This window comes from Novosphingobium kaempferiae, from assembly GCF_021227995.1.
Taxonomy (GTDB): Bacteria; Pseudomonadota; Alphaproteobacteria; order Sphingomonadales; family Sphingomonadaceae; genus Novosphingobium; species Novosphingobium kaempferiae.
Genome location: NZ_CP089301.1, coordinates 5,533,944 through 5,588,748, shown reverse-complemented (window position 1 = coordinate 5,588,748; position 54,805 = coordinate 5,533,944). Strand labels below are relative to the sequence as shown.

The 54,805-nt window shown below is 66.7% G+C and carries 58 protein-coding genes and 2 tRNA genes (1 of these 60 running past the window's edge); 18 read left to right on the top strand and 42 right to left on the bottom strand.

Features of this window, described 5'->3' with window-relative positions; genetic code table 11:
- Positions 1-171: 171 nt before the first annotated feature.
- Both LO787_RS25550 and LO787_RS25545 read right to left on the bottom strand, forming a co-directional pair.
- Positions 172-924 carry a DUF695 domain-containing protein gene (locus LO787_RS25550; protein WP_232493763.1) on the bottom strand — a complete coding sequence of 251 codons (753 nt, stop codon included), beginning with the start codon at positions 922-924 and terminating at the stop codon, positions 172-174.
- Positions 925-1,031: 107 nt separating this feature from the next.
- Entirely contained in the window at positions 1,032-2,666 is a 1,635-nt protein-coding gene (locus LO787_RS25545; RefSeq protein WP_232493762.1) for an alpha-D-glucose phosphate-specific phosphoglucomutase, read from the bottom strand.
- Positions 2,667-2,889: 223 nt separating this feature from the next.
- Here LO787_RS25545 and LO787_RS25540 point away from each other — a divergent pair, with 223 nt between their 5' ends.
- The gene (locus LO787_RS25540) at positions 2,890-3,870 is read left to right on the top strand and encodes a sensor domain-containing diguanylate cyclase (RefSeq protein ID WP_232496422.1); all 981 of its coding nucleotides are present in this window, start codon (positions 2,890-2,892) and stop codon (positions 3,868-3,870) included.
- Between the two features lie 4 nt (positions 3,871-3,874).
- Here LO787_RS25540 and LO787_RS25535 read toward each other — a convergent pair whose 3' ends face one another.
- Both LO787_RS25535 and LO787_RS25530 read right to left on the bottom strand, forming a co-directional pair.
- Positions 3,875-4,834, bottom strand: coding sequence for a cytochrome-c peroxidase (locus LO787_RS25535; RefSeq protein WP_232493761.1), 960 nt, complete (start codon positions 4,832-4,834; stop codon positions 3,875-3,877).
- Positions 4,831-5,364, bottom strand: coding sequence for a hypothetical protein (locus LO787_RS25530; protein ID WP_232493760.1), 534 nt, complete (start codon positions 5,362-5,364; stop codon positions 4,831-4,833). Before LO787_RS25530 ends, LO787_RS25535 begins: the two co-directional genes overlap by 4 nt.
- 124 nt (positions 5,365-5,488) lie before the next feature.
- On the opposite strand from LO787_RS25530, the gene LO787_RS25525 reads away from it, so the two are divergent.
- Positions 5,489-7,549: a TonB-dependent receptor plug domain-containing protein gene (locus LO787_RS25525; protein WP_232493759.1), complete on the top strand. Its 2,061-nt coding sequence runs from the start codon at positions 5,489-5,491 to the stop codon at positions 7,547-7,549.
- 54 nt (positions 7,550-7,603) lie between these two features.
- Here LO787_RS25525 and LO787_RS25520 read toward each other — a convergent pair whose 3' ends face one another.
- From LO787_RS25520 to LO787_RS25490, 7 genes are all read right to left on the bottom strand, one after another.
- Positions 7,604-7,927, bottom strand: coding sequence for a MoaF-related domain-containing protein (locus LO787_RS25520; protein WP_232493758.1), 324 nt, complete (start codon positions 7,925-7,927; stop codon positions 7,604-7,606).
- Positions 7,928-8,051: 124 nt separating this feature from the next.
- Complete coding sequence (locus LO787_RS25515) at positions 8,052-8,465, bottom strand: JAB domain-containing protein (protein ID WP_232493757.1); 414 nt, start codon at positions 8,463-8,465, stop codon at positions 8,052-8,054.
- Between the two features lie 122 nt (positions 8,466-8,587).
- Positions 8,588-9,115, bottom strand: a complete 528-nt coding sequence (locus tag LO787_RS25510) for a hypothetical protein (RefSeq protein ID WP_232493756.1) — start codon at positions 9,113-9,115, stop codon at positions 8,588-8,590.
- A 39-nt stretch (positions 9,116-9,154) separates the two neighbouring features.
- The gene (locus LO787_RS25505; protein WP_232493755.1) at positions 9,155-9,487 is read right to left on the bottom strand and encodes a hypothetical protein; all 333 of its coding nucleotides are present in this window, start codon (positions 9,485-9,487) and stop codon (positions 9,155-9,157) included.
- Positions 9,488-9,562: 75 nt separating this feature from the next.
- Positions 9,563-10,123 (bottom strand): helix-turn-helix transcriptional regulator, encoded by a 561-nt coding sequence (locus LO787_RS25500; RefSeq protein ID WP_232493754.1) that lies wholly within the window; start codon positions 10,121-10,123, stop codon positions 9,563-9,565.
- A 209-nt stretch (positions 10,124-10,332) separates the two neighbouring features.
- Positions 10,333-12,135 carry a translation elongation factor 4 gene (lepA, locus tag LO787_RS25495; RefSeq protein ID WP_232493753.1) on the bottom strand — a complete coding sequence of 601 codons (1,803 nt, stop codon included), beginning with the start codon at positions 12,133-12,135 and terminating at the stop codon, positions 10,333-10,335.
- 76 nt (positions 12,136-12,211) lie between these two features.
- Entirely contained in the window at positions 12,212-14,947 is a 2,736-nt protein-coding gene (locus tag LO787_RS25490; RefSeq protein WP_232493752.1) for an EAL domain-containing protein, read from the bottom strand.
- 184 nt (positions 14,948-15,131) lie between these two features.
- Here LO787_RS25490 and LO787_RS25485 point away from each other — a divergent pair, with 184 nt between their 5' ends.
- Positions 15,132-16,436, top strand: coding sequence for an FAD-dependent oxidoreductase (locus LO787_RS25485; protein ID WP_232493751.1), 1,305 nt, complete (start codon positions 15,132-15,134; stop codon positions 16,434-16,436).
- A gap of 18 nt (positions 16,437-16,454) precedes the next feature.
- On the opposite strand, the gene chrA is transcribed toward LO787_RS25485, so the two are convergent.
- The 7 genes from chrA to LO787_RS25450 form a co-directional block, all read right to left on the bottom strand.
- Complete coding sequence (chrA, locus tag LO787_RS25480) at positions 16,455-17,639, bottom strand: chromate efflux transporter (RefSeq protein ID WP_232493750.1); 1,185 nt, start codon at positions 17,637-17,639, stop codon at positions 16,455-16,457.
- 178 nt (positions 17,640-17,817) lie between these two features.
- Positions 17,818-18,936, bottom strand: a complete 1,119-nt coding sequence (gene dnaN, locus LO787_RS25475) for a DNA polymerase III subunit beta (RefSeq protein WP_232493749.1) — start codon at positions 18,934-18,936, stop codon at positions 17,818-17,820.
- 187 nt (positions 18,937-19,123) lie between these two features.
- Entirely contained in the window at positions 19,124-19,888 is a 765-nt protein-coding gene (fabG, locus tag LO787_RS25470) for a 3-oxoacyl-[acyl-carrier-protein] reductase (RefSeq protein WP_232493748.1), read from the bottom strand.
- A gap of 1 nt (position 19,889) precedes the next feature.
- A complete protein-coding gene (locus LO787_RS25465; RefSeq protein ID WP_232493747.1) occupies positions 19,890-20,330 on the bottom strand; it encodes a GxxExxY protein in 441 nt (146 codons plus the stop codon).
- A gap of 66 nt (positions 20,331-20,396) precedes the next feature.
- On the bottom strand, positions 20,397-21,332 hold the full coding sequence (gene fabD, locus LO787_RS25460; RefSeq protein ID WP_232493746.1) for an ACP S-malonyltransferase: 936 nt from the start codon (positions 21,330-21,332) through the stop codon (positions 20,397-20,399).
- 115 nt (positions 21,333-21,447) lie between these two features.
- On the bottom strand, positions 21,448-21,972 hold the full coding sequence (locus LO787_RS25455; protein ID WP_232493745.1) for a VOC family protein: 525 nt from the start codon (positions 21,970-21,972) through the stop codon (positions 21,448-21,450).
- 43 nt (positions 21,973-22,015) lie between these two features.
- Positions 22,016-22,825: an LD-carboxypeptidase gene (locus tag LO787_RS25450; RefSeq protein ID WP_232493744.1), complete on the bottom strand. Its 810-nt coding sequence runs from the start codon at positions 22,823-22,825 to the stop codon at positions 22,016-22,018.
- A gap of 56 nt (positions 22,826-22,881) precedes the next feature.
- On the opposite strand from LO787_RS25450, the gene LO787_RS25445 reads away from it, so the two are divergent.
- Positions 22,882-24,294 (top strand): glutamate ligase domain-containing protein, encoded by a 1,413-nt coding sequence (locus LO787_RS25445; protein WP_232493743.1) that lies wholly within the window; start codon positions 22,882-22,884, stop codon positions 24,292-24,294.
- 133 nt (positions 24,295-24,427) lie between these two features.
- Here the strand turns inward: LO787_RS25445 and LO787_RS25440 are convergent, their stop codons facing one another.
- The 6 genes from LO787_RS25440 to flgC form a co-directional block, all read right to left on the bottom strand.
- A complete protein-coding gene (locus LO787_RS25440; protein ID WP_232493742.1) occupies positions 24,428-25,372 on the bottom strand; it encodes a DUF808 domain-containing protein in 945 nt (314 codons plus the stop codon).
- A 173-nt stretch (positions 25,373-25,545) separates the two neighbouring features.
- Positions 25,546-26,619 carry a flagellar biosynthesis protein FlhB gene (flhB, locus tag LO787_RS25435; RefSeq protein WP_232493741.1) on the bottom strand — a complete coding sequence of 358 codons (1,074 nt, stop codon included), beginning with the start codon at positions 26,617-26,619 and terminating at the stop codon, positions 25,546-25,548.
- Positions 26,620-26,754: 135 nt separating this feature from the next.
- Entirely contained in the window at positions 26,755-27,534 is a 780-nt protein-coding gene (gene fliR / locus LO787_RS25430; protein WP_232493740.1) for a flagellar biosynthetic protein FliR, read from the bottom strand.
- Between the two features lie 4 nt (positions 27,535-27,538).
- Positions 27,539-27,802 carry a flagellar biosynthetic protein FliQ gene (locus LO787_RS25425; protein WP_232493739.1) on the bottom strand — a complete coding sequence of 88 codons (264 nt, stop codon included), beginning with the start codon at positions 27,800-27,802 and terminating at the stop codon, positions 27,539-27,541.
- 129 nt (positions 27,803-27,931) lie between these two features.
- On the bottom strand, positions 27,932-28,273 hold the full coding sequence (gene fliE / locus LO787_RS25420; RefSeq protein WP_232493738.1) for a flagellar hook-basal body complex protein FliE: 342 nt from the start codon (positions 28,271-28,273) through the stop codon (positions 27,932-27,934).
- 9 nt (positions 28,274-28,282) lie between these two features.
- A complete protein-coding gene (flgC, locus tag LO787_RS25415; protein ID WP_232493737.1) occupies positions 28,283-28,723 on the bottom strand; it encodes a flagellar basal body rod protein FlgC in 441 nt (146 codons plus the stop codon).
- A gap of 100 nt (positions 28,724-28,823) precedes the next feature.
- Here flgC and LO787_RS25410 point away from each other — a divergent pair, with 100 nt between their 5' ends.
- From LO787_RS25410 to fliP, 3 genes are read left to right on the top strand one after another with little or no spacing between them, the layout of a single operon-like run.
- Positions 28,824-29,057: a FliM/FliN family flagellar motor switch protein gene (locus tag LO787_RS25410; protein ID WP_232493736.1), complete on the top strand. Its 234-nt coding sequence runs from the start codon at positions 28,824-28,826 to the stop codon at positions 29,055-29,057.
- A 1-nt stretch (position 29,058) separates the two neighbouring features.
- Positions 29,059-29,478: a flagellar biosynthetic protein FliO gene (locus LO787_RS25405; protein WP_232493735.1), complete on the top strand. Its 420-nt coding sequence runs from the start codon at positions 29,059-29,061 to the stop codon at positions 29,476-29,478.
- Positions 29,478-30,239 (top strand): flagellar type III secretion system pore protein FliP, encoded by a 762-nt coding sequence (fliP, locus tag LO787_RS25400; RefSeq protein WP_232493734.1) that lies wholly within the window; start codon positions 29,478-29,480, stop codon positions 30,237-30,239. The genes LO787_RS25405 and fliP overlap by 1 nt, the downstream gene beginning before the upstream one ends.
- A gap of 5 nt (positions 30,240-30,244) precedes the next feature.
- Here fliP and LO787_RS25395 read toward each other — a convergent pair whose 3' ends face one another.
- The 3 genes from LO787_RS25395 to motA are packed head-to-tail and all read right to left on the bottom strand — an operon-like array spanning position 30,245 to position 32,471.
- Entirely contained in the window at positions 30,245-30,688 is a 444-nt protein-coding gene (locus LO787_RS25395) for a hypothetical protein (RefSeq protein WP_232493733.1), read from the bottom strand.
- A 12-nt stretch (positions 30,689-30,700) separates the two neighbouring features.
- Positions 30,701-31,570, bottom strand: a complete 870-nt coding sequence (locus tag LO787_RS25390; protein WP_232493732.1) for a flagellar motor protein MotB — start codon at positions 31,568-31,570, stop codon at positions 30,701-30,703.
- 16 nt (positions 31,571-31,586) lie between these two features.
- Entirely contained in the window at positions 31,587-32,471 is an 885-nt protein-coding gene (gene motA / locus LO787_RS25385) for a flagellar motor stator protein MotA (RefSeq protein ID WP_232493731.1), read from the bottom strand.
- Between the two features lie 160 nt (positions 32,472-32,631).
- Here motA and flaF point away from each other — a divergent pair, with 160 nt between their 5' ends.
- The gene (gene flaF, locus LO787_RS25380) at positions 32,632-33,012 is read left to right on the top strand and encodes a flagellar biosynthesis regulator FlaF (RefSeq protein ID WP_232493730.1); all 381 of its coding nucleotides are present in this window, start codon (positions 32,632-32,634) and stop codon (positions 33,010-33,012) included.
- A 22-nt stretch (positions 33,013-33,034) separates the two neighbouring features.
- Here the strand turns inward: flaF and LO787_RS25375 are convergent, their stop codons facing one another.
- The 5 genes from LO787_RS25375 to LO787_RS25355 all read right to left on the bottom strand — a co-directional run bounded on the left by LO787_RS25375 (position 33,035) and on the right by LO787_RS25355 (position 37,265).
- Positions 33,035-33,892 (bottom strand): sigma-70 family RNA polymerase sigma factor, encoded by an 858-nt coding sequence (locus LO787_RS25375; protein ID WP_232493729.1) that lies wholly within the window; start codon positions 33,890-33,892, stop codon positions 33,035-33,037.
- 216 nt (positions 33,893-34,108) lie between these two features.
- Entirely contained in the window at positions 34,109-35,050 is a 942-nt protein-coding gene (locus tag LO787_RS25370; RefSeq protein ID WP_232493728.1) for a peptidoglycan-binding protein, read from the bottom strand.
- Positions 35,047-35,481 (bottom strand): hypothetical protein, encoded by a 435-nt coding sequence (locus LO787_RS25365; protein ID WP_232493727.1) that lies wholly within the window; start codon positions 35,479-35,481, stop codon positions 35,047-35,049. The genes LO787_RS25370 and LO787_RS25365 overlap by 4 nt, the downstream gene beginning before the upstream one ends.
- Positions 35,465-36,781 carry a flagellar protein export ATPase FliI gene (gene fliI, locus LO787_RS25360; RefSeq protein WP_232496421.1) on the bottom strand — a complete coding sequence of 439 codons (1,317 nt, stop codon included), beginning with the start codon at positions 36,779-36,781 and terminating at the stop codon, positions 35,465-35,467. Before fliI ends, LO787_RS25365 begins: the two co-directional genes overlap by 17 nt.
- A gap of 46 nt (positions 36,782-36,827) precedes the next feature.
- Complete coding sequence (locus tag LO787_RS25355; RefSeq protein ID WP_232493726.1) at positions 36,828-37,265, bottom strand: flagellar biosynthesis repressor FlbT; 438 nt, start codon at positions 37,263-37,265, stop codon at positions 36,828-36,830.
- A gap of 181 nt (positions 37,266-37,446) precedes the next feature.
- Between LO787_RS25355 and flgE the strand changes: the two genes are divergently transcribed.
- The 3 genes from flgE to LO787_RS25340 are packed head-to-tail and all read left to right on the top strand — an operon-like array spanning position 37,447 to position 41,815.
- Complete coding sequence (gene flgE, locus LO787_RS25350) at positions 37,447-38,775, top strand: flagellar hook protein FlgE (protein WP_232493725.1); 1,329 nt, start codon at positions 37,447-37,449, stop codon at positions 38,773-38,775.
- A gap of 23 nt (positions 38,776-38,798) precedes the next feature.
- Positions 38,799-40,895, top strand: coding sequence for a flagellar hook-associated protein FlgK (gene flgK, locus LO787_RS25345; RefSeq protein ID WP_232493724.1), 2,097 nt, complete (start codon positions 38,799-38,801; stop codon positions 40,893-40,895).
- An 11-nt stretch (positions 40,896-40,906) separates the two neighbouring features.
- Positions 40,907-41,815, top strand: coding sequence for a flagellin (locus tag LO787_RS25340; protein WP_232493723.1), 909 nt, complete (start codon positions 40,907-40,909; stop codon positions 41,813-41,815).
- Positions 41,816-41,827: 12 nt separating this feature from the next.
- Here the strand turns inward: LO787_RS25340 and LO787_RS25335 are convergent, their stop codons facing one another.
- Positions 41,828-43,576: a hypothetical protein gene (locus LO787_RS25335; protein WP_232493722.1), complete on the bottom strand. Its 1,749-nt coding sequence runs from the start codon at positions 43,574-43,576 to the stop codon at positions 41,828-41,830.
- Positions 43,573-43,827, bottom strand: coding sequence for a hypothetical protein (locus tag LO787_RS25330; protein WP_232493721.1), 255 nt, complete (start codon positions 43,825-43,827; stop codon positions 43,573-43,575). Before LO787_RS25330 ends, LO787_RS25335 begins: the two co-directional genes overlap by 4 nt.
- A gap of 74 nt (positions 43,828-43,901) precedes the next feature.
- On the opposite strand from LO787_RS25330, the gene LO787_RS25325 reads away from it, so the two are divergent.
- Entirely contained in the window at positions 43,902-44,339 is a 438-nt protein-coding gene (locus LO787_RS25325) for a hypothetical protein (protein WP_232493720.1), read from the top strand.
- A gap of 3 nt (positions 44,340-44,342) precedes the next feature.
- Here LO787_RS25325 and LO787_RS25320 read toward each other — a convergent pair whose 3' ends face one another.
- From LO787_RS25320 to LO787_RS25305, 4 genes are read right to left on the bottom strand one after another with little or no spacing between them, the layout of a single operon-like run.
- The gene (locus LO787_RS25320) at positions 44,343-44,909 is read right to left on the bottom strand and encodes a MotE family protein (RefSeq protein ID WP_232493719.1); all 567 of its coding nucleotides are present in this window, start codon (positions 44,907-44,909) and stop codon (positions 44,343-44,345) included.
- A complete protein-coding gene (locus LO787_RS25315; protein WP_232493718.1) occupies positions 44,906-45,439 on the bottom strand; it encodes a DUF6468 domain-containing protein in 534 nt (177 codons plus the stop codon). Before LO787_RS25315 ends, LO787_RS25320 begins: the two co-directional genes overlap by 4 nt.
- Complete coding sequence (fliM, locus tag LO787_RS25310) at positions 45,436-46,401, bottom strand: flagellar motor switch protein FliM (RefSeq protein WP_420847777.1); 966 nt, start codon at positions 46,399-46,401, stop codon at positions 45,436-45,438. Before fliM ends, LO787_RS25315 begins: the two co-directional genes overlap by 4 nt.
- A complete protein-coding gene (locus LO787_RS25305) occupies positions 46,398-46,925 on the bottom strand; it encodes a flagellar basal body-associated FliL family protein (protein WP_232493717.1) in 528 nt (175 codons plus the stop codon). Before LO787_RS25305 ends, fliM begins: the two co-directional genes overlap by 4 nt.
- A 153-nt stretch (positions 46,926-47,078) precedes the next feature.
- Here LO787_RS25305 and LO787_RS25300 point away from each other — a divergent pair, with 153 nt between their 5' ends.
- From LO787_RS25300 to LO787_RS25280, 5 genes are all read left to right on the top strand, one after another.
- Entirely contained in the window at positions 47,079-47,822 is a 744-nt protein-coding gene (locus tag LO787_RS25300) for a flagellar hook-basal body complex protein (RefSeq protein WP_232493716.1), read from the top strand.
- A 26-nt stretch (positions 47,823-47,848) separates the two neighbouring features.
- Complete coding sequence (gene flgG, locus LO787_RS25295) at positions 47,849-48,634, top strand: flagellar basal-body rod protein FlgG (protein ID WP_232493715.1); 786 nt, start codon at positions 47,849-47,851, stop codon at positions 48,632-48,634.
- The gene (flgA, locus tag LO787_RS25290; RefSeq protein ID WP_232493714.1) at positions 48,634-49,059 is read left to right on the top strand and encodes a flagellar basal body P-ring formation chaperone FlgA; all 426 of its coding nucleotides are present in this window, start codon (positions 48,634-48,636) and stop codon (positions 49,057-49,059) included. Before flgG ends, flgA begins: the two co-directional genes overlap by 1 nt.
- A gap of 11 nt (positions 49,060-49,070) precedes the next feature.
- Positions 49,071-49,859 carry a flagellar basal body L-ring protein FlgH gene (gene flgH, locus LO787_RS25285; RefSeq protein ID WP_232493713.1) on the top strand — a complete coding sequence of 263 codons (789 nt, stop codon included), beginning with the start codon at positions 49,071-49,073 and terminating at the stop codon, positions 49,857-49,859.
- 288 nt (positions 49,860-50,147) lie between these two features.
- Entirely contained in the window at positions 50,148-51,041 is an 894-nt protein-coding gene (locus LO787_RS25280; protein WP_232493712.1) for a flagellin, read from the top strand.
- Positions 51,042-51,210: 169 nt separating this feature from the next.
- On the opposite strand, the gene LO787_RS25275 is transcribed toward LO787_RS25280, so the two are convergent.
- Positions 51,211-51,287 (bottom strand) — tRNA-Met (locus tag LO787_RS25275).
- 217 nt (positions 51,288-51,504) lie between these two features.
- On the opposite strand from LO787_RS25275, the gene LO787_RS25270 reads away from it, so the two are divergent.
- Positions 51,505-51,581, top strand: a tRNA-Met gene (locus LO787_RS25270).
- 806 nt (positions 51,582-52,387) lie between these two features.
- On the opposite strand, the gene LO787_RS25265 is transcribed toward LO787_RS25270, so the two are convergent.
- From LO787_RS25265 to LO787_RS25255, 3 genes are all read right to left on the bottom strand, one after another.
- On the bottom strand, positions 52,388-53,158 hold the full coding sequence (locus LO787_RS25265) for a sugar phosphate isomerase/epimerase family protein (RefSeq protein WP_232496419.1): 771 nt from the start codon (positions 53,156-53,158) through the stop codon (positions 52,388-52,390).
- A gap of 58 nt (positions 53,159-53,216) precedes the next feature.
- A complete protein-coding gene (locus LO787_RS25260) occupies positions 53,217-54,287 on the bottom strand; it encodes a Gfo/Idh/MocA family protein (RefSeq protein WP_232493711.1) in 1,071 nt (356 codons plus the stop codon).
- A gap of 140 nt (positions 54,288-54,427) precedes the next feature.
- A protein-coding gene (locus tag LO787_RS25255) for a hypothetical protein (protein WP_232493710.1) crosses the window boundary here: on the bottom strand, positions 54,428-54,805 show its 3' portion. 372 nt of this gene lie beyond the right edge of the window; the window shows 378 of its 750 coding nt (coding positions 373-750); its start codon lies beyond the right edge, outside the window — the gene reads right to left on this strand; it ends in the stop codon at positions 54,428-54,430.

The following is a 54,805-nucleotide window of genomic DNA, read 5'->3' as shown; positions in this document are numbered from 1 at the left end:
TGTCGACCCATCTCGGACGCTTAGTGCCCGATCTCCATTCCCCAGGTGCAGCCTGTCTGCTTTGTTGGCCCCCAAGTAGGAAGGTACGATATTGTCCCCCCGAGGGTGCCCCTCCACCATGCTACGCATGGTCCCCCTCCCCCAAGGGGGAGGAACCGGCTCCGCTACAGACTAAGTTGCAGGCACCGCCGGCTCCGGCACTACAACGCAGCCCCAGCCATCATAATCACCGTTGTTGTTCGACGCTGCCCGACACAAGGCAATGGTAATCTCATCGATGTGATCGGGGCTGTCGGTCCGTTCGAATGCGATCTGGAATTCGCCATTCTCCGCCGTCGTCGCTCCCGTGACATGATACCCTTCGGCAACGAGGAATTGCGAGAAAGCGTCCCTGTCCCGCTCGGTTCTGAAAAATGCGAAATGATCGATGGTCCGAGCGACGTCGGGATGGTCGCCATTCTCGACCAGACGCGCTGTCACGTCGCGATTTGCCATCCGCTGAAGGTCTTCAGGCGATGGATACAGGAAGCCGCGATACGTAGCCCATTCCGGGTCGGGACGGGTGCCGGTATCATACTCGTAGTGCTTCCAGTTCCGCATGACGGCATCGAGAGTGCTCTCGATCCGGTCATCACGCGTGTAGAAGTAGAAATCCCGGTTTCCGCCCGAGGTGTTGCGCCCGACGTAGATCGAGCGATCATCGCCATCGATCGCGCTCGAAATGTCGTTCTCAAGCGCGATCAACGTTTCATATTCATCCTGGCTGGACAGACCATCGGGGCGCGGCTGCTGCATCCGGACGCGCAGGTATGCCATGTTCGGGAAGTCAGTCATCGGCACCGATCCAGCAATGCCGATATCGACGAAGATCGATGCAGGTTCGTCATCGACGAGCAGCGGGTAGAAGTTCCAGTTATCTGACATTCAGTCGGTTCCGCCTCATCGAATCAAAGTGATAGCTGAGCACATCCAATCATTGCGGCCGCGTCACGACCAACAACGGAAACATCGATTCCGGTCGAGAAGCCCCCTCAGGTAATCACATCCGGCGCCGTCCGCCCCGTATGCGCCTCGATCCCGGCAATGGCCTCGGCAGCGGCGATCTGGTGTTCCAGCATGGCGCCGGTCTCGGCGTCGACGTCACCGAAGCGCGGCTCGTAGCGTTCGAGGTAGACGCGCAGGGTGGCGCCTTGCGTGCCGGTGCCGGAGAGGCGGAAGACGATGCGGCTGCCGTCCTCGAACAGCACGCGGATGCCTTGATTGGCGCTGGTCGATCCGTCCACCGGGTCCGTGTAGGAGAAACTGTCCGCATGGCTGACGCTCAGCGGGCCGAAAGTCTGGGCGGGCAGCGTGGCCAGTTGCGCCTTGAGGCCATCCATCAGCGCGTTGGCGCCCTCGGTGGCGATGCCCTCGTAATCGTGGCGCGCGTAGTAGTTGCGACCGTAGCGCGCCCAGTGCTCGCGGGCGAGGTCGTCGACGCTGATGCCGCGCACCGCCAGGATGTTGAGCCAGAGCAGCACCGCCCACAGCCCGTCCTTCTCGCGGACGTGGTCGGAGCCGGTGCCCGCGCTTTCCTCGCCGCAGATCGTCACCTTGCCCGCGTCGAGCAGGTTGCCGAAGAACTTCCAGCCGGTCGGCGTCTCGAACACCGGCACGCCCAGCCCCTCGGCCACGCGATCGGCGGCGGCGCTGGTCGGCATGGAGCGGGCGATGCCCGCCAGCCGCCCGCGATAGGCCGGGGCGATCTCGATGTTGGCGGCCAGCATCGCCAGCGAGTCCGACGGCGTGATGAAGCGCCCGCGCCCGATGATGAGGTTGCGGTCCCCGTCCCCGTCCGACGCCGCGCCAAGATCCGGCGCGTCCTCGGACATCATCAGGTCATAGAGGTCCCTGGCATGAATCAGGTTCGGATCGGGGTGATGTCCACCGAAGTCCTCCAGCGGCGTGCCGTTGACCACGGTGCCGGACGCGAAGCCGAGGCGGCGTTCGAGAATCTCGATGGCATAGGGGCCGGTGACCGCGCTCATCGAATCCATGCGCATGGTGAAGCCCGAGGCGACGATCTTACGGATGGCGTCGAAGTCGAACAGCTCTTCCATGAGGTCGGCGTAGTCGGAAACGGGGTCGATGACCTGAACGGTCATTCCGGCGACCTCGACCTCGCCCACGGCGTCGAGATCGACGTCCCCGGTGTCGACCGTGTACCACTTCTGGATGGTCTTGGTACCGTTCAGTACCGCGTCGGTCACACTCTCCGGAGCGGGTCCGCCGTTGGCGATATTGTATTTGATTCCAAAGTCTTCGTCGGGTCCGCCGGGGTTGTGGCTGGCCGAGAGCACCAGTCCGCCGCTCGCCCTGTACTTGCGGATGACATGGCTGGCGGCGGGGGTCGAAAGGATGCCGCCCTGCCCCACCAAGACCCGCGCATAGCCGTTGGCGGCGGCCATGCGGATCGCCTGCTGGATCACCGTGCGGTTGTGATAGCGCCCGTCTCCGCCGATCACGAGGACCGCGCCGGGCTGCGGCTTCACCACGTCGAAGACCGACTGGATGAAGTTCTCTGCATAGCCAGGTTGTTGAAAAACTTTCACTTTCTTACGAAGACCAGAAGTGCCGGGGGCCTGTCCTTCGAACGGCGTGGTCGGGACGGTCACGATCTGGGTCAAGGAAGGCGTCTCCAAATAGCTCTGCACATGCCGTCATGTGCGCACGAGGCGACACTTTCGTGTCGGTGCGCGCATTGTCAAACGGTTGCTTGCCCAATGCGACAGGCGCCAATCGGTTGCAGCCGTTCCGAGTTCGTTAACTGTCGCCTATGTATCCATGCAAGGCTACCTGAACCCCGACCTTGCGCCGAGGATCCCGGCGCGCCGCAAGAGTATTTTCCGGATGCATGTCGACACCGCCCTGCACGACGAAGCCGCCCGTCTCGCCGCGCTCAAGCGCCTCGCCATTCTCGATACGCCGCGCGAAGAGGCGTTCGACAACGTCGTGAATCTGGTACGAACCGTGCTCGGCGTGCCGATTTCCGCGGTCACGCTGGTGGACAAGGACCGCCAGTGGTTCAAGGCGATCGAGGGCATCGACGCGCAGGAGACGCCGCGCAGCGAATCGTTCTGCGCCCATGCCATCCAGCAGAACGCCCCCCTGCTCATCCCCGACGCGACGCAGGATTCGCGCGTCGCCGATTACCCCGCCGTCACGCAGGATCCCTGGGTGCGTGCCTATGCGGGCGTGCCGCTGGTGACGTCCGACGGCTACAACGTCGGCGCCCTGTGCGCGGTGGACACCAAGACCCGCGAGTTCACGGACAGCGAACTCGACATCCTGCGCAACTTCGCGCGCATCGTCGTCAACGAGATGGAACTGCGCCGCATTGCCGAGCGCGACCAGCTTACCGGCGCGCTCACCCGGCGCGGGTTCATCGAGAAGGTGAACCAGGAAATCGCGCGCTGCCACCGCTACGGGCGGACCGCATCACTGGTGCTGATCGATGTCGATCACTTCAAGTCGGTCAACGACACATGGGGCCATCCGGCAGGAGACGCGGTGCTGCGCGATCTGTCCGCGACGCTTTCCGCAGCGGGCCGCTCCGCCGATGTGCTCGGCAGGCTCGGCGGCGAGGAATTCGCGATGCTGCTGCCCGAAACCGGGATCGCCGACGCACTGGCCGCAGCCGAACGTTTCCGCACGGCGGTCGCATCGCGGCCCATCGTGGCCGCGCCGAACAACACGATTTCGGTGACGGCCAGCTTCGGTATCGCCGTCCTCGACCAGAGCGTGACCGTCGCCGAGGAATGGATCGCCCGCGCCGATGGTCCGCTCTATCGCGCCAAGCGCGGTGGCCGGAATCGCTGCGTGGTAGGCTGAGGCCTCAGGAGACCTCGCAGGCCTTGCCAGGGCGGGCGTAGCGCGGATCGGCGGTCACCGCTGTATCCGTCAGCGCGCCCAGAAATGCCTCCACGTCGGCCGTTTCGACAGGCGACAGTGCCATGCCGTGCCGGGCGATGGCCTCGCTCAAGGTGTCGGCGCTGCCATCGTGGAGATAGGGCGCGGTCAGCGTCGCGTTGCGGAGCGAGGGCGTGCGGAAGCGGCCGCGATCCTCCATCCGCCCGGTCACACGCGCCAGCCCGAGGTCGCCGTTCGCTGGAGCTTCCGGCTCATTGGCCAGGCGGTGGAAGGCGAGGTCGGTGAACTCGCGCCCCGAATGGCATTGCGCGCACCCGCCCTTGCCGCGAAACAGCGCCTCGCCGCGTGCCGCCGCCTCGGGCAAGGAAGCGCCGCCCGCTGCCGCGCGATCCCAAGCGGTCTCATGGCTGACGATCGTTCGCTGAAACGCAGCCAGTGCCGCAGATACGGACGCGAAGTCGATCCGTCCCTTATCGCGCGGGAAGGACGCCTTGAACAGCTTGCGATAGCAGGGGCTGGCCGAGAGCCGCCGCGCCAGTTCGGCCTCCTGCCCCTTCATGCCCATCTCGACCGGGTCTTCCCCGGCGATCGGCACCAGCGCCTGCAGTTCCAGCGTGGTCAGGTCGGCGTTGCCCCACGTCAGCGGCGAAAAGCTGCCGACGTTCACCAGCGAGGGGACGTTGCGCAGTCCCGGCTCGCCATGCGCTCCCGGATGCGCACGCACGCCGTCGGCGAAGCTGTGGCGGGGATCGTGGCAGGTGGCGCAGGAGAGCGTGCCGTTGATCGACAGGTCGCCGTCATGGAACAGCCGCCTGCCCAGCGCGACACGCGCTTCTTCGCTGCCCTTGTCGTCCCTCGCGGCTCCCGCGCTCGTCGCAAGCGCGAGACCGGCCAGCAGCAGCGCGAGCCGCCCGCCCCGGCTCATTTGACCGGCGCGACCATCACCGTCAGCGCCTGCTCGCCATTGGCGGCGATCTGCAACAGGTGGCGGCCCGCCGGAAGGTCGTACTCGACCATCTTCGTGATGCCCGAGCACTCCGGCCCGTGGCCGTGCGCGACCGAAGTGGAGGCCTTGCCGTCGACGATCACGTCCACCCATGACCGCCCGTTCTGCGCGACGCGATAGCGACCGGCCTGCGGAACGTCGAATGCGAACAATCCGCCATAACTAACTGAACCGCCGGGCTTTCCGGGCTCCAGCACATATTCCACCCTGGGCGTCGCCGCGAGCGTCGCGTCCGCCGCCACGCCCTGCCGCAGCAGCGCCGTGCCTGCGGCCGATGCCTTCACGGCAGCCTTGAGTGGCTGGTGCGCAGCACTCCATCCGGACAGATCGGCCGGGATCGAAGCCGGAGCCGTGCAGGCCGAAGGCGCATGCTCCGCCATAGGTTCCGCCGCGCGCACCGGGCTCGACGCCAGCACTGCGAGAAGGGTCACGCCGAGTATTCGTCTCATGGTCATGGCTCCGCTTTATCCATATACAGAAGGATATATTTATGTACTGCCCGGTGTAATTATGTACGGCGGTATACAGATTCATTCCAAGCGCGAATTCGAATACGGTTCAAGGGGGATTATCATGAAATACCGGATCACCACGGCAATGGCCGCTGCGTTGGCGTGCATGGGCGCACCGGCCCTCGCGGCGGACGAGCCTGCCGACACCGGCAACACCTTCGGCCTCGGCCAGATCGTCGTCACCGCGCCGCGCGTGCAGGACAGCGACATCACGACCACCACCGTCAATGCCGAGGCGATCTACGACTTCTCGCGCGATACGCTGGACGAGGCGGTCAAGCTGATCCCGGGCGTCACGTCTGGCCTGTCCGGCAATTCGCGCAACGAGCGGCTGATCTTCGTGCGCGGGTTCGACCGTTTCCAGGTGCCGCTTTCGATCGACGGCATCCGTGTCTACCTGCCCGCCGACGGGCGGCTCGACTACGGCCGCTTCCTGACGCCCGACGTCGCCGAGATCCAGGTCGCCAAGGGCTACGTCTCGGTCCTCAACGGCCCCGGCGCGATGGGCGGTGCGGTCAACCTCGTCACCCGCAAGCCCGAGAAGGAACTGGACGCCGAGGCGCGCTTCAGCCTGAACCTCGACAACGACGTGGACTACGCGGGCTACACCGGCTTCGTCTCGCTCGGAACGCGGCATGAGAAGTGGTACGCGCAGGCAAGCTACGCACGCAACTTCACCGACCACTGGGATCTCTCGAACAAGTTCGACGCCGCCCGCAACGAGGACGGCGGCGAGCGCGATTTCTCCCGCTCCGAAGACTGGCGCGTCAACGCCAAGGTCGGCTTTACGCCCAACGCGACCGACGAATACGCGATCAGCTTCACCCGCCAGGAAGGCGAGAAGCTGGCCCCGCTCCACGTCTCCGACACCACCGGCCTGCGCTACTGGACCTGGCCGTACTGGAACCTCCAGAACGTCTACTTCCTGTCCAACACCCAGCTTGGCGACATCGCGACGCTGCGCACGCGCATTTACTACAACACTTTCAAGAACAGCCTCGACAGCTTCGACGATGCGCGCCTCAGCACGCAAACGCGCGGCAGTTCGTTCAACAGCGCCTATTCCGATCGCGCCTATGGCGGCTCGGCCCAGCTCGACCTGCGCCCCAGCGAGGCGGAGCGCCTGAGCATCTCGTTCCACTACCGCTCCGACCGTCACCGCGAGATCCAGCAGAGCTTCCCCAGCGGCGCGTGGGAGCCGTGGCAGACCACGGAAGAAACCACCTACAGCGCCGCGATCGAGAACGGCTACAAGCTGACCCCGCAGCTCGAACTGGTGGCGGGCTTCAGCTACGATTGGCGCGATCTTGCCCGCGCGGAAGACTACACCAGCGGCGCGTTCATCTATTACCCCATCCGTAACGGCGATGCCTGGAACGCGCAGGGCCAGCTGCTGTGGACGCCCGACGCCGATACCGACGTGCATCTCTCGGTGTCCTCGCGCGCCCGGTTCCCGACCATCTTCGAGCGGTTCAGCACCCGCTTCGGCGGCGCCGTCTCCAACCCCAACCTTGATGCCGAGCGTGCGACGCAGTTCGAACTGGGCGGCGCGCGCCAGTTCGGGCCGCTGCGCGTCGAGGCTACGGGCTGGTACGCCAAGGTGGATGACGCGATCATCGCGTTCCCGTTCATCTACCGCACCTGCACCCCGGCGGGCGTCTGCACCGACAACGCCGTGTCGCAGAGCCGCAATGTCGGTTCGGGCGACTACTACGGCGGGGAAATCTCGGCGACCGCGCAGATCGGCGAGACGCTTCGCGCAGGCGCGAACTATGGCTGGGTCCACCGCAAGCTGGACGATCCCTCGAACGCCGCCTTCCACCCGACCGGCGTGCCGGAGCACTCGGGCTTCGTCTGGGCCGAGTGGTCGCCGATCCCGGCGCTGCGCGTGCTCCCCAGCCTCGATGTTGCGTCGAGCCGCTGGACGGTGAACACCGCGGGCACCCGCTACTACAAGATCGGCAGCTACGCGCTGGCGAACCTGCGCGTGGACTTCGATGTGACCGACTTCGCCACCCTCGGCATCGGCGGCCGCAACCTGTTCGACGAGAACTACACCACGGTCGACGGCTATCCGGAGGCAGGTCGCACGCTGTTCGTGAGCCTGCGCCTCAAGAACTAGACTGACCGGACGAGCGGAGGTGCGCGAATCCGGGCGCATCTCCGTTCCGCCGGATCAGGACGCGAATGGCTTCAGCGATCCTTCGAGGCGGTAGAACTGCAGATCGGGCGTCGTGTAGAACGAGAGCGAACGCTGTCCCTCGAAATCGTCTATGTGGGTGACTGTCGCGCCATCCGCTTCCTGCCACGAGATCGCATAGGCTCCTCCAGGCAGACTTCGCCACTCGAACGAAACGGTGCCTGTCGCGCCTTCGGATGCTCCCGCGGTGATCGCGTATGTCATCGACAGACCATCGCTGTCGTAGGCGTTCGTCGCATTGAGATCACCGTAATCGACCTCGAAACTCAGGCCCGCCATCGGAAAGATCGCTGTCGTCATGCGCAGATACTCCGAAGCCGCGGTTTTCGGCCCATCCTATGCGCCACCTCCGGACGATGAACCTTAAACGAGATAAATCCTCGCATAGGCCAACTGCTGTCGGGCCACCGGAGGCCGTGCCCTCCTAGAAAATGCCCAGCATCCTCATGCTGGCGACATTGTTGCCGGCAACGATGAAATGATCATCGAGCCTTATTTCCAGCGGCTCGACGACCTGCCGGAACTGCGCGGTCGTCGCGATGTCGCAACCGCTTGGCCTTGCCGCGCCCGATGGATGGTTGTGCGCCAGCACCACACGCCGCGCATCGAGATCGAAAGCGCGCCGCACCGTGCGGCGCAGCGGTATCCGGCATTCGGATCGCTTCCCGCCGGTATAGATGTCCTCGGCGATGTAGACGCCTTCCTCGTTGAAGAAGAACACCAGCACGCACTCCTCGCGCCGACTGCCAAGCCGCGTGACGAGATAGCGATGGAAGGCGCTGGTGTCGGAAGCGATCGGCACGCCGAGCAGAACCTCGCGCGAAGCGGCTTCGGCCATGCGGCGGGCAGCGGCGATGGCTTCCGCGATGCCGGGGCGATCCTCCCCCGCCTCCGCGAGCGCAGTGCGCAGAGCATCGATCGACGCAGAATATATGGTGCGCAGCGATCCGAAGTGCCGGATCAGCCGCCTTGCGATGTCCTCGCCTGTGGGACCGGCATAGGGGGCCAGGAGCGCCGCCAGGACGGATAGCTGCCCAGCTTCCTGTGCCGCGACATGTGATATGCGACCCCCAGGCTCATCGCCACGAACTGGATGTACGATGGCGTGATCGACATCACATCGTAGGCGAACCGGTTGATCTCCTCCAGCGTGAAGCGATAGAGGTGGCCGAACAGCGCGATGATCTGCGCCCCCGCTATCCACAGCGGATAGACCCGGTTGGCATGGAGCGCGATCGTGAACGTGCACGCCATGACGAGCACGTCGATCGCCAGATGCCCGATATTGGTGTGCCGGACGAGGAACGACCCGCCCAGCGCGAAATGGTGCAGCTTGTCCACCACGAGCATCGTGAACAGCACGCCAGAGAGAATACGCTCAGGCGCAGCCGCGCGACGCAGGCAGTAGATAAACAGCAGGGCATAGACGACGAACTGCGCCTTATCCTTGTGATACCAGAGGAACTCCAGCCAGGATTGCTCAGGCATGCCGCTGCCCTCGCGATCCCGGCCGGATACCGGTACATGTCAGGCGACGATGCGAAGATCCGCGCTGCCTGCAGGCTCGGTAGGGCAGCTGCCGGCGTCGTCGCCGACAGCCTTCACCTCGCGACCAATCTCGCGCAGTTCCTGGTGAACGCGCATCATGTCGTTCTGACTCTCGATAAGGGTGCGCTGCGCCTTGGCGAGACGCATCAGCGCGGTCTGACCGGTGAAGACCTGAATGCCCTCGGCCCCGCGGGCGAGGATCATGGACTCCATCAGCCGCGCCGAGGCGAGCAGTGCTGAGTCGAGGGAAAGTTCCGCTTCGGGAAGCTGTCGTGCAATTCGGGCCGTGGCGGCCGCAATGGAAATGGACATGGGTATCCCCCTGAGGCCGCGCCGGCTCTTGCGGTGCGACCCATAACCTGGATGCAGGAGGCTGGAACAAGGCCGTCAGATCAGGTCTGCCAGCGCGCGGACCACGCCAAGCGCGACCATCGCTGCCAGCAGCATGCCCACGGCGATGGCAACCATCGCTGCGGTCCGACTGAGCCCGGCGTTTGCTCCATCGAGCACCTCCGGGACGACCTGGCCGTAACTCTCCCGCTGCCACGGCGCCGTGACCGTGTAGGTCATGGCATCCGAGAGAGTGAGCGGCACTGCCCTGTCGTCCTGAGCCCCGATTGCCGGATCGGACTGGACTTCGGGAACCTGAGGAATCTTATCTGGTATCGGATTACAGGCTGCCGCCACTTCCAGCAGATACTGCCTGTAAGCGCGTGCGAGTTCGGCCCGAGGCGGCGACCCTGTACGGATGCGCACGCCTTCGATGCGCTGGTTCACCGCACTCTCGGAGATGCCGAGTTCCCAGGCGATTTCCTTGCTGGTCCGGTTTTCCGACACGTATCGCAGCACCTCATGCTGCTTGGGTGTCAGTCCCGGGAAGATGTGCAGCAGCGTGGCGCCCTCTACTGCGCGAAGCGGCATCTGTTCCTGACGATCGCTATTCACCATGCCCTGCCAGAGACCTGCCCCGCCTCCGTGAATGAATTGGCCTCGGTGCCGGAGCTGTTCAAGCCCCGCACCTTCGGCCGACCGTATTTTCCACGCAACAGCGCCGCCGTTCGTCCGGTTAGCGCTACTGCGACACGACAGGGCACCCGCCGTGTCGCAGGTTAATTAACGCTGCTGGAAAGCTGGACCCGTAACGGGTGAGGAAAAAATTATTCCTCGCCCATCCGGAGGGCGGCGATGAAGGCTTCCTGCGGAATCTGGACGTTGCCGTATTCGCGCATGCGCTTCTTGCCTTCCTTCTGCTTGTCGAGGAGCTTCTTCTTGCGGCTGATGTCGCCGCCATAGCACTTGGCGGTCACGTCCTTGCGCATGGCGCTGATCGTCTCGCGCGCGATGACCTTGGCCCCGATTGCGGCCTGGATCGGCACCTTGAACATGTGGCGCGGGATCAGTTCCTTGAGCCGTTCGACCAGCGCGCGCCCGCGCGGTTCGGCCTGGCTGCGATGGACGATCATCGACAGCGCATCGACCGGCTCGTTGTTGACGAGGATGTTCATCATCACGAGGTCCCCCTCCTGAAGCCCGGTCTGCTCGTAGTCGAAGCTGGCGTAGCCGCGGCTGATCGACTTCAGGCGATCGTAAAAGTCGAACACCACTTCATTGAGCGGCAGATCATAAGTCACCTGCGCGCGGCCGCCGACATACGTGAGATCCTTCTGGATACCGCGACGGTCCTGGCATAGCTTGAGGATCGAGCCGAGATACTCGTCCGGCGTGTAGATCACCGCCTTGATCCACGGCTCCTCCATGAAGTCGATCTTGACCGGATCGGGCATGTCGGAGGGGTTGTGCAGTTCCTTCACGCTGCCGTCAGTCATCGTCAGACGATAGACCACCGAAGGCGCCGTGGTGATGAGGTCGAGGTCGTATTCGCGGCTGAGGCGTTCCTGGATGATCTCCAGATGCAGCAGGCCGAGGAAGCCGCAGCGGAAACCGAAGCCCAGCGCCGCGCTCGATTCCATTTCGAAGCTGAACGAGGCGTCGTTGAGACGCAGCTTGCCGATCGATTCGCGCAGCTTTTCGAAGTCGTTGGCATCGACCGGGAACAGGCCGCAGAACACCACCGGCTGCACTTCCTTGTAGCCCGGCAGCGCCTCGGTGGCGCCCTGCTTCACGGTGGTGATGGTGTCGCCGACCTTGGCCTGTTCGACTTCCTTGATCTGCGCGGTGATGAAGCCGATCTCGCCCGGGCCTAGTTCGGGCAGGTCGATGCGCTTGGGCGTGAAGCAGCCGACGCGGTCGACCAGATGGTCGGTTCCGCCCTGCATGAACTTGACCGCGAGGCCCTTCTTGATGACGCCGTCGATGACGCGCACCAGAATAACGACGCCGAGGTACGGGTCGTACCACGAATCGACCAGCATCGCCTTGAGCGGCTTGTCGCGCTCGCCCTTCGGCGGCGGGATCTTCCTGACGACGGCTTCGAGCACTTCGGCGATGCCGATGCCCGACTTCGCGCTCGCCATGACGGCCTCGGAAGCGTCGATCCCGATCACTTCCTCGATCTCGTTGCGCACCTTCTCAGGTTCGGCGGCAGGGAGGTCGATCTTGTTGATGACGGGCACGATCTCATGGTCGTGCTCGATCGACTGGTAGACGTTCGCGAGCGTCTGCGCTTCCACGCCCTGCGCCGCGTCGACCACCAGCAGCGCGCCTTCGCAGGCGGCAAGGCTGCGGCTGACTTCGTAGGCGAAGTCGACGTGGCCAGGCGTGTCCATGAGGTTCAGCTCATAGGTCAGCCCGTCGGACGCGGTGTAGTTCAGGCGCACGGTCTGCGCCTTGATGGTGATGCCGCGTTCCTTCTCGATGTCCATGTTGTCGAGCACCTGCGCGCTCATCTCGCGCTCGGACAGGCCGCCGGTGGTCTGGATCAGACGGTCGGCGAGGGTCGACTTGCCATGGTCGATGTGGGCAATGATGCTGAAGTTACGGATCTGCGCGAGTTCGGTCATGGAAGCGCCGTTAGAGCATTTTCCGCCGGTGTGAAATCACCCCTGCGCCGGGAAAATGCGAAAAACGGCGATCAAATCATGCAGTGCGGCGCAACAAGCCGCCCTCAGCCCGTTCCCGCCGCATCCGCGCGGGCATGAACTGGACCGCGCCGTTGTCGTCGAGTTCCAGCGCCTGCGCGAATTCGAGGCCGAGGCGATCCTCCTTGCACCAGCGCGAAGTCGCCATGACGACATAGCCTTCGGACAGGTGGACGCCGAAGTTCGTGCCCACCGGCACATTCCACAGCCCCTCGATCATCGCCCCGGTCTGGGAGATGTTGCGGATCGTCCCGTCGTAAGTGTGTGAGCCGTGCTCCAGCACGACCTTGCGCAGCATCGTCTGGCGCGGCGGGCGAGCGGAGCGCGGGCCCTTGGCGACCGCGATGAGACCCTGCGCCAGTTGCGCCGCCACGGCGGGTGCCGTCAGCGCGCGTTCGTAGATGTAGCCCTGAACATGGCTGCATCCCAGCATCCGCACGAGATCCAGCTCGTCCAGCGTCTCGACGCCTTCCGCCGTGGTCTCCATGCCGAGTGCTTCGGCGAGGTTCACGATCGAGGAGATGATCGCCCCGTTGCGGCTGCCCTGAATGGTCGCGCCGCGCACGAAGCTCTGGTCGATCTTGATCTTGTCGAACGGTGCCTTCTTCAGATAGCCGAGCGACGAATAGCCCGTCCCGAAATCGTCGAGCGCCAGCCGGACGCCAAGGTTCTTGAGCGCGCTGAACATGGCCTCGGTGGTCTTGTCGTCGCTGAGGAAGACGCTCTCGGTGATCTCCAGCTCCAGTCGGGAGGGAGAGATGCCAGCCCCCGCGATGGCGCTGGTGACGATGGCCGGGAGCGCCGGGTTGGCGAACTGCAGCGGCGAGACGTTGACCGCCACGCGAACTTCCTCGGGCCACTTCGCGAGGTCGGCGCAGGCGGTGCGCAGCGCCCATTCGCCGATCTGCGCAACCAAGCCGGTTTCCTCGGCCACCGGCACGAACTTGGCGGGCGAGATGTAGCCGTGGACCGGATGGTTCCAGCGCAACAGCGCTTCGTAGCCGGTGATCCGCTCGGTCGTGGTGCGCACCTGCGGCTGGTAGTGCAGTTCCAGCGAGCCGCTGGCGATGGCGTCGCGCAGATCCTGTTCGAGCTGCTGCCGCTCCTTGGCGTCGGAGTGCAGATCCTCGTCATAGAAGTGATGTCGCCCGCGCCCCCCGCCCTTGGCCGCATAGAGTGCGAGGTCCGCGTTGCGGATCAGCGCGTCCGACGTCATGCCGTCGTCCGGACACAGCGCGATGCCGACCGAGGCGCCGATGACAACGCGCGCGCCCTCTATGGTGTAGGGCTGCGACAGGTTCTCGATGATGCGGCGCGCCAGATGGGCGAGACCCTCGCGGTTCTGTGCTCCGTGGAGGATGACCTGGAACTCGTCGCCACCAAGACGCCCGACACGGCCACGGTCGCCCACGGTGGTGCCGAGACGCTCCGCGACCTGCTTGAGCAGGGCGTCGCCCGCCGGATGTCCCATCGTGTCGTTGACCGCCTTGAACCGGTCGAGGTCGAGCAGGAACACCGCGCAGGCTCGTGTCTCGATGCGCGGGCTGGTGAGGATCTTCTCCAGCCATTCCGACATCTGGAAGCGGTTGGCGAGCTTGGTCAGCGAATCGAAGCGCGCCAGCTGCGTGACATGCGCCTGCGAGCGGCGCTTCTCGGTCAGGTCCGTGCCCGAGCCGCGAAAGCCCATGAAATTGTTGAACTGGTCCAGCACCGGACGACCCGAGATCGACCACCACCGTTCGTCCCGCTCGCCGGTCGCGGCTCGGACGCCGAGATCCTGGAACGAGGAGCGCGTGTTGAGGTGGAACACCAGCGTCCTCTCGCCCTGCTGCCCCGCCGCTTCCAGCATGAACAGGCCGGTGAACGGCTTGCCTTCGAGGTCGGAGACGTCGCGGCCCAGCAGCCGGGCAATGGTGTTCGAGACGTATGTGATGCGGCCCTGTCGGTCGGTCTCCCAGAACCAGCCCTGCCCCGTCTGCTCGTATTCGTGCAGGAGCTGCTCCGCCCGGCGCTGCTCCCGCTCGCGCTCGGCAAAGTGGAGCGATTCGGAGGACGCCGCGCGCGCCTGGCTGATCGCCATCATCAGACCAATGAGGCCGCCGATGGCCAGCAGCGTGAACGCGGCGATCGAGCCACCGAACAGCGAGGCGCCGCCCCACAACCCGATCGTCGCGCCGACGACCGAGGTCAGGCGGCTTTGCAGCAGCGCGGTCGCCATGAGGATGGCGATGACGTAGATGTTGACCGTGACTTCCCAGCCGAGGCCGGGATGCAGGTGGGTCCAGCGTGCGGCTCCGAAGCCGAAAAGGCCCATCGGCAGGACGACCGCGAGAACGAGCAGCGGATAACGCTGCCAGCCGTCATGCGCGATCCGCCGCTCCAGCCGGGCGTAAAGCGTCGCCGGAAGGCAGAGCGTCATGCCGAGTGCCAAACAGGCCGCAGAGACGGCATCGGGAAACGCGCCCGAAATCAGGCTCATCAGGACCGCGCAAAGCAGCAGCCCCGGAGCCATCAGCAACCAGCGGCGGCAGGTCAGGTAATGGAGCATGTCCTCCACGCCGGGACGGGCGCGGAAGCGCGCGAAACCGCCGACGGCCGAAGGCGCAGGCGTGCTCGCCTCCTCCGCCGATCCGGCCGTTGGATCGTCATCGGGCACGCTCGATTCGGGCACGCGCCCGCCTCCGGCGCCCGAGTGCGCCGCCTGTCGTTCACCACGCAGACCTAGTTTCGCCATGTCCGCGACCATGCCCTTGACGCCATTGCGAAAGCGTTAAGCCGCGCCCTGTTCGCCACGACTGGCCGGGCTTTGCGCAACGATCACTTGCGCCAAGCATTTCACTTGCCCCGGCTTCGTCGCCGTGCTTGCTTCACTGCAACCGGCCGGCGACGAAGCCGGTCCACAGACGGGAGACATAGCCATGCGGCACATCGCCATCGTCGGATCGGGTCCGGCGGGCTACTATACCGCCGAAGCCGCGCTCAAGCAGTGGGGCGACGAGGTCCGCGTCGATATCTTCGACACCCTGCCCGTGCCCTTCGGGTTGATCCGCACCGGCGTTGCGCCCGACCACCAGTCCATCAAGGCCGTCGCGCGCCGCTATGAGAGCACTGCCCTCACCCGCAACGTGCGCTTCGTCGGCAACGTGATGCTCGGCCGCGATCTTTCCGTGGCGGAATTGCAGGAGCTCTACGACGCGGTGATCCTCGCCACGGGTGCGCCGCATGACCGCAAGCTGGGCCTTCCCGGCGAGGAACTGCCCAACGTCTTCGGCTCGGCGGCATTCGTCGGCTGGTACAACGGCCATCCGCAGTTCGCAGGGCTCCATCCCGACCTGTCGCACCAGACCGCCGTCGTCGTCGGCAACGGCAACGTGGCGCTCGACGTGGCGCGCATCCTCGCCAAGTCGGAGGACGAGCTCGCCGATTCCGACATCGTCGCCCATGCCCTTGCCGGGCTGCACGATTCGGCGGTGCGGCGCATCGTCATCCTCGGTCGCCGGGGGCCGCACCAGATCGCGATGACGCCCAAGGAACTGAGCGAGCTCGCCAAGCTGTCGCGCGCGCATCCGGTCGTCGATGCAGCCGACCTGCCACCCGTCGAGGCGGATGCCGGGTTGGATACGGGCCTGCGCAAGTCGCTCGGCCACCTGCGCGCCTTCGCCGCCAACGAGGACAACCGGCCTGACGACGTGACCGTGGAGTTCGACTTCTTCGCCGCCCCCCGCGCCATCCTCGGCGAAGGCAGGGTCGAGGCGGTCGAGGTCGAACGCACCCGGCTCGTCGATGGCAAGGCCGTAGGCACGGGCGAGACCTACCGCATTCCCGCAGGCATGGTGATCGCCTGCATCGGCTACCAGACCTCGCCGATCCCCGACGTCCCCTACGACGAACAGGGCGGCCGCTTCGCGAACGAAGAGGGCCGCATCGCGCCGGGCCTCTACTGCGTCGGCTGGGCCCGGCGCGGGCCGACCGGGACGATCGGCACCAACCGACCCGACGGCTTCGCGATCATCGAGAAGGTTGCCGTCGACATCCCCGGCGATTCCGGCAAGCCCGGTCGCCCCGGCTTCGACACCCTTGCCGAGCGGCGCGGCCTGCAGGTGGTCAAGTTCACCGACTGGCAGAAGATCGACGAGGCCGAAGTCGCCGCCGCCCGCACCGGCGCGCCGCGCGAGAAGTTCGTCGAGGTGGACAAGATGATCGAGGCGACCGGGCGGGTCTGAACCCGCCCCTCCGGCCGGTCAGGGCGTCAGCGCCAGACCGGCCACGGCCGCCGCGATCACCAGCACGGGCGTTACCCACGGCCCCTTGAGCCGCCAGACGGCGATGAGGCCTACGGCGAGGATCAAGCCGCCTGCGATCAGGTCAGTCGTGCGATCCAGCACGGCGGCACCCAGTTGCAGCAGGGTGGCGGCGATAACGCCCACCACCGCTGCGGCGACGCCCGCGAGGATGCGATGCAGCGCGGGGTTCTCGACAATCGCTTCCAGCCGCTCGAAGAAGATCATCGAGAACGCGAACGCGGGCAGGAACATGCCTGCCGTGATCGCCACGGCTCCGGCCACGCCGCCCACGACATAGCCTGCGAACGTCGCGAAGATCACCAGCGGCGCAGGGAGCACGCCCGCCAGCGCCACGCCGTCGAGGAACGACCCATCGGTAAGCCAGCCGCGCCCCACGGTATCGCCACGCACATAGGGAATGGCGGTATAGGCCCCGCCGAAGGTCAGCAGTCCGCCCTTGAGGCCCGCAATGAACAGTAGCGGCACGGTGGCCTTCGCTGCGGACGAGGCGAGGACATGCGTGCTCGCCCCTCCATGGAGCAGCACGGCCAATAGCGCGGCGGCGACCAGAATGCCGATCATCGCCACTCGCCTCGCTGCGAAGCCATAGGCAAGCCCTGCGGCGACCAAGGGCAGCCAGAACGGCACCGAAGCGAGCGTCGCCACGAAGCTCAGTAGCGCCAGCAGGATTAGCAGCCGGTCTTCCAGCACATGTCCGCCGATCCGATGCACGGCTCGTGCGATGATCGCCAGAACCACGATCTGCACGCCGAGGAACGCGCTCGCCGCGCCGGGGCTGCCGACGATCCAGTCGCGATAGGCCCAGCCCGCGAGCAGCATCAGCACGAAGCCCGGCAGCATGAAGCCCAGCCCCGCCAGCAAGCCGCCGACCCGCCCGCGCGCCATCATTCCCATGTGGACGCAAAGCTCATGCGCCTCCGGCCCCGGCAGCACCTGCATGATCGCGAGCAGGCGGTTGAAGCGCGCTGGAGATATCCAGCGCTCCTCCTCCACCAGCGCCTGACGCACCATGGCGATCTGCGCGACCGGCCCGCCAAAGGCGAGGCAGCCGAAGCGCAGGAACTTGAGGAACAGTGCTGGCAGGGTGATCCGGGGAGGACTGGCCTCGATATTCGTCGTCATTGCACGCTCCTGCCGCAAAACGGCCCAAGGAGCGGAACTTGGACGAATCGCCGTCTGAACGGGCGTCCGCACTGCCCGTGGCGCATTCATACCATCGCGCGTCCGGCGCGAAAGAGGGCCTGAACGAAAAAGGCCGGAGCTTTCGCCCCGGCCCTTTCCCTGTTCCAAAACCCGAAGGTCAGACGCGCATCGGCATCAGCACGTAAAGCGCGGGGCTCTTCTCGTCCTGACGGATCAGCGTCGGCGCGGCGGCGTCGGCAAGGTGGAGTTCCACCGTGTCGCCGTCGATCTGGCCGAGGATGTCCTTGAGATAGTTGGCGTTGAAGCCGATCTCGAAGCCGTCCGAAGCGTACTGCGCGGGTACTTCCTCAGCTGCGGTGCCGTTGTCGGGCGAGGTGACCGAAAGCGTCACGCGATCGTTGTCGAGCGCCATCTTCACCGCGCGGGTCTTTTCGGTGGCGATGGTCGCCACGCGGTCCACGCCCTGGAAGAAGCTCTTGGGATCGACCTTGAGCAGCTTGTCGTTGGCGGTCGGGATGACGCGCGTATAGTCCGGGAACGTGCCGTCGATCAGCTTGCTGGTCAGCACCACGCCATGCTCGCCGCCGAGCGTGAAGCGGATCTTGCTGGCCGACAGGTCGACGAGGACGTTGGTGTCCAGCGCCTCTTCCAGAAGCTTGCGCAGTTCGCCCACGCACTTACGCGGCACGATCACGTCAGGCATGCCCTCCGAACCGTCCGGACGCGCGATGGTGAAGCGCGCGAGGCGGTGGCCATCGGTGGCGGCGGCCTTCAGTTCCTCGTCACTGACATGCAGAAAGATGCCGTTGAGGTAGTAGCGCGTCTCCTCGGTGGAGATCGCGAAGCGGGTGCGGTCGATCAGCTGCGCGAGCGTGGCGGCCGAAATCTCGAAGCTGGTCGGCAGTTCGCCTTCCGCGATCATCGGGAAGTCGTCGCGCGGCAGCGTCGGCAGCTGGAAGCGGCTGCGACCGGCCTTCACCACCATGCGGTTGTCCGCCGAATCGAGGCTCACCTGGCTGCCTTCGGGCAGCTTGCGTGCGATGTCGAACAGCAGGTGCGCGGAAACCGTGATCGCCCCCGCCTGCTCCACCGCAACGGCGCCCAGCGTCTCGACCACCTGGAGGTCGAGGTCGGTCGCCATGATCTTGAGCGAGCCACCCGCGGACGCCTCGATCAGCACGTTCGACAGGATCGGAATGGTATTGCGGCGCTCGACGACCGACTGCACGTGAGAAAGGCAGCGCAGCAGCGTGGAACGTTCGATAGTGGCCTTCATGACAGCCTCAAGTCCCCCTTGGTCGGGCACGGGATACGGACATCCCTTGAATTCGGACGACTATCTCTAACGCGAGTCAGGGGCGCGGCAAGCTGGATGTGGCGGGATTGCGGCGAATCTGGGGATAAATCGGGGGTTTGCCGCCATTCGTCGTCCCGGACCATGCCGGGACGACGATACGGTCATCTCAGACCATCACCATGCCGCCGTTGACGTGGATCGTCTGTCCGGTGACGTAGCCCGCTTCCTTGCTGGCAAGGAACACGGCGGCGGAGGCGATGTCGCCGCCCTCGCCCATGCGGCCCATCGGGATGCGGCCATTGAGCGCTTCCTTCTGCGCGTCGGGCAGCACGTCGGTCATCGCGGTGCGGATGAAGCCGGGGGCGATGCAGTTCACGGTGACGCCGCGGCTGGCGAGTTCCTGCGCCAGCGACTTCGACATGGCGGTGATGCCGCCCTTGGCCGCGCAGTAGTTCATCTGGCCGGGGTTGCCGGTCGTGCCGACCACCGAGGTCACGTTGATGATGCGACCGAAGCGCGCCTTCATCATCGGCTTGGTGGCCGCGCGCATCAGGCGGAAGGTGGATTCGAGGTTGATGCGGATCACCTGATCCCATTCCTCGTCCTTCATGCGCATCGCGAGGTTGTCGCGCGTGATGCCGGCATTGTTGACGAGGATGTCGATCTTGCCGAGCGATTCGAGCGCGGCGGGCACCAGCTTCTCGACCTGCTCGGGATCGCCGAGGTTGCAGGCGATGGCGACGTGGTCGACTTCCTGGAGGTGCTGCGGGGTGTGCTCGTCGAGTTCATCGCGGAAGGCGCGCAGCTTGTCGGCATTGGAGCCCGAGATCGCCAGGCGCGCACCCTGCGCCGCCAGCGCGCGGGCCACGGCCGAGCCGATCCCCCCGCTTGCGCCGGTCACCAGGGCAGTCATTCCGTTGAGGTTGAACATGTCAGTCTCCGTAATCCATTTTCACGCGGAGGCGCGGAGACGCGGAGCGGCCTTCGGCCGGTGTGTATCCGTTGACGATGCGCCGGATACCATCCTTCATCGTCTCGCCGCCAAAATTCAGAAGCAGCCCTACGGGCTGATCGAGCAAACGCAAGTAGGTGAGAAGCTGCTTGGCGTGAACCTTGGCCAATTGCTCCACCGACTTCACTTCCACCACTAGCCGATCTTCCACGATGAGATCGGCACGAAACGCACCGGCAAAGTGCAAACCCTCGAATGATATGTCGACCGGCTTTTGCCGGACGACCTTCCATCCTGCCCGCTCAATGCTCGCTGCAAGCAGCGTTTCATAGACGCTTTCGAGAAGCCCCGGCCCAAGCTTGCGGTGGATGCGTATTGCGGCATCCACCACTTCCGCGCTCAGTCGATCGATCTCGGCCATTCATCCTCCGCGTCTCCGCGCCTCCGCGTGAAATTGCTTTCTAACGCGCTGGCGCTGCGACGCGAATCAAAGTCCTTTAATCAGTTCCTCGATCTCGGCCATCGAGGTGGCGGCGGTGACGTCCACTTCGCCAGCCGAACGCTTGATCATCGGGCCGACGACCTTGCCGCCGATCTCGACGAAGCGCTCGACGCCTGCCGCGTGCATGGCGATCGCGCTTTCGCGCCAGCGGACGCGGCCGGTAACCTGCTCGACCAGCAGGCGCTGGACTTCGGCGGGGTCGGTGACGACCGAGGCGGTGACGTTGGCGAACAAAGCGACGCGCAGCGGGCCCGGAGGGGTTGCCGCCAGCGCCTCGGCCATCGCATCGGCGGCGGGCTGCATCAGCGGGCAGTGGAACGGCGCCGAGACGGGCAGCGCGATGCCGCGCTTGATGCCGTGGTCCTTGACCAGCGCGATGGCGCGCTCGATCGCTTCCTTGTGGCCCGAGATGACGACCTGCGTCGGGTCGTTGTCGTTGGCGACGGTGCAGACCTGACCTTCGGCAGCGGCTTCGGCGAGCGCAGTGGCCTTGTCGATGTCGGCGCCGAGCAGCGCGGCCATGGCGCCCACGCCCACCGGCACGGCAGCCTGCATCGACTGGCCGCGCAGCTTCAGCAGGCGCGCGGTGTCGGCAAGGCTGAACGCGCCCGCGGCGCAGAGCGCGGTATATTCACCCAGCGAGTGACCGGCAACGAAGTCCGCCTTGTCCGCAAGGCTGATGCCGCCTTCCTTCTCCAGCACGCGCAGGACGGCGATGGCGTTCGCCATGATCGCCGGCTGGGCGTTCTCGGTGAGGGTCAGCTGATCCTCGGGCCCTTCGGTCATGATGCGGAAAAGGTTCTGGCCGAGCGCGTCGTCGACCTCCTGGAAGACTTCGCGCGCGATGGCGCTGGCTTGTGCGAGTTCGGCGCCCATGCCGACCTTCTGGCTGCCCTGTCCGGGGAAAACGAATGCACGCATCTGCGACCGCTCCTTGGCTTTACGGCGGGCCGAGGCCACGCGCCGCTTGCGAATCGATTGTGGCGCGGCGGGTTATTGACCTTAAGGGCTGAGGGCAAGTCCCGAGGCGCTCCGTTCACCCGAAAGCGATGTCGATGGTGACGCCTTTCGAGAAGTCCCCGGCGGTTTTCCGCACGGTTTCGTAGAAGCCCGTCAGGCTTGGCATGGGCTCATAAAGCTCCAGCATGTGCCCGTACCGCGCCACCGCATCGACGAAGACGTAGCGGAACCCGTCGGTCATCTCGGCATCGAGCGCGACATCGTGCCCCTGCTCCGCGAACCGGGCGATGGCGGCGTCGAGATCGTCGACGAACAAGGCGACGTGGTGCAGCCCTTCCCGGTCGGAACCTTCCGCATAGAGGTCATGGAAGGCGGAGGGGCCGGGATTGTTCTGCTGGCAGAACTCGATCATCACCTCACCCCACTGGCCGTAGGCGCTCGAATGGTCGAGTTGCCGCTCCACCCCGCGATGGACTGCACGCACCAGCGGAATGTTGTCGGCCACGTAGTACGGCCCCGAGCCGAAGGCGGCGCAATGCGCCCGTGCGGAGGCACGCACATCGGGCACGAAATAGGCGATCTGGCGGATCGGCAGCGCCATCGTTCTCTCCCACTTGTTATCGGGCGGAAGAGTGGCGCGCCGTTCAGCCGAAGGGAACTAGCTTATTGGCGGCGTCGTGGCCGATATCCGCTTCGCCCACGAACGGGATGGCGTGGCGGTTGCACCAGTACTGCGCGATCTCCAGCGCATCGGCGCCGAAGGGGCGGTCGTTCTCCGGCACGTCGCTGACGCGGCCAAGGCGCAGGCCCGCGATGCCGCCAAGGTGCGCCGTCGCGTGGAAGAACAGGCGGTCCACGGCGTAGAGATGCTCCGACACCTCCTCCACCATCACCACATGGTTGGCGAGGCCCGGCATCAGCCGCGTGCCGCCCAGCATCGCCAGCGTCATCAGGTTGAACGCGACGACGGGGTGGCGTTCACCAGCAAGCGAGGGTTCGAGTCCCTCCTCCGCTACCATCATGAAATTCAACGCACGCCGCACTGCATCCACGCCGCCTTCTCGCCGGATATCGGCCAGCATCGGCCCGTGGACCGGCTTGCCGATCCGCTCGCGATAGAGCCCGCCCAGCAGGTATCCCGCGTCCGAATAGCCGAGGTAGGTCTTCTGCCCCGCCGCATGGTCGAAGCGCGCCAGCGCGGCTTCCGCGATCCGGCATGCGCCATAGCCGCCCCTCGCGAACCACACCGCATCGACGGAGGGATCGTTGGCGCACTCCACCAGCGCGTCGCGGCGCATGTCGTCCGGCCCGGCGAAATGGCCCTCCACCGCGAAGCACTGGTCATGGATCATGAGGTCCACGCCGGGGAACTCGGCAGCGGCGAGCGCGCGGACGGCCTCGGCATCCTCGGGGGTGATCGGGGTGGACGGTGCGCAGACGGCGATACGTGTCATGCGCATAACTCCTATCGAGGTTGTCACGGCGGGCAAGGCCGCATACGGCTTGCCGCATGACCGACATGCGCGACCTTACCGCCCACCCCTGGTTCTTCTGCGGCATTGGGGGCTCGGGGATGCTCCCGCTCGCGCTGATCCTCAAGGGCCACGGCGCGTGGATCGGTGGATCGGACCGCAGCCGCGACCAGGGGCGCAGCACGGAGAAGTTCGCCTGGCTCGAATCGCTCGGCTTCGAGCTGTTCCCGCAGGATGGCAGCGGCGTCACTTCGGCGCAGCAGACGCTGGTCGCCTCGGCGGCGGTGGAGGACACCGTGCCCGAAGTGGTGCGCGCCACCGAACTCGGCTGCCCGCGCATGAGCCGCGCGCAACTTCTGGCGACGCTGTTCAACGCCGCGCCCTTCGGCGTCGCCATCGGCGGCACTTCGGGCAAGTCGACCGTCACCGGCATGACCGGCTGGATCATGACCGCCGCCGGGCGCGATCCCACGATCATGAACGGCGCGGTGATGAAGAACTTCGTTGCCCCGGATGCCCCTTTCGCCAGCGCCCGGGTCGGTTCGGGCGATGCCTTCGTGTCCGAGGTGGACGAAAGCGACGGTTCGATCGCGCTCTATCGACCGAAGGTTGCGGTGCTGGGCAACGTCAGCCTCGACCACAAGAGCCTTGAGGAACTGCGCGAACTCTTCGGGGATTTCCTCGCCCGCGCCGACGTCTCGGCGATCAACCTCGACGATGCGGAGACCGCCGCGCTGGCCCATCGTGCGCAGGCACTGGTGACGTTCGGCGTGACCTCGGGCGACGCGCAGATCGGCGCAAGCGACATCGTGGAAGGCCCGACCTCGCTGACGGCCACCGTGCTCGACCGGCGTGACGGCACTTCGCATGCGCTGGCGCTGAAACTGCCGGGCCGCCACAACCTTTACAACGCGCTTGCCGCCATAGCCGCCGCCAATGCCGCGGGCGTTACGGTGGCGGAAGCGGTTGCAGCGCTCGGCTCGTTCGAGGGGCTGGCACGGCGCTTCGACATCGTCGGCACCTCACCCTCGGGCATCGCGGTAATCGACGATTTCGGCCACAACCCGGACAAGGTTTCCGCCACGCTCGCCACGCTGAAGGCCCATCCGGGGCGCGTGATGGCGTTCTTCCAGCCGCACGGCTACGGCCCGCTGCGCCAGATGGGCGCGGAACTGGCCGAAGTCTTCGCGCGCAAGCTCGGCCCCGATGACGTTACGATCCTGTGCGATCCGGTCTACTTCGGCGGCACCGTCGACCGCAGCGAGGGCAGCGAACGCATCGTGCGGCTCATCGAAAGCCATGGCGGCAAGGCGGAATACGTGCCGAGCCGCGAGGACTGCGGCACGCGCATCGCCGAGATCGCAAGGCCCGGCGACCGCGTGGTCATCATGGGCGCGCGCGACGATACGCTGACGGTGTTCGCGCGCGAGGTGCTGGAAAAGCTGGCCTGATCGTCGTCCCGGACTTGCTCCGGGATCGCTGGCCGTGAACGGCCTACCTATCAGTATGCCACCGGGGGCACCCGCCCAAAGACAGCCACCGGTCCCGGATCAAGTCCGGGACGACGGGATATTCAGCGCGCCCTCAATGCCCCTTACCGCGCGCCTTGGCGACGAGGTGGACGATGACCGCCACCACCGCACCCAGCACCAGCCCGACCACGGCCGAAGCGAAGGCATAGCCCAGCCAGCCTGCCACCGGACCCAGCGGCCCGGTCGCCTCGGCCAGCGCGTGCTGGACGCCGTGGGCGACATGCGCCGGGCCGGGCACGCCCAGTTCCTCCAGCCCGTGCAGGATGATCCCGCCGCCGACCCACAGCATCGCCACAGTGCCGACGCTGCCGAGCAGCTTGAGCACTACCGGCATGGCCTTGAGCAACCCGCGACCCAGCGCCTGCGATCCGCTGCCGGGCTTCTTCGTCAGGTGCAGGCCGACGTCGTCCATCTTCACGATCAGCGCCACCGCGCCGTAGACCGCTATGGTGATGGCGATCCCGACGAGCGCCAGCGTGACGGCGCGCGCCACCAGCGTCTCGTCGCCGACTTCGGCCAGCGCAATCGCCATGATTTCAGCCGACAGGATAAGGTCGGTGCGCACCGCGCCGGAAACGCGCGTCTTCTCGAACGTGGCGGCGTCCTCAATCGGATCCTCCAGCGTCTCGCCGTGCTTCTCGCCACCGAGCTTTTCCAGCACTTTCTCCGCGCCCTCGAACGCGAGGTATAAGCCGCCCGCCATCAGGATCGGCGTGATCGCCGCCGGCAGGAAGGCACTCAGCAGCAGCGCGATGGGCAGCAGGATCACCAGCTTGTTGAACAGGCTGCCCTTGGTGATCTTCCAGATGATCGGCAGTTCGCGGTCCGGCGTGAAGCCGGTGACGTAGCCGGGCGTCACCGCCGCATCGTCGATCACCACGCCTGCGGCCTTGGTGCCCGCCTTGGCCACCCCCGCCCCCACGTCGTCGAGCGAAGCGGCTGCGGCGCGGGCGATGACCGATACGTCGTCAAGCAGGGCGACAAGGCCGGAAGGCATCAGGATTCCTTTTGTTTGCAGGTGCGAACGAGGCGCCAGCCATGCGGGGTAATCGAGGCGCGATCAAGCGAAAGCGGAACCGACTTAAAACGTCGCCGCCTTCGCCGTTCTCTTGGACATGTGAAGGGCGCTCCACAGTGGGGCCGTCCAAACGGCTTACCGGGGTTCCATCTTCACTTCCCCACTTTCTTCGCCAGCCGCAGGACGTAGCCGATGATCTCCGCGACCGCCTGGTAGTGCTCGATCGGGATCGGGTGGTCGATCTCCACCGCCGCGAACAGCGCGCGGGCGAGGGGCGGGTTCTCGATCACCGGCACCCCGGCCTCGCGCCCCACTTCGCGGATGCGCAGCGCCACGGCGTCGACGCCCTTGGCCACCACCGTTGGCGCGGCGGTGACGCCGTGTTCGTACTTCAGCGCGACGGCGTAGTGCGTCGGGTTCGTCACGATCACGCTCGCGGTCGGCACCGCCGCCATCATGCGCTTGCGCGATCGCTGCATCTGGATCTGGCGGATCTTCGCCTTGATCTTGGGATCGCCCTCGCTCTGCTTGTGCTCGTCCTTCACTTCCTGAAGCGTCATGCGCATGCGCTGGAGGAATGACCGCCGCTGCCAGAGGAAGTCGAACAGCGCCAGCGCCGCCACCAGCGCCACCACCGCGCGCAGGATCTCGAACGCCAGTTGCCCCGCCGCCGCACCGATCGCGCCGGGAGAGCGCCCGACGAGGCCGTCCGCCCCCTCCATGCGCGGCGCGAACACCAGCCACACGACAAGCCCGATGACGCCCAGCTTCGCCAGCGTCTTGGCGAACTCCACCAGCGCGCGGGTGCCGAACAGACGCTTCGCGCCGCTCGCCGGGGAGAGCTTGGACCACTTGGGGGAAAGGCGTGACCAGCTCAGCACGACGCGGCCTTGCAGGAACACGGTGCCGATGGCGGCGGTCAGCAGCACCGCGAAGACCGGCAGCAGAGAGACCAGCGCGTGCCACATCACCCCGGTCGCCAGCCCCTGCGCGCCTTCCGGATCGAGCGGAAACTCCTGCGCGTCACCCCAGAGCCGCTTGAGCATGGTGCCCAGCCGCTCCATCGCCGAAAGGCCCAGCCAGCCGGTGACGGCAAGGGCGCCCGCCATCATCGTCGCATGGCGAACTTCCGGCGCGATGGCGACTTCGCCGCGCTTGCGGGCATCCTCCAGCTTCTTGGGGGTCGGCTCGTGCGTGCGCTGGTCCTTGTCGGCTTCGTCAGCCATGGGTCAGGCTCCTTTTCGCCAGAACCCCACACTCGTCATTGCGAGCATAGCGAAGCAATCCAGAGCGGTTTGCGCTCACGCTGGATTGCTTCGCTATGCTCGCAATGACGACGGAAGAGCGGGTGGGGCTCACGCTCACAGCTTCCACCCGTCCTGCATGAACGTGGTCATGGCCGTGGCGAAGGCGGTCAGCATCGCGCCGATGGTCATCGCCAGCACCGACAGGCCCAGCAGCAGGTTCAGCGGCTGTGCGATGAAGAACACCTGGATCGCCGGGGCCACCCGCGCCGCCAGGCCGAGGCCGAGGTTGAACAGCATGCCGAACAGGATCAGCGGCGCGGCAAGGCTCAAGCCCAGCGACATTGCCTGTCCCATGACCGAAACGGCGAGGTGCGCGAAGTCGGCGGCGGGCGGCAGGCCGCCCACCGGAAAGCTGGCGTAGGAGCCGAAGATCGCGGTGATCCACAAGTGATGGACGCCCGCCGCCATGCAGGTGACGACGGCGGCGATGCCGATCAGGCGCGACAGCAGCGGCGCCTGCCCGCCCATCGCCGGGTCCACCACCAGCGCGGAGGACAGGCCCACCTGCTGCGAGGCGATGGCCCCGGCCATGGCGGCGGCGCTGAACACGATGCGCACGATCATGCCCAGCGCAATACCGACGGTGACTTCGCCCATGACCAGCAGCGGCAGCGAGATGCCCGATTGCAGCGCCGGGCTCACCCGCACCTCCAGCATGCCGTACATGCCGAAGGTGAAGGCCAGCGCCATGATGAGCCGGATCTGCGGCGGCACCGACTCCTCGGAAAAGGCGGGCAGCAGCATGACCACGCCGCCCACCCGGCAGAACAGGATGAGGAAGGCCGCCGTGTCGATCGGCAGACGCAGCAGCGTCGCGAGGTCGATCGCGTTCACGGCCTCAGCCCGATACGATGGCGTCGGCCACGCGGTCCATGAAAGCGCCCAGCGCGTGCCCGATCATCGGCAGGCTGATCAGCATGACCACGCCCAGCACCAGCAGCTTGGGCACGAAGGTCAGCGTCATTTCCTGCACTTGCGTCAGCGCCTGCAGCAGGCCGATCAGCACGCCGACGATCAGCGCCGCGATCAGCATCGGCCCGGCGATCGTCAGCATCAGCACCAGCGCGGCGCGGGCGAGTTCGATGGCCTCGGCGGACGTCATGGGGCGGTGCGGCCCGCGCCTGACCCCACACCATCGTCATTGCGAGCGCAGCGAAGCAATCCAGAGGCTGCGTAAGCCGCGCTGGATTGCTTCGCTGCGCTCGCAATGACGAAAGCGTAACTCGGCACCCTAGATCTGCATCCGCATGATGTCGGAATAGGCCGAGACCACCCGGTCACGCACCGCGACGACGGTGTCGAGCGCGGTTTCCGCCGCGCCGATGGCGGTGACGACGTCGATCAGGTCGCCCTTGCCGCCGATCTGCTTGATGCTCTGCGTCTCGGCATTGCGCAGGGCGCTGCCGGTTTCCGACACCATGTTCTCGACCATGGAGCCGAAGCTGCCGCCGCCCGAGGGCGGATTGCTCGGGGCCAGACCGCCGCCCTGCTTGGGCGCGGTATCGCCCAGCGGGTTGGTCGTCCGCATGGCGCGGGCATAGGCGGAAACGCCGTCGAGGGGGCCGATCGCCATCGTCCGCCCTTACTTCAGCAGGTCGACGGTGCGCATGGTCATGCCGCGCGCCGCCTCGATGGCGTTGAGGTTGGCTTCGTAGGAACGCTGCGCCGCCTTCATGTCCGCCGCCTCGATCAGCGGGTTGACGTTGGGCTGCTCGACGTAGCCCTGCGCGTCCGCTGCCGGGTTGCCGGGCTGGTAGATGCGACCGAAGGCGCTCTTGTCCGCCTCGATGGACTTGACCGAAACTTGCGTGGCGCCGCTGGCGCGGTCCACTTCGGCGGCGAAGGTCGCCACGCGGCGGCGATAGGGATCGCCTTCCGGCGTGGTCGCGACCGAGTCCGAGTTGGCGAGGTTCTCGGCGATCACGCGCATGCGCAGCGCCTGCGCGCGCAGGCCGGATGCCGATACGTCGATCGAATTGCCCAGTTCCGCCAAGGTCGCTTCCGCCCGCTTGCCCGCGCACATGCCGCGGGCTCTTGCCCACCTTATAGGCAACTTTTTCCTAGTCGCCGACTACTCCTATAACTTTTTCCCCTATAAAGCTCGGCGTGAAAGGAGACGCGCGGTGTCCGTCCTCGAAGGCATTCCCATCGACCTGCAGATCGTGCTCGGATCGACCAGCATCCCGATCCGGCAGGTGCTCAAGATGAGCCGCGGCGCGATGATCCCGCTCGACTGCGGACAGGACGATCCGACGCGCGTCTACGTCAACGACCGCCTCGTCGCCGAGGGCCGGATTCTGGTGAACGGCGATGCGATGTCGCTGGAGATCACCAAGGTCGTCGAAGGCGAGCGCTGAGTTGGACGCACTGTCTCTCCTGCGCATGCTCGGTGCGCTTCTGCTGGTGTTAGGTTCACTTCTGTGCGCCCTCTGGCTGGTCAAGCGCTACGACCTGTCATTGCCACGCAAGTGGCTGGAAAAACTGGGTAACAATGGTACGGAACGCCGCCTTCAGGTGGTCGAACGCCTCGCCATCGACCAGCGCCGCTCGGTGGTCCTGCTCCGCCGCGACCAGACCGAATTCAGCATTTTGATCGGCCCCGAAGGCGTGACCGTGCTGGACAGCGCCCCGATGCCGGCCACTGAGCCCGAAGTGGCCGAACCGGAAGCCGAAAAGCCGCAGGAAACCGCGGAAAAGCCGCTCTCCTTTGCGGAACGTATCCCCGTGCTCCCCGACATCTGGTTCACCCCGGAAGCCAAGAGCCCGGAACTCCACTGATGACCGGCCTACGCATCGCCGCGCTCTTCGGCGCCGCCCTCCTGCTCGCCCTGCCCGCCGCCGCAATCGCGCAGGAAACCGCGGCCCAGACCGCCGGAGCAGCCGCTGCGCTGACCGGCGGCGGCACGATGTCGGGCCGCGTTCTCCAGCTCGTGATGATCCTCACGGTGCTCAGCCTCGCGCCGGGCATCCTGATGACGATCACTTCGTTCACCCGCATCGTCGTCGCCCTCTCGCTGCTGCGCTCGGGCCTTGGCGTGCAGGGCGTGCCGCCGAACCCGATCGTCATTTCGCTGGCGCTTTTCCTCAGTTTCTTCGTCATGGCGCCCACCTTCGACGCCGCCTGGAAGCAGGGAATGGAGCCCTACAACGCGGGCCAGATCACCGAGACGCAGGCCCTCGAACGCGCCAGCCGCCCGTTCCACGCCTTCATGCTGAAACAGGTGCGCGACGACGACGTGAAGCTGTTCGTCGGCCTCTCCGGCAAAGTGCCCAAAAGCCGCGCGGAACTGCCGATGACGACGCTGATGCCCGCCTTCATGATCTCCGAACTGCGCCGCGCCTTCGAGATCGGCTTCCTGCTGCTGCTGCCGTTCCTGGTGATCGACCTTGCGGTGGCAGCGGTCCTCATGGCGATGGGCATGATGATGCTGCCGCCCGCGACGATATCGCTGCCGATGAAGATCATCTTCTTCGTGCTGGTGGACGGCTGGGCGCTGGTGGCGGGATCGCTGGTGAAGAGTTTCGGGGGCGCGGGCTAAGGCCCTCAGCCCGGAGACGCCCGCGTAACCGCCACGCTGCGCACCACGTCCTTGCCGTAGACCTCGGCCGCCGCATCCATCACCACGCGCCGGAATGCGTCAAGACCCGGCAGCATGCCGTCCGGCCCGCTCGCCATCGGCGTGCGGTAGGTGCGCTTGTTGACCGCGTCCATCAACAGCGGCAGCTTCGCCCCGATGGTGTCGCTATCGCCCTGAGGCACCTCCAGCTGCAACTCGAAGCTGGTGTAGCCGGTGAGGCGACCATCGGTCGCCACAAGCGGAGCAAGCACCTGAAACGGTGGGACAAACTCGGTCGCGCCCTTGGTCGGCTGGGCGTGTCCCGCACTCACGTACTGCGGCAGGAACCGCAATGCTGCCCAAGCGCCGCCCGCTCCGACGCCGAGGCCCGCGACCACCGCCGCCAGACCGATCACGATGCGCTTCACCACGTCGTTAGCCCCTCAGAACTTGAAGCTGGCGTCATGCGGCAGCGAGCCGGATTCGGCCATGACGACGATGGTGATGCGGCGGTTTTCCGGGCGATCCGGCTGCTCGGGGTAAACCGGCTCGGTGCCCGCCTTGGCGACGATCTCGGAAAAGCGGTCGGCCGGAAGCCCCGCCGCAACCATCGCCGCACGCGCAGCCAGTGCCCGCTGCGCGGACAGCACCCAGTTGGCCTCGCTGTCCCCGCCGCCGCTGCCGTCGGTATGCCCTTCGATGGCGATGCGGGCGTCGACCCCGGCCAGCTTCTTCGCCGCCCGGGTCAGCATGCCGCGCGCGAAGTCGTTGAGCTGCGCAGTGCTGCCCTTGAACATCGAGCGTTGCGGGCTGTCGACGAGGTGGATGCGCATCCCCTCGCGGCTCGGGCGCACGTCGATGTTCTGCCTGCCCTGGCCGTCGTCGAGCGGCGGTTCGAGCGCGACCTGCATTTCCTGCGCCATGACCCGGAGCGAGGCCTCGGGCACGTCCGCCGTGCCGCCGCGCGACACGCCGACCGCGCCCGCCTCGGCAGCGGGTTGGCCGTGCGGCTCGGCCTTGTCCGACTGGTTGTCGCGCCCGTTGCCGCCCGCCCCCGGCTGCATGCCCGGCCGGTCGGTCAGCGTGGTCGAGAGGTTCGCCTTCGCGCTGTCCGGCGAGAAATACTCGGCGAGGCCCTTCAACTGCACCTCGTCCGGGTTGGCGAGCAGCCAGAGCAGCATGAAGAACGCCATCATCGCGGTCACGAAGTCCGCATAGGCGACCTTCCATGCACCGCCATGGTGGCCGCCGCCGACCACCTTCTTGACCTTGCGGATGACGATGGGCCGCTTGTCGTTGCCCTTGGTAGCCATTCCCTAGCCCTCGACGTCAGGCCGGGGCGGCATTGAGCTGTTCCTTCACCGCTTCCAGCGCCGTCTCCAGTTCCTGGAAGCTGGGCGCGTAGGGCGAAGGCGTCATGCGGCGGGCAAGCTCGATGGCGATCTCGGTGGGCTGTTCCTGCGCGTGACCGACGATGGCGGTCTTGACGAGGGTATAGGGCTTGAAGTCCGCGTCGATGATCTGCTGCAGCTTCTGCGCGATCGGGCCGACGAGGCAGTAGGCCAGCAGCACGCCGAGGAACGTGCCGACGAGCGCGCCGCCGATCATCGCGCCCAGCACTTCGGTAGGCTGGTCGATCGAGCTCATCGTCTTGATGACGCCGAGGACCGCCGCGACGATGCCGATGGCGGGCAGGCCGTCCGCCATCATCTGGATCGCGTGCTGCGGGCCGAGTTCCTCGTGGTGGTGGCGCTCCATGTCGCCCTCCATCGCCTCGGCAAGCTGGTGCGGATCCTCGAAGTTGACCGTCATCATGCGCAGGTAGTCGCAGATGAACTCGATCAGTTCATGGTCGCCGAGCAGGCGCGGAAAACGGGAGAAGATCGCACTTTCCGCCGGCGCGTCGAGATGCGGTTCGATGGCGTTGGCGCCGCCTTTCCGGAAGGTCGCGAGCAGGGTGTAGAGCAGGGCGAGGAGATCGCGGTAGTCCGCCTCCTTCCAGCGCTCGCCCTTGAACACGCGGACGATGCCCTTGCCTGCCTTCTTCAGCGTCGTCATCGAGTTGCCGAGCACGAAGGCACCGATCGCCGCGCCGCCGATCGCCAGCAGCTCGTGCGGCAGGGCGTGCAGGATGACGCCGAGACTGCCGCCCGACATCAGGTAGCTGCCGAAGACACACAGCAGGATGACGACGAGGCCGATGGCGTTGAGCATGAAACGTCCGCAAGAATGACGCCCGCGCGCGCGGGCTTTGGCTTAATTATAGGTCATTCGTTGCCCGCGCGGTCCGGAACGCGACATTTTCCGCCGCTCCGACCGGCCCGCCCGCTTCCGTCCTATATGAGTGAGGCGACACGCCGAAGCGGGAGCCCGAATGTCCGTCAATGCCTACGTCCGCGCGCAGAAGGTTGCCGCGACGCCCCGCAGCACCGAGTACCGGCTGATGAGCGAGATCACCGGCGAGATGATCGCCGCGCGCGACGCCGGGCTGGCGGGCGTGGGGCTGGCCCCGGCGCTGCACCGCAACCGCGAGGTGTGGACCGCCTTCCGCAACCTCTGCGCCGATCCGGCGAACGCGTTACCCGCGGAATTGCGCGCCGGAATCATCTCGCTGGGGCTGTGGGTGGACAAGTATACGTCGCTGGTCATCACCGGCCGCGACACCATCGACGAGCTGATCAACGTCAACCGCACGGTCATGGGCGGGCTGGCGAACGAGAACGGCGCAGCGGCCGCCGGAGAGGTTCCGGCCTGAACGGCGTGTCGTCAGCGCCGCATCAGTGGGCAGCCAGCATCGCCTGACGGTACTCGGCCATGAGCGCGAAGCGGGGATCGACCCCGGCAAGGTCGCCCATGGTCTTGGCGGCGCGCTTGGCGACCTGACGCATGCGTTCCCGCGCGGTTTCGTCGTCGCCGGAGTCCAGCGGCGCGATCTCGAACAGCCGGCCCTCGACGACCTGCCGGTTGTGCTGGAGCCGCTCCTCAAGCTCGGTCACTTCGCCCGCATCGAGGGTGGGACGACGGGGAGTGACGGCCCCCGCGGCGCGCTCGGCACGAGTGAGCTTGCGGGGTTGGCCACGGCGGCGAATGCGGTCGAGGCCCGAGTTACGCATATGCTCGACATATGTGTCGGTGAGGGCGCTCATCGCGGCGTGGGCGAGATAGTCGCTTGCACCCGCCTCGGTCCGACCGAGCGCATCCTCGTCGGCGATGGCGGCAAGCAGCGAGAGGCCCTCGCCGTCCTCACCGCCTGCGATGGCGTCAAGCGAGACCGTGGTCGCCTCCACCTTGCGGGCGGAAGGGCGCTGGTCGGTCATGACGCGGAAGCGCAGGCTCTGGAGTTCGCCGCGGATCTGCCAGTTCACGAACGTGGTGAACTGCGCCTTTTCCGGCTCGTAGGCCTGGATAGCACGGTGGACGGCGATGGCGCAGCACTGTTCGGCATCGTCCCAGTGCGCGGCAAGGCCGTACTGGCGGATGAAATGGCGGATGCGCGGGGCGATCAGCTTGAGGATGCGGGCGAAGGCGCGGTCCACTTCCGCCCGTTGCCGCCGCGTCTGCGGGGCATCGCCGGAGGGCGTATTGGCGCTGACCGTGGCAACCGCAGCCTCGAGAGCGACAGTGATCTTCGACATGGCGAACCCCGATGGCACAAGAGGCCCCTTGCCTCGCATCCATGGGGTTAGAATCTATTCCTATATTTCTGGAACCAACAATCCTATACGAGAGTTATCCACTGATGCGGCAAATTTTGCCGCCGGTGCGGCAGGCCTTTCCTACCGGAAATCCGCAAAATTCCGCCATTCCTGCCGGATGCGGAAAAATGTGCCGGTGAGGCCAGGAATATAGGATCAAGCGAAACGTTCGGGGCGTACATGCTTGCCGACGTAATCGAGCAGCCATGTACGATGCGCCGCGACCGCGCCGCCCGCCTGCGCGATGCGCCGCTCCGCCGCCGCCGAGCCCACTTGCGCGCCGAGCAGCCTGCGCGCCCGGTCGGGCGAAAGCCCGCCTGCAAGAAAGCGCCGTGCATCGCCGACGCCGAGATGATGGCCGAGGTAGGCCGCCTGCGCCACTTCGGTCGTCCCCTCGCCGATCCGCGCCCCCGCGCCGCGCAGTGCCGCGACATTGGCGCTGGCATAGTCGGCGACGGCCTCGATCGAGGCGCGCGGGTCGTAACGCAGCGCCAGCAGCGCGCCCCGGCTCTCACCCCGGACCTGCCCCTTGCCATCGAGCCAGCCGTTCGCCTGCGCCGTCGCGTTGAGCCAGGTGCCCGCGCGTTCCGCCTCGCCTTCCCACGTGCGGTTGAGGAACTGGCCGAGGCCCGCCGCGCTCGACCGCGGGTTGCGCGAATAGGGCTGCCAGGTGCCGCCCGCCCCCTTCGCCGCCTCGGCATCGACGATGGCCGCCAGCGCCGAGGCAGGCAGCCCGGTCCGTTCCGCCGCCGCATCGAGCATCCCGGCATAGCGCGCGTTCGGCCCGTCCTGCATCGCCTGAGCCGCTTCACTCGGGGCGGCGGGCGCTGCCGCCGCGATCTCGGGGGCCGGAGCGGTGTGCAAGGCCGCCGCCGATTCAGGATCGAGGATCGCCAGCAGGCGGTCGAGGCCGATCGGCTCGCTATGCCCGGTCGGCGTGGCCGGCTGCGCACGGTCCTGATCCTCGGCCGAGCCGAGCGCCGCGCGCCAGAGGCGGCCCGACATCTCGCTGCGCGCCTCGTCGTAGATCAGACGCGCCTTCTGCGACGCCGACAGGTTCGTCGCCGCCAGGTCCGAAGAGCGCGTCCCGTCGATCACCGCGCGTCGCCCCGCTGAGCGCGCAGCGTGCGCAGGAAGGCGGCGGCGCTGAGATCGTCGCTGGCCGACTGCTCGGCGGCGGCTTCGCTGCGCGCGGCCTCGGCGCGGTAATCGTCCGCCGCGTTCTCGATCCCGCGCAGGACGCCATAGGCGTCGGTCGCCACGGTGCGCAGCGCGGCGATCCGCGCCTCCAGTTCCACCTGCCGCGCGCTCAGCGCCTGCCGCTCGCCCCGCATCCGCCGTTGCCAGCCGGGCGACACCAGCGTGAGATCGGCGGCGGCGAGATCGGCCTCGCGGCGCAGCGCCGCCAACACCTGTGCGCGTTCGCTCTCCACCGCGCCGAGCACGCCCGCCTCGCTGCGGATCGCGCTGCTCACTTCGTCCAGTTCGCGCTGCCGCACGCGCAGCGCGGCGTCATAGGGCGTTTTCATGGATACCCTCCAGAATGGCGGACAGGGCCGCGAAATCCTGCGCCGCGAAGCTGCGCGCGCGCTTGTCCTGCCGCAGCAGATCCTCGATCTGCGGAGCGAGCGCGACGGCGCGGTCCACTTCGGCGCTGGCGCCTGCGCGATAGGCGCCGAGGCGCACCATCTCCTCCATGTCCTTCCACGTCGCCAGTTCGCGTCGCGCCGCCAGCCGCGTGGCGTTGTCCGCGGGATCGAGGCATTGCGGCAGCGTGCGCGAGATGGAACGCAGCACATCGATTGCGGGATAGCGCCCGCGCTCGGCGATCTGCCGGGTAATGACGACGTGGCCGTCAAGGATGCCGCGCACCGCGTCCGCCACCGGCTCGTTGTGATCGTCGCCATCGACGAGGACGGTGAACAGGCCGGTGATCGCGCCCTGCGCCTGCCCGTTCTCGGCCATGCGGCCCGGCCCCGCGCGCTCCAGCAGGCGCGGCAGTTCGGCGAAGACGGTGGGCGTATAGCCCTTGGTCGCGGGGGGCTCGCCCCCGGCGAGGCCGATCTCGCGCTGGGCCATGGCGAAGCGCGTGACCGAGTCCATCAGGCACAGCACGTCGAGCCCGGCGTCGCGGAAATGCTCGGCCACCGCCAGCGTGGTCCATGCCGCCTGCCGCCGCAGCAAGGCAGGCTCGTCCGAGGTGGCGACGACGACGACGCTGCGGGCAAGGCCTTCCTCGCCGAGATCGTCCTGGATGAATTCCTGCACTTCGCGGCCACGCTCGCCGATGAGGCCGATCACCGCCACGTCGCACTCGGTCCAGCGCGCCAGCATCGAGAGCAGCGTGGACTTGCCGACGCCCGAGCCCGCGAAGAGACCGAGGCGCTGGCCCCGGCACAGCGGCGCGAAGAGGTCCAGCGCGCGCACGCCCGTCTCGATCCGCGCGCCGACGCGGGCGCGGGCGGAGGCGGGGGGCGGCGCGGACTTGATGCGGCGCTGCTCGCGCCCCTGCGGCAACGGTCCCTTGCCGTCGACCGGCCGCCCGAGCCCGTCCACCACGCGGCCCAGCCAGCCGGACGAGACGCGCAGGCCGAACTGCCCTGCCGAAAGGTCCACGCGCGATCCCGAGGCGATGCCCTCCGGCTCGTTGAACGGCATGCAGTGGGCGATGCCGTGGTCGAGCCCGATCACTTCCGCTTCGATCGGCCCGGCGGGCGAGCGCAGCGTCACGCGTGAGCCGATGCGCGCCGCTCCGGCAAGGCCGTCCACCTCGATCAGCGCGCCGCGCACCGCGACGACGCGCCCGTAGCGCTGGTCGGGCGCCAGCATCCGCAGACCGGAGGCGGCAGCGGCCAGTGGCACGTCCTGCGGTTCCTCAGGCGGCGGGAGTGGGGGTGGGGGCGGGAGCGGCTTCGGCGGCGGGCGAGAGGCGGGCCAGCGCCTCGGTCTCGTAGCCGATCAGCCAGCGGCATTCGGAAAGCGCCTGGTAGAAATCGCCGGTCGCGATCTTCTCTGCAAAGGCGACGCAGACTGCCTTGGCCTCGGGCGCGCGCAGGGCGGCCATCAAGGCCTCCAGCTTCTCCAGCAGCACCTGCTGGTGATGGGCGAGATCGGCCGGGTCGATGTAGGCCATCATGCACGCGAAGTAGAGGTGCTTGGCGGGCGAAGTGGCGTCCTGCGGCTTCATGACGTCGCGCCCGCGCAGGATCGTCGCGCTGTTCTCCAGCACGAGGTCGGTACGACCCACTGCGCGCAGAACCGCGCCGTTCACGATGACCGGCTCGCCGTTGCGAAGCGAAATGCGAAGCGTCATGTCCAAATAGCCCCTTCGAGACTGTCCATTATAGGATGCAGGCGTAAAGCTCCCGCTTACAGGCGGCAATTTTTTCCTGCTCCCGAAAAAACCGACTTGGACAATTCCTTCCTACAATACCTGCGTCCGGTGCGACGGAGCCCGCCTCCCTGCCAGCAGGGCCGCACCGCAGGAGAATGCCATGAGTCTCTATTCCGCTCTCTATGCCGGCGTTTCGGGCCTCAGCGCGCAGTCGAGCGCGATGGCGACCGTCGCCGACAACATCACCAACGTGAACACCATCGGCTACAAGGGTGCCTCCGCGCAGTTCCAGTCGCTCGTCACCGGCGGGAGCCTGACCAGCAGCTATTCTGCGGGCGGCGTCGCCGCGACGCCCAAGGCGCTGATCTCCAAGCAGGGACTGCTTCAGGCCTCGTCGAGCCTGACCGACATCGGCATCGACGGATCGGGCTTCTTCGTCGTGCGCTCCAGCGCCGACGCCAACGGCGCCATCGCCTATACCCGCGCCGGTTCGTTCACCACCGACCCCTCGGGCTACCTGCGCAACACCGCAGGCTACTACCTGATGGGCTGGCCGATCGACAGCAAGGGCGTCGCGGTCAACGACGGCAGCCTGTCCTCGCTCCAGCCGATCCGTCCCAACGCGCTGACCGGCGCGGCGACGCCGACGACCTCGATCCAGATCCGCGCCAACCTCGATTCCACCGCGGAAGTCACCGGCTACGACAGGGCCAAGTTCATCGACGGCACGCTCAAGCCGCAATTCTCGCGCCCGGTGGAGATCCACGACGCGCAGGGTTCCTCGCACACGCTGACGTTCAACTTCTTCAAGACCGACGCCAACCAGTGGAAGGCTGTCGTCACGAGCGAAGCGGGTGACGTCACGCAGGTCAATGATGTGGACGTCGTCGATGGCATCATCGGCGAGTACGACGTCAGCTTCAACGCCGATGGCAGTCTGAAGCTGCCGCTCGACACCGGCACGCCGCCGATGCCGATCCCGATCATCCCCAAGCTGACGCTCGAGTACGCGAACAAGGCCGGCTCGGTTCCGATCACGTTCGATCTCGGCAGCAACAACGGGCTCACCGGCCTGACCCAGTTCGGCAGCACCTCGGCGCTGCTGTCCTCCACCATCGACGGCGGCATGCTGGGGACGGTGGCGTCGGTGAAGATCTCCGACACCGGCATCGTCAGCGCCATCTTCGACGACGGCACCTCGCGCGCGATCTACCAGATCCCGCTCGCCACGTTCCAGAACCCGGACGGCCTGACCCGCATCAGCGGCAACGCCTACCTCGTCTCGCAGGAATCGGGCAACGTCGCCATCAACGCGGCAGGCCTCGCGGGCAGCGGCAAGATCTCGGCGAGCATGCTGGAAGCCTCCAACGTCGATCTTGCGGCGGAGTTCTCCAACATGATCCTGTTCCAGCGCGCCTACAGCGCCTCGTCCAAGATCATCACCACCGTGGACGACATGCTGCAGGAAGTGAGCAACCTGAAGCGCTGACGCCAAGCTGACGGCCCGGGCCCGTGTCCCTCAACTCGATCCTCAATTCCGCCATGTCGGGGCTCGGCGCCTCGCAGGCGGGGATGCAGACGGTCTCGACCAACATCGCGAACGTCAGCACGCCGGGCTATGCGCGCCAGAAGGTCGCGCAGAGCGCATCGGTGGCGGGGGGCACGGTCAACGGCGTGATCGTCGGCGAGCCGACGCGCGTGGCGGACAAGTTCCTCGAGAACGCAGTCTACCAGCGCGGCGGCGCCGCCGGGCGGGCCGAGGCGGTGTCGACCTACCTCGACCGCATGCAGTCGCTGCTCGGCGCGCCCGATTCCAAGTCCGGCCTTGCCGCACGGCTCTCGGCGATCACCAGCGCAGTCTCGCAGATCGCCGGGCTTCAGGGATCGGCCCAGTCGATCGCGCTGTTCACCGGCAACGTCTCCGACAGCATCGACGCGCTGAACGGCTTGCAGAAGGACGTCGCAAATCTCCAGGCCGACGTCGAGAGCGAGGTCTCGGACACCGTCGGCCGCGTCAACGTGCTGCTGCGCAAGGTCCACGGCCTCAACGCCGAAGTCTCGCGCCTGCAGGGCCTCGGCCTCAGCACGTCCGGCCCTGCGGACGAGCGGATGAACGCGCTGCAGGAACTGAGCGGCCTCATGGAAGTGACCGTGCGCGAACAGCCGGACGGGCGCGTCACCATCGACAGCGCATCGGGACAAGTGCTGCTCGACAAGCGCCTGCGCCAGCTCAACTATGCCTCGGGCGTCGCCGCATCGCAGGCGAGCTATGCCCCGATCGACATCCGCTTCGCCGCCGACGACGGCACCATGGGCGCATCGACCGGCGAGCAGATCGATTCCACCGGCCTCGTCGGCGGCAAGCTGGGCGGCCTCCTCGACATGCGCGACCGCGCGCTGCCCAATTTCTCGGAACAGCTCGGCCAGCTCTTCACCGGCCTTGCCGAGACGCTGAACAAGGTCTCCAACGAAGGCACCACGCTGCCGCCGCCGCAGACGCTGACCGGGCAGGCCAACGGCCTCGTCGGCGCCGACCGCCTCGGCTTCACCGGCAAGGCGACGTTCGCGGTCGTCGCCAAGGACGGCACGCTGGTAGCCAAGACCACCGTCGACTTCGACGCGCTCGGCCCCAACGCCACCGTCGACCAGGCGATCACCGCGATCAATGCCGGGCTCTCGCCTGCGGGAACGGCCAGCTTCACTGACGGCGCGCTGTCTATCGGCGCGACATCCAGCGCCAACGGCATCGCCATCGCGCAGGATCCCACCACGCCGAGCGCGCGCGCCGGAGTCGGCTTCTCGCAGTTCTTCGGGCTCAACAACCTGATCCGCTCGGACAGCAGCGCGCTCGCGCCTTCGGGCTTCACCGCCGCCGATCCGCACGGCTTCGGCACGGGCGAGACCGCGCAGATCGTGCTGCGCGACACCTCCGGCCGCATCCTCGCCACCCACACCCTCACCGGCGAAGGCGGCGGGACGTGGGGCGACATCATCAACGAGCTGAACGCCAGCCCGCTCGCCGAGCACGGCAGCTTCGCCCTCGACCCGCGCGGTCGCGTCGCCTTCACCGCGAAGACGGCCAGCGCCGGAGCGACCATCTCGATCCCCTCGGACTCGACCGACCGCCTCGGCACCGGCCTTTCGTTCTCCGCACTTTCGGGCCTCACCGGAGCGGCCAGCGGCCTCTCCACCGCCAAGGTGCCCGCGACCATGCTGTCGGACACTTCGCGGGTGCCGCTGGCGCGGCTCCAGCTTGACGCGGCGGTGGGGCAGAAGGCCATCGGCGCAGGCGACATCCGCGGGGCCAACGCCTTCGTCGATGCGCTCGGCGCGACGGTGGACTTCGGCAAGAACGGCAGCGCAACGATCTCACTCTTCACGAGCCGCCTGCTGGGCAGCGCCGGTTCCGAGGCCTCGCTCGCGCAGACAACCATGAAGGACACCTCCGCGCGCCTCGGCGACGCGGTGAACCGGCGCGATTCCTATTCCGGCGTCAACATCGACGAGGAACTGGCGCAGATGGTCGTATTGCAGAACAGCTATTCCGCCTCCGCGCGGGTGATGTCCACGGCGTCGCAGATGTACGACGCCCTGCTCGGCATGTTGTAGGATACAAGGCCATGACCCGCGTCGCCACCATCCCGCTCCAGACCACGCTTTCCGGCGCGATCATGCGCGCGCAGCAGGATCTGGCCACCAGCCAGATGCAGCTCAACACCAAGAAGAAGGCGACCGATTACGCCGGGCTCGGGCTCGACGCCGTGCGCACGCTGTCGGCGCGCTCGATGCTGGTGACGCAGGAAACCTACCAGACCAACATCAGCCGCGTCTCGACCACGCTGTCGCTCTACCAGGCCAATCTGGAGCAGATCGATTCCTCGCTGGGCGACTTGCGCGAGGAACTGTTCAACGCCATCGGCACCGGCAATTCTCCGGGCCTTCAGGGCATGATCGAGGACGCTTTCAAGGGCCTGCGCGCCTCGCTCAACGCGACCGAGGCGGGCAAGTATCTGTTCGCCGGTTCGCAGAACGCGACCGCGCCGTTCCTGCCCGAGAAGCTTGAGGACATCGCCGGGATCGATCCCGAGGAGGCCTTCGCCAACGATGACGTGCGCCAGTCCACCCGTGCGGGCGAGGGCGTGGACGTGCAGTACGGCATCGGCGCCAGCGACGTGGCGAAGAAGCTCATCACCGCGTTCCAGGCGCTGGCCGACGCTGGTCCCATCGGCGACACCCTCACTGCGGACCAGAAGCAGGCGCTCACCGACGCTATCGAACTGTTCGATGCGGGCGTGGCCGACGTGCGCACCGTCAACGCGCAGAACGGCCGCCGACAGGCGCAGGTCGAGACGCTGGAGACGCGCGCGGAAGACCGCGTGAAGCTGCTGACCGAAGTGATCGGCTCGGTGGAGGACGCCGACATGGGGCAGGTCGCGCTCGACATCACGCAGCGCCAGACGATCCTTCAGGCGAGCTACTCGGTCTTCGCGCAGCTCAACTCGATGTCGCTGGCGAACTTCCTGAAGTAACCGGCGGGCCGCTCAGCCCTTCTTCCCGCCCTCCAGCAGATCGGCGAAGTCCCCCGCCGGGCTGGCAGAGGGGATCGCCGCCATCGCCTGCGCCAGCTTGCCGGGATCGACCGCGCCGGGTGCGCCGGTCAGCATCTCGAACACCGGCGCGGAAGGCAGTCCCCGGAACGCGGCGGCATAGCGGGCGTGCAGCCCCGCCAGCACATCCTCGCGCCCCAGCATCGCCTGCGAGATCGCGTGGCGCAGCACTTGTGCCTGCGCCACCGCATCGAGCGAGCGCCCCTTGGGCAGCGCGGGGGCGGACATCTGCGCATAGCGCGACCACTCGCGCCGCTGCCAGAGGATCTCCGCCTGCAGGGGGCTGGAACCGGGGAGGTCTTGCAGGACCGCCAGCGCCTCGTCCATCCGCCCGACCTGCGTGAGCGCGGCCGCCTCGACCCGCTTGCGCTCGGCGATCATGCCATCGGGAAGGCCGGGATCGTCGGTTTCGCGCAAGGTGCGCAGCGCCCGTTCGGGCCGCCCGGCAAGGATGTAGAGCCCCGCCACCCGCGCCGAAAGCGGACCGCGCGCGAGGTCGCCCGCGCGCTGCGTGAGCTGATAGGACAGGAGGTCGGCGGCCCGCTCGAACAGCCCCGCCTGCTGCAACCGCCCGGCAAGGCGGCTCGCCATCAGGTCGCCCTCGGCACCCGACGGGGCGAGGTCGCGGTAGTCCCAGTAAAGCCCCGCCGCCTTGTCCAGCGGCAGCTTGCGCGCGGGGTCGAGCGCTTCGGTGAGCTTGCCGCGCAGGTCCGGCAGGAAATCGGCAGCTTCTTCCGCCCCGTGATAGCGCACCAGCGCGGCCCCTGCGGCCAGCGTCGCGGGCAGATCGTGGCGGGCGTCGGCAAGGCGATAGGACAGGCGCAGCGCGCGTTCCTCGATGGCGTCGCCGCGCCAGGAATAGCGGATCGCGTCGAGCTGCTTCAGCGCCGCCTCGGGCCGGATGGCATTGCGCGCGACTTCGCCCTCGATACGGCTCAGGCGCGCATCCACGCGTTCGGCGGGGCCGCCGGACTGCTCGACGCGGGCGAAGCGCAGGCGCGCCTCGTCCACCCGACCCAGCAACTGCTCGGCACGCCCGCGCAGGAGATTGGCGGCCGGATCGCGGTCGGGCAGCCACGACAGCCAGTGCAGCGCCTTGTCGGGCGCACCGCCCTCCACGCCCGCGCGGGCGGCAGCCAGCACGAACGGCGCAGCGCGTGGCTTTTCCAGCGCGGGACCGGCGCAGTCGAGCTGTTGCAGCGCCTGCTCGGCCAGCCCCTCGCCCGCGAGTGCGCGCAGCCGCCACAGGCAAGCCTCGGGATTGGCGCGCAGGCCCGGCATGTCGAGTTCGGCCAGCGCCCCCTCGGCCCGGCCCACCTGCACCAGCGCGGCCCCGTGCGCGAGACGCCACGCATCGACCATGCCGAGGTCGGGATCGTCCTGCCGCATCACCTCCAGCACACCGAGCGCCTCGGGACCACGCTCGGCGGCGATGAGGCTGCGCGCATAGTCCCAGCGCGCGCCCTGCCGCTGCGAACCCGCCACGGTGGAGAGGCGATGCCACGCTTCCTTCTCCGGCATCGCGACCCACGCGGAGGCGCCGGTCAGCGAAGGCCGCTGCGCCAGTTCGGCGGCGAACCCCGGCAGCCGCGCGGCCTCGCCGATGCCAAACTCCGGTGCTGCGGAGAGCAGCGAGGCACTCGCCGCCAGCGCGGCCCCGGCCAGCAGGCGCGCCCGGCTCACAGCGGCGTCGCCGAAGCCAGCCCGGAAAGCACGAAAAGCGCGCCGCCGACGACGCACCCGACAAGGAACAGCCCCACCGCCCCGACGACCCAAAGCAGGCTCGCGTCCTGCTTCTTGGCGGCGATCGCGACGGCAGGCGCCTCCAGCTCCTCCGCCCGGTCGCCGCGACGCCGCGCGGGCACCGCCTCCGCCGGAATCGGGGCACCGGCGGATACGACCCTGACCTTGGCCGGACGCCGATCATCGCTCATCTCAACGGGACTCCTCAAGTTTCATCCTATTATAGACCGACAGCCTCCCGCGCGGACCGCTTACCGGAGTTCTCATGCCTGCCCTGCGTACCTGCCTGCGCACCGTCGCCGCGCTGCTGATGGCCGTCCCGCTCACCGGGCCGCTGCCTGCCTTCGCCGCCAACACCGATCCGCGCAAGGCCGCCGAAATGCCGCCCGCCGACGCCTCGTTCCTGCCGCTGGAAGAGATTGACGTGCCGATCGTCGACGGCGGCCGCGTCGACGGGGTGCTGCACCTGACCGTCGTCGTGCAGGCGAAGACGGGAGACGATGCCGCCGCGCTCGGCAAGCGGATGCCCGAACTGCGCGCCGCCGTGCTTCCTGCCGCCATCGAATTCGCCCGCCTGCGCGCCTCGCGCTTCGCCCCGGTCGACGTGGCGCGGCTCTCGGCGATGATCGCCCCGCCGCTCAAGCGCGTCGATGCCGCGATCGACAAGGTGCTGATCGTCAAGGTCTCGGCGATGCAGCGCTAGGCGCTACTTCGCCGCCGGTCCGCGTGCCAGCGCCCTGGCGCCGCCCGCAGGCGCCGGAACCACCTTGCGACCGGCCAGCGCCATCGACAGCGCCACCGCGCCGTTGGGCGACATGTTCGCCATGATCTGCGCCGTCGCCCGCTCACGCATCCGGCTGGCGACTTCCTTCTGCACCTCTATATCGAGCTTCTCGAAGATCGGACCGGCGCGATTGGGCTTCATCGTCTGGTAGATGCGCGCAAGGTTGTCGTAGGGGACGGACGGCCCGGCAGCGCCTTGCGCACCCTTGGCCGCAGCGGCCGCCTGCTGGTCCTGCTGCTGCTTCATCTGTCCCGCAAGCCGGGCCTCTCCGGCACGCACCGCCTGCTCGCGCATTTCCAGCTTGCGCTTCTCCGCCGCCGAAGTGCGGTCACGCCGCGCCGTCGCATCCTGCAGCGACGCGCCGAGACGCCCGGTATCCCCGCCGCCGACGATGTCCGCCGATGCCGCGAAGGCGATGGCGTTGGCCACCGCCGCCGCCGCCGCGACGCCCAGCATCAGCCGGGTGGGACGGGTCAGCGCCTTTATCACGCGACGGCGCTTCCACGCGGCCCGCGCGCCGAAGTGAGATCGAACACGATGCTGCTGAGGTCGCGCGTCTCCGCAGTCGCGCCCGCTGCGGATGTCGCAACGGCGGGCACTGCCTCACGCCGCGTGGATTCCTCGGCACGCAGCACGGCGTCGGCTTCCTCGCGCCAGCGGGCGGAACGGCGGCGCACGCCCGCCTCGGCGACGCGCGCCTTGTCCGCCGCATCGACGATGCGCTCGGCCACCGAATTGCCGACGCCGACCATCACCGACAGCTCATCGCGCAGTTCGCGCGCAGCGTTCAGCATCTCGCCCTGCGCCGCCGCATCGGTGGAGAGCACGCGCTTGAGGTCCGCCAGCACGATCCGCGCCTGGTGCGTCGCATGGTCGAGCTTCTCGACCGCCTGTTCCAGATGTCCGTCGCGCAGCGCGCGGATGCGGCGGTCCATGCGGATCGCCTGAACCATCACGCACAGGCACAGCAGCACGAGGGCGAGGTTGATCGCGGTTGCCCAAGTAAAACCTGCGGTCATTTCGGATACCCCTTCGCGATGTCGGTGGCCATGCGGATGGCGATGTTGCTGGAACGCTGGCCGATGTGCGCGCGGCCCAGCGGCACGCCGCCGCAATGGACCTGCAGCGCGTCGTCCGGGCTGAGGTTGAGCGCGATGGTCTGCCCCACCTGAAGATCGCGCACGTCGCGCAGCGACATCAGCTTCTCGCCCAGCACCACGTCGACCGTGACCTGCGTGTTGTAGAGTTCGCTGGCCATGTGATCGGCCCAGATGCGGTCGCGGCCCAGCTTCTCGCCCATGAAGCGCTGGAGCAGCTTGTCGCGCACCGGCTCGATCGTGGCGTAAGGCAGGAGGATCGAGAACAGACCGCCGCGCCCCTCCATCGAGACGCGATAGGTGGCGACGGCGGCGGCATTGCTCGGCTCGGCGATGGCGGCGAAGCGCGGGCTCAGTTCCATGCGCTCCAGCCCCATCTGGACCGGCGCGATCTCCTCGAAGGCGGAGGCCAGGTCGTCCAGCGCCATCTGCACCACGCGCGAGACGAGGCTGGATTCGATGGTGGTGAAGGTGCGGCCCTCGGGCGGCAGCGTGCGCGTGCCGCCCCGCCCGCCGAGCAGCGCGTCGACGATGCCGTAGATAAGCCCGGCATCGACGGTGACGACGCCGTAGCTCTCCCAGGGCTTGACCTGGAACACGCCGAACATCGCGGGCAGCGCCTGCCTGTCCATGAAATCGCCGAAGCGGACCGAGGTGATCGCCTCGAGGTTCACTTCGATCGCGTCCGAGGTCAGGTTGCGCATCGAGGTCGCGAAGGCGCGTACCATGCGCTCGCAGACCACCTCGAGCATCGGCAGGCGCTCGTGGTTGATGACGTTGGAATCAAGCACGGCCTTGAGTCCCCGCCTCGGCACGGACTCGCCGTCCACCGCCGCCAGCCGGATCGGCTCGTCGCCGCCATGAGGGCCGCCGCCGCTCGTCACTGCTGGATCAGATCCTGGATCAGCACGTCGCGCACCATGCCCGCGCCCAGCGCCTCGGTGGAGCGGCGCATCATCTCTTCCTTGATGCGGAACACGGCGGCGGAGCCGTTGAGATCGTCGGGCCGCAGTTCGCGCAGGAACGGCTGCAACGCGTCTAGGATCACCGGCAGGCGCGCCTTGACCGCGTCGGTCTTGCCGTCGGCGGCGACGATGATGAAGCGCACTTTCACGAACTTCGCCTGCGCACCGCCGCCGCGCAGGTTGACCATCATCGGCGGCACTTCGATGTAGGACGCCGAGGGATCGGCCGATGCCGCACCCTCCGCCGGGGCTTCCGCAGGCGCTTCCGCGGTCTTTTCATCCGCGTGCTCGCTGCCGCCGCGCTGGGTGAACCACCACACGCCGCCCGCGCCCGCGATCATGCCGACGGCGACGACGGCGATCGCGATCAGGCGGCCCTTGCCACCCTTCTTCTTCGCCTCGGCCCCATCGACCGGCGCGACCTCGGTCGCTTCGTCGCTCACGCAGTACCCCTTCGGAAATCGATCCGCCAATTCTCGGGCACGCATCCGCGCGCGCGATTTCATTCCTATATATAGGATTGTGATCCGGTCGGGGCGTGCCTTTCCCGGGTTATGCCGAGATTTTTCGTATCGCTAGCTTTCCGGGGTCCGCCGATGGACGTTTCCGCCTTCGTCCTCCTGAGTCACGAGCAGGCCCTGCGCCGCCAGCTCGACGTGGCCGCCAACAACATGGCGAACGTCTCCACGCCCGGCTACAAGCGCGAGCAGGCGCTGTTCCACGAGTATGTCGAGACCGCGCAGCAGGCCCCCGTGCAGGACGCGCGCAAGACCTCCTACGTGCTCGACTACGGCGCGGTCCACGACATCGCGCAGGGCGCGTTCCAGTCCACCGGCAACCCGCTCGACGTGATGATCGAGGGACCGGGCTACCTCAACGTCGAGATGCCGGACGGCTCCACCGGCTACACCCGCGCGGGTTTCATCAAGATACTGGACAGCGGCGAACTCGCGACCTCCGGCGGCCAGCGACTGCTCGACGAGAACGGCCGCCCCATCGCCGTCCCGGTCGACCAGCTCGCGCAGTTGAAGATCACCGCCGACGGCACCGTCATGGCGGGCGAGGACGCGGTGGGCCGCATCGCCGTGACCGGCTTCACCGACGAGAACCTGCTCGAAGCGCGCGGCGACGGGATGCTGGCCGGCACCGGCGGCACCCTGCTCACCGCCGCGCAGACAAAGCTGCGCTCCGGTGGCGTCGAGGCCTCCAACGTCGAGGCGATTTCCGAAACCACCCACATGGTCGAGATCCTGCGCTCCTACCAGACCAGCCAGCGCCTCTCGTCCGACCTCGCCGACATGCGCCGCCGCGCCATCGACCGCCTCAGCAAGCTGGGCTGAGCCCGCCCCAAACGAAGGATCCGCCCATGCGTTCGCTCTCCATCGCCTCGACCGGGATGCTGGCCCAGCAGACCAACGTCGACGTCATTTCGAACAACATCGCCAACATGAACACCACCGGATTCAAGCGGCAGCGGGCGGAGTTCCAGGACCTGCTCTACCAGCAGGTCTCGCGCCCCGGCGCGGCGACCAGCGCGGACGGCACCAAGGTTCCCTCGGGCATCCAGATCGGCGCGGGCGTGAAGACCGGCGGCATTTACCGCATCACCGAGCAGGGCGCGCTGACCAACACCGGCAACCAGTACGACCTCGCCATCGACGGCCCCGGCTACTTCCAGATCATGCTGCCGAGCGGCGACCTCGGCTACACGCGCTCGGGCTCGTTCCAGCTTTCCGATCAGGGCGAACTGGTGACCGCCGACGGCTACCGCGTGCAGCCCGACATCACCATCCCGCAGGGCGCGCTCAGCGTCTCGGTTTCCAAGACCGGCGAAGTGCAGGTGAAGCTGGCCGGGCAGGCGGAGATGCAGACGGTCGGCCAGCTCGAACTCGCGACCTTCATCAACGAGGCCGGCCTCGAAGCCATCGGCGACAGTCTTTTCGTCGAGACCGGCGCTTCGGGTCAGCCGATGATCTCCACTCCCGGTCAGCCCGCCTACGGAACGCTGAGCCAGGGCTTCATCGAAGCGTCGAACGTCAACCCGGTCTCGGAAATCACCGCGCTCATCACCGCGCAGCGCGCCTACGAGATGAACAGCCGCGTGCTCAAGACCGCCGACGAGATGCTCCAGACCTCGACCCAGACCGTCTGATGCTGTCGACCCTGCTCCTGCTTGCCACTGCGGCTGCTTCGGGCGGCGAAGCGACGCCCGTGCTGGCCCGCACGGTGGAGCGGGGCGAGGTGCTCTCCCGCACGGACTTCGGAACCGCACCGGTTTCTCCCGCGATCGCGCGCGGTGCGCTGAGCCCGCTGGAAGCCGCCGGGCAGGAAGCCACCCACCGCCTGAACGCGGGCGCGCCCGTCCGGGCCGCCGACGTCGCGCCACCCCGCCTCGTGCGTCGCGGCGAGAACGTGACGATCGCTCTCGTTTCCGGCGCGCTGCGCATCACCTCGCCCGGCCGCGCGCTGGCCGACGCGGGCAAGGGCGATCCGGTGCGCGTGCTGAACCTCGCCACCAACCGCACGCTTGAAGGCGTTGCCGCCGCTTCCGGCGAAGTGCGCATTTCCGCGCCTTAGGACTGTCCTGAATGACCAAGCCTGCCGCCACCTTCAACGCCACTCTCGCAGTCGCTCTTCTCTCGGCTTCGCTGCTCGCAGGCTGCGGTTCGGTGGGCCGACTCAAAAACGTCGGCAAGGCACCGAAGATGAGCGAGGCGGGCGAACCCGTCGCTCCCCGCATCGAACCCTCGCTCGGCAACCACGCGGCGGGAGAGCGTGCGCCCGACGGTGGCGACCCCAAGGTAGCAGACGCCGCCCGTGGCGCCTCGCTGTTCCGCACCGGCGGCGGCGCCTTCTTCCGCGATCAGCGCGCCTCACGCGTCGGCGACATCGTCACCATCCGCATCAACATCGCCGACAACGCCCGCGTCGACAACACCACCACTCGCACCCGCAACGGTAGCGAGAACGCCGGGATCGCCGCGCTTCTCGGCCTCGAAAGCCAGATCGGCAAAGTGCTTCCCGGCAATCCGGACCCGGGCAACCTCGCCAGCACCAGCTCGAAATCGAGCGCGGTCGGCGCAGGCAACACCGCCCGCTCCGAGCAGATCAACATGATCGTCGCCGCGACCGTCATGAGTGTCCTTCCCAACGGCAATCTCGCAATCCGTGGCAAGCAGGAAGTCCGTGTAAACTTCGAACTACGCGAGCTTGTCGTCTCGGGCGTCATCCGGCCCGAGGACATCGCCCGCGACAACTCGATCCGCCACAGCCAGATCGCGGAAGCGCGCATCAGCTACGGCGGGCGCGGCCAGTTGACCGACGCCCAGCAGGCCCGCTGGGGCCAGCAGATCTACGACGCCCTGTTCCCGTTCTGACGGACGCAGAGAGTGTACTGAACGGCACCTAAAGCCTGTTGACAGTGTCAGACGGCACGCAGACCTGCGCATGGCGACGCCATGCCCGTGCTGTTGCGGCTACTGCGAGCGCCTAGGCCCCCGCGACATCCCGGCGACCTGGATTATAGTTTTTCCACAGCCCGAAACCGTCCTTTAACGACTCATCCTAGAATATGTGTGCGTCCGTTTCATTCGGAACGTGCGGGCGGCAGCGTTTCCTGCCGCCGAGGCCGCAGAATCGGCCGGTAACCTAGAAGGGAAATTGAAATGGCGTTTTCGGTCAACACCAACGCTGGTGCCATGGCGGCTCTCCAGAGCCTCAATGCCACCAACCGTTCGATGGAATCCACCCAGAGCCGTATCACCACGGGTCTGAACGTGGCGTCCACGAAGGACGACTCGGCGAAGTACACGGTTGCCCAGTCGCTGCGTGGCGACCTTGGCAAGCTGGGCGCGGTCACTTCCTCGCTCAACAACGCCAAGAGCGTCACGGACGTCGCCGTCGCCGGTGCCGAGCAGATCTCCGACCTCATCAACCAGATGAAGTCGAAGGCGCTCGAAGCTTCGGACGAAGGTCTGGACGTTGAAAGCCGCACCGCCATCGCGAAGGATCTGGTCTCGCTCAAGAAGCAGATCAACACCGTCATCGATGGCTCGGACTTCAACGGCACCAACCTTCTGAAGGACACTGCGGCGGTGGCGGGTCCGCCGGCTGTTCCGGCGCGCGCCGACAAGGTGAGCGCACTGCAGTCGATCGACGGCGACACCCTCTCGGTCGCGAACCAGGGCTTCACCACCCTGGCGACGACCGCCATGGGGGCTTCCGGCACCGATACCACGATCACCGACCTGGAGAACGCGACCTCGGCCACCGCGGCCGCTTCGGCCAAAACGCTGGCAGGCAACCTCGACACCTTCTTCGACAAGGTGAAGGCGGGTCTCAGCCAGCTGGGCGCCGGTTCGCGCCAGATCGAGGGTCAGCTTGCCTTCAACAGCAACCTGAACGACGTGATCACCACGGGTATCGGCAACCTCGTCGATGCCGACCTCGCCAAGGAATCGGCGAACCTTCAGGCCCTTCAGGTTCAGCAGCAGCTGGGCGTGCAGGCCCTGTCGATCGCCAACCAGGCGCCTCAGACGCTCCTGTCGCTCTTCCGCTAAGGGGAGTTTCAGGCTCTTCCGGCTTGCCGGGAGGGGATTTCGGAGAAGGTCGGGACGGTTCGCCGTCCCGGCCTTTTCTTTTGCCATGCGGGCGGGCGTGCGGTGGCTTATGCTCCAGACACACGAAAGGCCCCGTGCGCTGAGCGCCGGGGCCTTTCGTGTGTATCGTTGGTTGCGGGGGCAGGATTTGAACCTGCGACCTTCAGGTTATGAGCCTGACGAGCTACCGGGCTGCTCCACCCCGCGTCACCGATGTCTGCGTCTGTGTGTGACGCGAATAAGGGGGCGCTAGCCCCCTTGTATTTTGCAAGATACAAGGGGGGCTAACGCCCCCTTGTTCGCGTCACACACAGACGCAGACATCGGTGACGCGGGGTGGAGCAGCCCGCACGTCCAAGCCGACGCAGTCGGAATGGACAACAAACAAACTGCTACCGGGCTGAAAACCAGCCTTCAATGGTGACGCGGGGTGGAGCAGCCCGGTAGCTCGTCAGGCTCATAACCTGAAGGTCGCAGGTTCAAATCCTGCCCCCGCAACCAAACATTCCAACGACTTAGATGCCAAGAGCCCCGCTCCACGCAACGCCGTGTCCGCATCAGGTCCGTTTTCTGAGGCGCCCCGGGGATCGTACGTAAAGGGTCAAATCCGGGATTGGCAGGGTGGAGGTTTCGCGCGCCTGCCACCAGAAGTAGATGCTAATCGTTGCACACGCCGATCGGCACGTCATCCAACTAGTCCAAGATGGTACAGCCGGGTTGGTGGCGTCACAGGCTCCGGCTCTTTCGTTTTTTTCGGGCGGTTGCCTATAGGCCAAGGAGACCGGGCTTTGAGCTTTCGTTTACGAACCACGCTTTTCGCGCGTTGGTATCAAAGCCTTGTCCATAAAGTGTGAAGCTATCGAAATGCGACCGTTTTGTGAGCGGAAATAGGCTCAAAACCGCTTACTTTTGATCCTATTTCTTGGCTGATAAAATCAGCGGCTTGGGGCGCCAAAAGCGGCGGTCAGGATGAATGATGCAACCGGCTAATTTGGATCCAAAGCGACGCCTCAGCTTTTCGGCCGAATGTACGTTTGTGTTTCTGGCCGCGCAAAACCGGCCTGTTAACACCCGGCCAGTCTTGAGCGTCCAATGTGAGGAAACAGACCGACCGCTGCAGGCAACCAAAAATTGGCGGCTGAATGGCGGTAAAGGGTCGTCAGGATCTGTCAGCAGCGATTTAGCCACCGTTCAGCGCGGGCGGCAGAATTCCGGAAAGCAGTCTTTCATTCACCCATTTACCAAGGCTGATTTTGCGAGATTCTGCAATAGAATCTGCACCGAATAAAGCGGTGTAATAGAGCAGTTCATCGATCGGCCAACCATGCTCGGGCGAGCCTGACACTGGGTCCGAGCCTCTCGAACGCCGATAGGCCGTGCGCATGCTGCGACCGTATTGGAATTTCGAGTCCGAGCGAAACCGGTTCGGAAAGCGTATCGACAAGACGCCTGAGGGGAAGGTCGCCTTCGCCAAGTCCGCACCGTTCGAAAAGCGCTTCTTCGAGATAGCTGCTGCCCTGAGCCGGCATGGGTACATCGCAAAGCTGCACATGCCCGAGAGCACCCGCCGGTATCGAGGCGAGATCCTCGATTGTCGCTCCGCAGCGGAAGAAATGCATGGTGTCGAGCAGCAGCCCGAAGTTTTCATGAGCGACTCCGGCCAGTGCGGCGCGGGCGAGATCCAGGCTGCGGATCACGCCTGCGCCAACTTCGGTGGTGACGGTCAGGCCATATTGTGCGCTTGCCTCGGCAAGTCTGCGGAACTGGTCGAAAGTGCGGGCAAGATCCTTGTCCAGACTGACAGCGCATATGACCGAGGCTCCCATCTCGGCCGCAGCCTCCAGGTCGGCCGCATAGGCATCGACGGAAAGGCCCGGTGCAATGGCAAAACCTTCCACCAGGCGGATTTCGAGGCCAAGCTCTCTCACCTTTCGTGTGAGACGGTGCCTGAGTGCGGGGTCATCTCGCAGGCATTCGGGCCGATGAGGATCAAGGCGGTTCGCCGCACCGCCGAAATTCAGCGATATGAAATCGCATTCGAGCCTCGCGGCAAGCTCCGCGTAATCCAGCACCGGCATGCCGAACACGCTGAGGTATTCCAGCCCCAGACGGTGCCGACTGCTTTGCGCAAACACTTCAGATGACCTGCAGGGCGCCACCGGCGGCTGCCGAGGCACGCATTGCGTCCATCACCTTCATCGTCGCCAGTCCGTCCGCGAACGTCGGTGCTGCAACCGCCGAGGGGAGCTGCGAGGCGGTGATACGGAACGCCATCGCTTCGCAAAGGCGGGTGAATGGCCCGATCTCGAAGTGCGACATGCGCGCGCTCGAATTGGCGTCGGCTGCGGGCGGCGGTGGCGGCAGCTGCAGATCATCCGGCATCGGCAGTTCGCGGGTTCCGCCCTTGTCGGCGACGAGCACTTTTCCGCCTTCGATCCAGACGGTTCCCTTCGATCCCGCGCAGCGGCACAGGTTGGCCGACGGTCCCCATGCACCTGCCGTCTGCTGCATCGAACCTTCCACGCCGTTCTTCATCAGGAAGCGCATCGAATAGCTGTCCTCGGCGACGCCATCGCGATCGGACACGACCATCAGGTTGGCGCTCAGCGAATGGAAATCGCCGAGCCACGCCCGAACCTGATCGATCAGGTGCGAGCCGCCGGCTCCCAACCAACCGCCTCCCGCATCGAGATCGAACCACCACTTTGGCAATCGCGCTTCGGGATCGGCGCAAAAGGGAATGAACTGGTCCAGGACCAGAAATCGCGGATCGCCGATCATGCCGTCGCTGATGGCCCTGCCGAACAGCGCACGCTCGGGAAGCCAACGGAATTCATGCGAGACCATGTGAACGATCCCGGCCTGTTCCGCGGACTTGAGCAGCGTCTCACCTTCCGCTGCATCGAACGCGAAGGGCTTTTCGCACAGGACATGGCAGCCCCGCGCGATCGCCTTGAGGGCAATGGCGGCATGTGTGCTCGGCGTTGTCGCAACGGTTACAACGGTGGCCCCGGTGGCGGTGATGGCTTCGTCGAGATCGGTGAAGACAGCCGGAATGCCGAGAGAGGCGGCTTTACGCTCCAGCCGTTCGACTGTCCGGCCAACCAGGCCCACGACATCGATTCCGGCCGCCCTCAGCGCTGGTACATGGATCCGGCAGCCGAAGCCCGTGCCGACGACCAGCGCAGTCAGTCCTGTCTTGCCCATCGCGGAGTGCTCCCTTCCCAATTGTCACGGATTGGCCGTTTCATTGCAGATTTATGATAGTGAAGACTATCTTGCAAGTTGCAGGCGCGATGCCGATCCCTTTCGCGGACGCGCTGCTCACAGCGTTCCCGGCCAGGCGATCAATCCTTCACGATGGTTTCCCGGGACAGGAACATCCGTGTCGCCGCCATGTCCATGAACCCGGCCGGGTGCGCGCCGGCCTTCATGCGCGCTTCGCGTTCGCCCGGGCTCGGCTGGGCAGGGCCTTCGCCTTCGCCGATGCCGTCGATCGATGGAACCCCGCGGCCGATACTGCCGACAACCCGGTTTTGCACGTAGCGGCCTTCCTTGTCCGCTCTGCCTTCCCGCCAGGATAGCGCAAGCGCCGCGTGCGGACCGGTCCACTCGCTGACAAAGCTGTTGTGGGAAATTCCGGGCTTGCGTACCAGCGTAGTGAGCAGTTTGGCGCCCGGGCTCGGTTCGCCCGTCTTCCAGCTTCGCGTCAGGGTAAGCAACCG

Excerpts from the sequence above, each read along its gene's own strand:
- LO787_RS25550 (WP_232493763.1), bottom strand. The coding sequence starts at position 924 with ATGTCAGATAACTGGAACTTCTACCCGCTGCTCGTCGATGACGAACCT.
- LO787_RS25540 (WP_232496422.1), top strand. The coding sequence starts at position 2,890 with ATGCATGTCGACACCGCCCTGCACGACGAAGCCGCCCGTCTCGCCGCG.
- LO787_RS25535 (WP_232493761.1), bottom strand. The coding sequence starts at position 4,834 with ATGAGCCGGGGCGGGCGGCTCGCGCTGCTGCTGGCCGGTCTCGCGCTT.
- LO787_RS25530 (WP_232493760.1), bottom strand. The coding sequence starts at position 5,364 with ATGAGACGAATACTCGGCGTGACCCTTCTCGCAGTGCTGGCGTCGAGC.
- LO787_RS25525 (WP_232493759.1), top strand. The coding sequence starts at position 5,489 with ATGAAATACCGGATCACCACGGCAATGGCCGCTGCGTTGGCGTGCATG.
- LO787_RS25520 (WP_232493758.1), bottom strand. The coding sequence starts at position 7,927 with ATGACGACAGCGATCTTTCCGATGGCGGGCCTGAGTTTCGAGGTCGAT.
- LO787_RS25515 (WP_232493757.1), bottom strand. The coding sequence starts at position 8,465 with ATGGCCGAAGCCGCTTCGCGCGAGGTTCTGCTCGGCGTGCCGATCGCT.
- LO787_RS25510 (WP_232493756.1), bottom strand. The coding sequence starts at position 9,115 with ATGCCTGAGCAATCCTGGCTGGAGTTCCTCTGGTATCACAAGGATAAG.
- LO787_RS25505 (WP_232493755.1), bottom strand. The coding sequence starts at position 9,487 with ATGTCCATTTCCATTGCGGCCGCCACGGCCCGAATTGCACGACAGCTT.
- LO787_RS25500 (WP_232493754.1), bottom strand. The coding sequence starts at position 10,123 with ATGGTGAATAGCGATCGTCAGGAACAGATGCCGCTTCGCGCAGTAGAG.
- lepA (WP_232493753.1), bottom strand. The coding sequence starts at position 12,135 with ATGACCGAACTCGCGCAGATCCGTAACTTCAGCATCATTGCCCACATC.
- LO787_RS25490 (WP_232493752.1), bottom strand. The coding sequence starts at position 14,947 with ATGGCGAAACTAGGTCTGCGTGGTGAACGACAGGCGGCGCACTCGGGC.
- LO787_RS25485 (WP_232493751.1), top strand. The coding sequence starts at position 15,132 with ATGCGGCACATCGCCATCGTCGGATCGGGTCCGGCGGGCTACTATACC.
- chrA (WP_232493750.1), bottom strand. The coding sequence starts at position 17,639 with ATGACGACGAATATCGAGGCCAGTCCTCCCCGGATCACCCTGCCAGCA.
- dnaN (WP_232493749.1), bottom strand. The coding sequence starts at position 18,936 with ATGAAGGCCACTATCGAACGTTCCACGCTGCTGCGCTGCCTTTCTCAC.
- fabG (WP_232493748.1), bottom strand. The coding sequence starts at position 19,888 with ATGTTCAACCTCAACGGAATGACTGCCCTGGTGACCGGCGCAAGCGGG.
- LO787_RS25465 (WP_232493747.1), bottom strand. The coding sequence starts at position 20,330 with ATGGCCGAGATCGATCGACTGAGCGCGGAAGTGGTGGATGCCGCAATA.
- fabD (WP_232493746.1), bottom strand. The coding sequence starts at position 21,332 with ATGCGTGCATTCGTTTTCCCCGGACAGGGCAGCCAGAAGGTCGGCATG.
- LO787_RS25455 (WP_232493745.1), bottom strand. The coding sequence starts at position 21,972 with ATGGCGCTGCCGATCCGCCAGATCGCCTATTTCGTGCCCGATGTGCGT.
- LO787_RS25450 (WP_232493744.1), bottom strand. The coding sequence starts at position 22,825 with ATGACACGTATCGCCGTCTGCGCACCGTCCACCCCGATCACCCCCGAG.
- LO787_RS25445 (WP_232493743.1), top strand. The coding sequence starts at position 22,882 with ATGACCGACATGCGCGACCTTACCGCCCACCCCTGGTTCTTCTGCGGC.
- LO787_RS25440 (WP_232493742.1), bottom strand. The coding sequence starts at position 25,372 with ATGCCTTCCGGCCTTGTCGCCCTGCTTGACGACGTATCGGTCATCGCC.
- flhB (WP_232493741.1), bottom strand. The coding sequence starts at position 26,619 with ATGGCTGACGAAGCCGACAAGGACCAGCGCACGCACGAGCCGACCCCC.
- LO787_RS25425 (WP_232493739.1), bottom strand. The coding sequence starts at position 27,802 with ATGACGTCCGCCGAGGCCATCGAACTCGCCCGCGCCGCGCTGGTGCTG.
- fliE (WP_232493738.1), bottom strand. The coding sequence starts at position 28,273 with ATGGCGATCGGCCCCCTCGACGGCGTTTCCGCCTATGCCCGCGCCATG.
- flgC (WP_232493737.1), bottom strand. The coding sequence starts at position 28,723 with ATGTGCGCGGGCAAGCGGGCGGAAGCGACCTTGGCGGAACTGGGCAAT.
- fliP (WP_232493734.1), top strand. The coding sequence starts at position 29,478 with ATGACCGGCCTACGCATCGCCGCGCTCTTCGGCGCCGCCCTCCTGCTC.
- LO787_RS25390 (WP_232493732.1), bottom strand. The coding sequence starts at position 31,570 with ATGGCTACCAAGGGCAACGACAAGCGGCCCATCGTCATCCGCAAGGTC.
- motA (WP_232493731.1), bottom strand. The coding sequence starts at position 32,471 with ATGCTCAACGCCATCGGCCTCGTCGTCATCCTGCTGTGTGTCTTCGGC.
- flaF (WP_232493730.1), top strand. The coding sequence starts at position 32,632 with ATGTCCGTCAATGCCTACGTCCGCGCGCAGAAGGTTGCCGCGACGCCC.
- LO787_RS25375 (WP_232493729.1), bottom strand. The coding sequence starts at position 33,892 with ATGTCGAAGATCACTGTCGCTCTCGAGGCTGCGGTTGCCACGGTCAGC.
- LO787_RS25365 (WP_232493727.1), bottom strand. The coding sequence starts at position 35,481 with ATGAAAACGCCCTATGACGCCGCGCTGCGCGTGCGGCAGCGCGAACTG.
- fliI (WP_232496421.1), bottom strand. The coding sequence starts at position 36,781 with ATGCTGGCGCCCGACCAGCGCTACGGGCGCGTCGTCGCGGTGCGCGGC.
- LO787_RS25355 (WP_232493726.1), bottom strand. The coding sequence starts at position 37,265 with ATGACGCTTCGCATTTCGCTTCGCAACGGCGAGCCGGTCATCGTGAAC.
- flgE (WP_232493725.1), top strand. The coding sequence starts at position 37,447 with ATGAGTCTCTATTCCGCTCTCTATGCCGGCGTTTCGGGCCTCAGCGCG.
- LO787_RS25340 (WP_232493723.1), top strand. The coding sequence starts at position 40,907 with ATGACCCGCGTCGCCACCATCCCGCTCCAGACCACGCTTTCCGGCGCG.
- LO787_RS25330 (WP_232493721.1), bottom strand. The coding sequence starts at position 43,827 with ATGAGCGATGATCGGCGTCCGGCCAAGGTCAGGGTCGTATCCGCCGGT.
- LO787_RS25325 (WP_232493720.1), top strand. The coding sequence starts at position 43,902 with ATGCCTGCCCTGCGTACCTGCCTGCGCACCGTCGCCGCGCTGCTGATG.
- LO787_RS25315 (WP_232493718.1), bottom strand. The coding sequence starts at position 45,439 with ATGACCGCAGGTTTTACTTGGGCAACCGCGATCAACCTCGCCCTCGTG.
- LO787_RS25300 (WP_232493716.1), top strand. The coding sequence starts at position 47,079 with ATGGACGTTTCCGCCTTCGTCCTCCTGAGTCACGAGCAGGCCCTGCGC.
- flgG (WP_232493715.1), top strand. The coding sequence starts at position 47,849 with ATGCGTTCGCTCTCCATCGCCTCGACCGGGATGCTGGCCCAGCAGACC.
- flgA (WP_232493714.1), top strand. The coding sequence starts at position 48,634 with ATGCTGTCGACCCTGCTCCTGCTTGCCACTGCGGCTGCTTCGGGCGGC.
- flgH (WP_232493713.1), top strand. The coding sequence starts at position 49,071 with ATGACCAAGCCTGCCGCCACCTTCAACGCCACTCTCGCAGTCGCTCTT.
- LO787_RS25280 (WP_232493712.1), top strand. The coding sequence starts at position 50,148 with ATGGCGTTTTCGGTCAACACCAACGCTGGTGCCATGGCGGCTCTCCAG.
- LO787_RS25265 (WP_232496419.1), bottom strand. The coding sequence starts at position 53,158 with ATGCCGGTGCTGGATTACGCGGAGCTTGCCGCGAGGCTCGAATGCGAT.
- LO787_RS25260 (WP_232493711.1), bottom strand. The coding sequence starts at position 54,287 with ATGGGCAAGACAGGACTGACTGCGCTGGTCGTCGGCACGGGCTTCGGC.